The sequence below is a fragment of the Pseudoalteromonas espejiana DSM 9414 genome, from assembly GCF_002221525.1.
In the GTDB taxonomy this organism is placed as follows: domain Bacteria; phylum Pseudomonadota; class Gammaproteobacteria; order Enterobacterales; family Alteromonadaceae; genus Pseudoalteromonas; species Pseudoalteromonas espejiana.
The window spans coordinates 3018571-3076241 of sequence record NZ_CP011028.1; the positions used below are offsets into that span (position 1 = coordinate 3018571).

At 40.6% G+C, this 57671-nt stretch carries 48 protein-coding genes (2 of these 48 only partly in view); 24 read left to right on the forward strand and 24 right to left on the reverse strand.

Features of this window, described 5'->3' with window-relative positions:
* The 7 genes from PESP_RS13690 to PESP_RS13720 all read left to right on the forward strand — a co-directional run.
* Positions 1–1811 carry the 3' portion of a long-chain fatty acid--CoA ligase gene (locus tag PESP_RS13690; RefSeq protein ID WP_089348522.1) on the forward strand. 160 nt of this gene lie to the left of the window's left edge, so only the last 1811 of its 1971 coding nucleotides appear in the window; the start codon falls outside the window, past its left edge; its stop codon occupies positions 1809–1811.
* A complete protein-coding gene (locus PESP_RS13695) occupies positions 1808–2701 on the forward strand; it encodes a branched-chain amino acid ABC transporter permease (protein WP_006791860.1) in 894 nt (297 codons plus the stop codon). Before PESP_RS13690 ends, PESP_RS13695 begins: the two co-directional genes overlap by 4 nt.
* A gap of 78 nt (positions 2702–2779) precedes the next feature.
* Positions 2780–3853 carry a branched-chain amino acid ABC transporter permease gene (locus PESP_RS13700; protein WP_089348523.1) on the forward strand — a complete coding sequence of 358 codons (1074 nt, stop codon included), beginning with the start codon at positions 2780–2782 and terminating at the stop codon, positions 3851–3853.
* Positions 3854–3916: 63 nt separating this feature from the next.
* Positions 3917–5164, forward strand: a complete 1248-nt coding sequence (locus PESP_RS13705; protein ID WP_089348524.1) for an ABC transporter substrate-binding protein — start codon at positions 3917–3919, stop codon at positions 5162–5164.
* Positions 5165–5242: 78 nt separating this feature from the next.
* The gene (locus tag PESP_RS13710) at positions 5243–6064 is read left to right on the forward strand and encodes an ABC transporter ATP-binding protein (RefSeq protein WP_089348525.1); all 822 of its coding nucleotides are present in this window, start codon (positions 5243–5245) and stop codon (positions 6062–6064) included.
* Between the two features lie 50 nt (positions 6065–6114).
* On the forward strand, positions 6115–7362 hold the full coding sequence (locus PESP_RS13715) for a phenylacetate--CoA ligase family protein (protein WP_089348526.1): 1248 nt from the start codon (positions 6115–6117) through the stop codon (positions 7360–7362).
* Between the two features lie 83 nt (positions 7363–7445).
* Complete coding sequence (locus tag PESP_RS13720) at positions 7446–7922, forward strand: PaaI family thioesterase (protein WP_089348527.1); 477 nt, start codon at positions 7446–7448, stop codon at positions 7920–7922.
* Positions 7923–8011: 89 nt separating this feature from the next.
* Here the strand turns inward: PESP_RS13720 and PESP_RS13725 are convergent, their stop codons facing one another.
* The 6 genes from PESP_RS13725 to PESP_RS13750 all read right to left on the reverse strand — a co-directional run bounded on the left by PESP_RS13725 (position 8012) and on the right by PESP_RS13750 (position 14226).
* Positions 8012–8671, reverse strand: coding sequence for a peroxiredoxin-like family protein (locus PESP_RS13725; RefSeq protein ID WP_089348528.1), 660 nt, complete (start codon positions 8669–8671; stop codon positions 8012–8014).
* Between the two features lie 79 nt (positions 8672–8750).
* Positions 8751–9479 carry an SIMPL domain-containing protein gene (locus PESP_RS13730; RefSeq protein ID WP_089348529.1) on the reverse strand — a complete coding sequence of 243 codons (729 nt, stop codon included), beginning with the start codon at positions 9477–9479 and terminating at the stop codon, positions 8751–8753.
* A 156-nt stretch (positions 9480–9635) separates the two neighbouring features.
* The gene (locus tag PESP_RS13735; protein WP_089348530.1) at positions 9636–10259 is read right to left on the reverse strand and encodes a 3'-5' exonuclease; all 624 of its coding nucleotides are present in this window, start codon (positions 10257–10259) and stop codon (positions 9636–9638) included.
* Positions 10260–10274: 15 nt separating this feature from the next.
* On the reverse strand, positions 10275–12113 hold the full coding sequence (locus tag PESP_RS13740; RefSeq protein WP_089348531.1) for a DUF294 nucleotidyltransferase-like domain-containing protein: 1839 nt from the start codon (positions 12111–12113) through the stop codon (positions 10275–10277).
* Between the two features lie 114 nt (positions 12114–12227).
* A complete protein-coding gene (locus PESP_RS13745) occupies positions 12228–13952 on the reverse strand; it encodes a sodium:solute symporter family protein (RefSeq protein WP_089348532.1) in 1725 nt (574 codons plus the stop codon).
* A 10-nt stretch (positions 13953–13962) separates the two neighbouring features.
* Positions 13963–14226, reverse strand: coding sequence for a DUF4212 domain-containing protein (locus PESP_RS13750; RefSeq protein WP_004586074.1), 264 nt, complete (start codon positions 14224–14226; stop codon positions 13963–13965).
* Positions 14227–14617: 391 nt separating this feature from the next.
* On the opposite strand from PESP_RS13750, the gene PESP_RS13755 reads away from it, so the two are divergent.
* Positions 14618–18058, forward strand: a complete 3441-nt coding sequence (locus PESP_RS13755; protein ID WP_089348533.1) for a PAS domain-containing hybrid sensor histidine kinase/response regulator — start codon at positions 14618–14620, stop codon at positions 18056–18058.
* Between the two features lie 70 nt (positions 18059–18128).
* On the opposite strand, the gene PESP_RS13760 is transcribed toward PESP_RS13755, so the two are convergent.
* From PESP_RS13760 to PESP_RS13775, 4 genes are all read right to left on the reverse strand, one after another.
* Positions 18129–20783 (reverse strand): DUF2339 domain-containing protein, encoded by a 2655-nt coding sequence (locus tag PESP_RS13760; RefSeq protein ID WP_089348534.1) that lies wholly within the window; start codon positions 20781–20783, stop codon positions 18129–18131.
* Positions 20784–20912: 129 nt separating this feature from the next.
* Positions 20913–22274, reverse strand: coding sequence for a hypothetical protein (locus tag PESP_RS13765; RefSeq protein WP_089348535.1), 1362 nt, complete (start codon positions 22272–22274; stop codon positions 20913–20915).
* Between the two features lie 164 nt (positions 22275–22438).
* On the reverse strand, positions 22439–23152 hold the full coding sequence (locus tag PESP_RS13770) for a GGDEF domain-containing protein (RefSeq protein ID WP_307725818.1): 714 nt from the start codon (positions 23150–23152) through the stop codon (positions 22439–22441).
* 256 nt (positions 23153–23408) lie between these two features.
* Positions 23409–23993, reverse strand: a complete 585-nt coding sequence (locus tag PESP_RS13775; protein ID WP_089348536.1) for a YqaA family protein — start codon at positions 23991–23993, stop codon at positions 23409–23411.
* 189 nt (positions 23994–24182) lie between these two features.
* Between PESP_RS13775 and PESP_RS13780 the strand changes: the two genes are divergently transcribed.
* Entirely contained in the window at positions 24183–25418 is a 1236-nt protein-coding gene (locus tag PESP_RS13780) for a TMEM143 family protein (protein WP_089348537.1), read from the forward strand.
* 78 nt (positions 25419–25496) lie between these two features.
* On the opposite strand, the gene PESP_RS13785 is transcribed toward PESP_RS13780, so the two are convergent.
* From PESP_RS13785 to PESP_RS13805, 5 genes are all read right to left on the reverse strand, one after another.
* On the reverse strand, positions 25497–28634 hold the full coding sequence (locus PESP_RS13785) for an efflux RND transporter permease subunit (RefSeq protein WP_089348538.1): 3138 nt from the start codon (positions 28632–28634) through the stop codon (positions 25497–25499).
* Between the two features lie 8 nt (positions 28635–28642).
* Positions 28643–29890: an efflux RND transporter periplasmic adaptor subunit gene (locus PESP_RS13790; RefSeq protein ID WP_089348539.1), complete on the reverse strand. Its 1248-nt coding sequence runs from the start codon at positions 29888–29890 to the stop codon at positions 28643–28645.
* Entirely contained in the window at positions 29887–31149 is a 1263-nt protein-coding gene (locus PESP_RS13795) for a TolC family protein (RefSeq protein ID WP_089348540.1), read from the reverse strand. Before PESP_RS13795 ends, PESP_RS13790 begins: the two co-directional genes overlap by 4 nt.
* Before the next feature lie 147 nt (positions 31150–31296).
* Positions 31297–31605, reverse strand: coding sequence for a hypothetical protein (locus tag PESP_RS13800; protein ID WP_089348541.1), 309 nt, complete (start codon positions 31603–31605; stop codon positions 31297–31299).
* A gap of 117 nt (positions 31606–31722) precedes the next feature.
* Complete coding sequence (locus PESP_RS13805; RefSeq protein ID WP_089348542.1) at positions 31723–32016, reverse strand: ArsR/SmtB family transcription factor; 294 nt, start codon at positions 32014–32016, stop codon at positions 31723–31725.
* A gap of 242 nt (positions 32017–32258) precedes the next feature.
* On the opposite strand from PESP_RS13805, the gene PESP_RS13810 reads away from it, so the two are divergent.
* Positions 32259–33242 (forward strand): permease, encoded by a 984-nt coding sequence (locus tag PESP_RS13810; protein WP_089348543.1) that lies wholly within the window; start codon positions 32259–32261, stop codon positions 33240–33242.
* Here the strand turns inward: PESP_RS13810 and PESP_RS13815 are convergent.
* The gene (locus PESP_RS13815) at positions 33239–34066 is read right to left on the reverse strand and encodes an AraC family transcriptional regulator (protein ID WP_089348544.1); all 828 of its coding nucleotides are present in this window, start codon (positions 34064–34066) and stop codon (positions 33239–33241) included. The genes PESP_RS13810 and PESP_RS13815 overlap by 4 nt on opposite strands.
* A 112-nt stretch (positions 34067–34178) precedes the next feature.
* Here PESP_RS13815 and PESP_RS13820 point away from each other — a divergent pair, with 112 nt between their 5' ends.
* Complete coding sequence (locus PESP_RS13820; RefSeq protein WP_089348545.1) at positions 34179–37277, forward strand: beta-galactosidase; 3099 nt, start codon at positions 34179–34181, stop codon at positions 37275–37277.
* 226 nt (positions 37278–37503) lie between these two features.
* On the opposite strand, the gene PESP_RS13825 is transcribed toward PESP_RS13820, so the two are convergent.
* Positions 37504–37950 carry a DoxX family protein gene (locus tag PESP_RS13825; RefSeq protein WP_089348546.1) on the reverse strand — a complete coding sequence of 149 codons (447 nt, stop codon included), beginning with the start codon at positions 37948–37950 and terminating at the stop codon, positions 37504–37506.
* 279 nt (positions 37951–38229) lie between these two features.
* On the opposite strand from PESP_RS13825, the gene PESP_RS13830 reads away from it, so the two are divergent.
* The gene (locus PESP_RS13830) at positions 38230–39837 is read left to right on the forward strand and encodes a sensor domain-containing diguanylate cyclase (protein WP_089349176.1); all 1608 of its coding nucleotides are present in this window, start codon (positions 38230–38232) and stop codon (positions 39835–39837) included.
* A 25-nt stretch (positions 39838–39862) separates the two neighbouring features.
* Here the strand turns inward: PESP_RS13830 and PESP_RS13835 are convergent, their stop codons facing one another.
* Both PESP_RS13835 and PESP_RS13840 read right to left on the reverse strand, forming a co-directional pair.
* Positions 39863–40648: a hypothetical protein gene (locus PESP_RS13835; protein WP_245852078.1), complete on the reverse strand. Its 786-nt coding sequence runs from the start codon at positions 40646–40648 to the stop codon at positions 39863–39865.
* Positions 40649–40826: 178 nt separating this feature from the next.
* The gene (locus PESP_RS13840; RefSeq protein WP_089348547.1) at positions 40827–41246 is read right to left on the reverse strand and encodes a VOC family protein; all 420 of its coding nucleotides are present in this window, start codon (positions 41244–41246) and stop codon (positions 40827–40829) included.
* A gap of 237 nt (positions 41247–41483) precedes the next feature.
* On the opposite strand from PESP_RS13840, the gene PESP_RS13845 reads away from it, so the two are divergent.
* From PESP_RS13845 to PESP_RS13860, 4 genes are all read left to right on the forward strand, one after another.
* Positions 41484–41789, forward strand: a complete 306-nt coding sequence (locus PESP_RS13845; protein WP_089349178.1) for a hypothetical protein — start codon at positions 41484–41486, stop codon at positions 41787–41789.
* Entirely contained in the window at positions 41786–42169 is a 384-nt protein-coding gene (locus PESP_RS13850; protein WP_089348548.1) for a hypothetical protein, read from the forward strand. The genes PESP_RS13845 and PESP_RS13850 overlap by 4 nt, the downstream gene beginning before the upstream one ends.
* Before the next feature lie 155 nt (positions 42170–42324).
* Positions 42325–42807 carry a DUF3015 domain-containing protein gene (locus tag PESP_RS13855; protein ID WP_058547111.1) on the forward strand — a complete coding sequence of 161 codons (483 nt, stop codon included), beginning with the start codon at positions 42325–42327 and terminating at the stop codon, positions 42805–42807.
* A gap of 80 nt (positions 42808–42887) precedes the next feature.
* Entirely contained in the window at positions 42888–44720 is a 1833-nt protein-coding gene (locus tag PESP_RS13860) for an Lnb N-terminal periplasmic domain-containing protein (protein WP_089349179.1), read from the forward strand.
* Between the two features lie 4 nt (positions 44721–44724).
* On the opposite strand, the gene PESP_RS13865 is transcribed toward PESP_RS13860, so the two are convergent.
* A complete protein-coding gene (locus tag PESP_RS13865; protein ID WP_089348549.1) occupies positions 44725–45546 on the reverse strand; it encodes a sterol desaturase family protein in 822 nt (273 codons plus the stop codon).
* Complete coding sequence (locus tag PESP_RS13870; RefSeq protein WP_089348550.1) at positions 45536–45985, reverse strand: SRPBCC family protein; 450 nt, start codon at positions 45983–45985, stop codon at positions 45536–45538. The genes PESP_RS13865 and PESP_RS13870 overlap by 11 nt, the downstream gene beginning before the upstream one ends.
* 97 nt (positions 45986–46082) lie before the next feature.
* On the opposite strand from PESP_RS13870, the gene PESP_RS13875 reads away from it, so the two are divergent.
* The 4 genes from PESP_RS13875 to PESP_RS13890 all read left to right on the forward strand — a co-directional run bounded on the left by PESP_RS13875 (position 46083) and on the right by PESP_RS13890 (position 50156).
* Positions 46083–47078, forward strand: a complete 996-nt coding sequence (locus PESP_RS13875; protein WP_089348551.1) for an AraC family transcriptional regulator — start codon at positions 46083–46085, stop codon at positions 47076–47078.
* An 89-nt stretch (positions 47079–47167) separates the two neighbouring features.
* Positions 47168–47938: a substrate-binding periplasmic protein gene (locus PESP_RS13880; protein ID WP_089348552.1), complete on the forward strand. Its 771-nt coding sequence runs from the start codon at positions 47168–47170 to the stop codon at positions 47936–47938.
* A gap of 46 nt (positions 47939–47984) precedes the next feature.
* Positions 47985–48950 carry an alpha/beta fold hydrolase gene (locus PESP_RS13885; RefSeq protein ID WP_089348553.1) on the forward strand — a complete coding sequence of 322 codons (966 nt, stop codon included), beginning with the start codon at positions 47985–47987 and terminating at the stop codon, positions 48948–48950.
* A gap of 117 nt (positions 48951–49067) precedes the next feature.
* A complete protein-coding gene (locus tag PESP_RS13890) occupies positions 49068–50156 on the forward strand; it encodes a polysaccharide lyase family 7 protein (protein WP_089348554.1) in 1089 nt (362 codons plus the stop codon).
* Here PESP_RS13890 and PESP_RS13895 read toward each other — a convergent pair.
* A complete protein-coding gene (locus tag PESP_RS13895; protein ID WP_089348555.1) occupies positions 50146–50550 on the reverse strand; it encodes a nucleotide triphosphate diphosphatase NUDT15 in 405 nt (134 codons plus the stop codon). The genes PESP_RS13890 and PESP_RS13895 overlap by 11 nt on opposite strands.
* 183 nt (positions 50551–50733) lie before the next feature.
* On the opposite strand from PESP_RS13895, the gene PESP_RS13900 reads away from it, so the two are divergent.
* From PESP_RS13900 to PESP_RS13915, 4 genes are all read left to right on the forward strand, one after another.
* Positions 50734–52617 carry an AMP-binding protein gene (locus PESP_RS13900; RefSeq protein WP_089348556.1) on the forward strand — a complete coding sequence of 628 codons (1884 nt, stop codon included), beginning with the start codon at positions 50734–50736 and terminating at the stop codon, positions 52615–52617.
* 176 nt (positions 52618–52793) lie between these two features.
* Positions 52794–53876: a methyl-accepting chemotaxis protein gene (locus tag PESP_RS13905; protein WP_089348557.1), complete on the forward strand. Its 1083-nt coding sequence runs from the start codon at positions 52794–52796 to the stop codon at positions 53874–53876.
* Positions 53877–54348: 472 nt separating this feature from the next.
* Complete coding sequence (locus PESP_RS13910) at positions 54349–55206, forward strand: MBL fold metallo-hydrolase (protein WP_089348558.1); 858 nt, start codon at positions 54349–54351, stop codon at positions 55204–55206.
* A gap of 107 nt (positions 55207–55313) precedes the next feature.
* Entirely contained in the window at positions 55314–56261 is a 948-nt protein-coding gene (locus tag PESP_RS13915) for an alpha/beta hydrolase (RefSeq protein WP_089348559.1), read from the forward strand.
* 104 nt (positions 56262–56365) lie between these two features.
* Here PESP_RS13915 and PESP_RS13920 read toward each other — a convergent pair whose 3' ends face one another.
* Entirely contained in the window at positions 56366–57652 is a 1287-nt protein-coding gene (locus PESP_RS13920; protein ID WP_089348560.1) for a sensor histidine kinase, read from the reverse strand.
* A protein-coding gene (locus tag PESP_RS13925) for a response regulator transcription factor (protein ID WP_089348561.1) crosses the window boundary here: on the reverse strand, positions 57652–57671 show its 3' portion. 661 nt of this gene lie beyond the right edge of the window; 20 of the gene's 681 nt are visible here — the last part of the coding sequence; the start codon falls outside the window, past its right edge; the stop codon is at positions 57652–57654. Before PESP_RS13925 ends, PESP_RS13920 begins: the two co-directional genes overlap by 1 nt.

Below are 57671 nucleotides of genomic sequence, written 5' to 3' on the forward strand. Positions count from 1 at the left end.
GAGTAAAGTGGCTCACACTTGCATTGCTAGATAAAGGTGTAAATAAGGGTGATGCAATTGCCTTGCTTGGCGATAATCGCCCTGAATGGGTGTGGGGAGAAGTAGCTGCGCACGCAATGCGATGCCACTCTTTAGGTATTTACCAAGATTCAATGCATGAAGAAGTGGCCTACTTACTCCAAAGTAGTCATGCCACGGTTGTAATAGCTGAAGATGAAGAACAGTGCGATAAATTACTCGAACTAGGCGATGAAATTTCACACGTTAAATTTATTGTTTACTGCGACCCTAGAGGCATGCGCAAATACAACGATGAGCGCTTAATTGACGTAAATTCGCTGTATACACTTGGCCAAACCATAGATAACAGTGAACCTAATCGCTACCCACAACTAATTGAAGCAACCTCCCCAGACGACATAGCAATTTACTGTACAACATCCGGCACTACTTCAAAGCCTAAAATAGCACTACTCAATGGTGGTAATTTTGTTAAACATTGCAGCTCTTACTTAAGAGCTGATCCACGCCAGCCAGGCGATAACTACGTATCGGTATTACCTCTGCCTTGGATAATGGAGCAAGTTTATGCTGTTGGCCAAGCACTTATTGCACGTCAAATAGTTAACTTTGTTGAAGAGCAACAAACATTAATGTCTGATCTTAGAGAAATAGGCCCAAGCTTTGTATTACTTGCCCCACGAGTATGGGAAGGAATTTTAGCGGATGTTCAAGCTCGGATGATGGACTCAACACCATTAAAAAGAAAACTATTTTCTTTTGCCATGAGCATTGCCGAAAAAAGCCAGCTTAAAGGTAAAAAATCGTGGTTTGCAGAGCTTATTTTAATGAGAGCGCTTAGAGACAGACTCGGCTTTTCATATTTAAAATCGGCAGCAACAGGCGGGGCTGCAATGGGCCCAGACACGTTTAGGTTTTTTCAAACCATTGGTGTGCCGTTAAGGCAACTTTATGGGCAAACCGAAATGTGTGGTGCTTATACAATTCATCATCAAAACGATGTTGATTACGACAGTGTTGGCTTTGCGTTCGATAACGCAAAAATTAAGGTGATTAACGAGGATGAAGCCGGTGTTGGCGAAATCGTTGCTAAAACAGTGGGTATGTTTACCGGCTATCTTAATAACCAAGATGCATACAACGAAGATGTTAAAGATGGATGGATGCAAACAGGCGATGCAGGCTACTTTAAGCCTTCAGGGCACTTGGTTGTTATCGATCGAATAAAAGACTTAGCATGCACAAATAACGGCGTTCAATACTCACCGCAATACATTGAAAATAAATTGAAGTTTTCGTCATTTATTGGCGAAGCCGTCATATTAGGTAAAAACAAACCTTATTTATCAGCCATCATTTGTATTCGTTTTAGTATCGTTGCTAAATGGGCAGAACAAAACGGTTACTCATTCACAAATTACACTAACTTATCTACCCACCCTGAAGTTTATAAAAAGCTCAGTGAAGAAATACAACGTGTTAATGAATCACTCCCTGACGCTCAAAAAATACATAAGTTTTTACTGCTTTATAAAGAGCTTGATGCTGATGATGGAGAGCTTACACGTACGCGTAAAGTAAGACGCAGCGTTATTGCCCAAAAGTATGGCGATATCATAGATGCGATATACCAAGATCAAAATATAGTTGATATTGATACCGTTATTGTATTTCAAGATGGCACTAAAACACGCATTCAAACTCAACTTAAAATCCAATCTCTTATTAATACTCCCACAGTCACCCCCGTGGCAAACACTCACACTGAAGCACAACGGAGAGCATCATGAACTTTGAATTACTCATTCAGTTAATCATTAATGGGCTTATTGTCGGCTTGTTGTATGGCGTCGTCGGTATGTGTTTTGTTTTAGTTTATAAGTCGACACAAATTGTAAACTTTGCACAAGGCGAATTTTTACTTGTCGGTGCCTGGGTATGCTGGAGCGTACTTATTTACTTAGAGCTGCCCTTTATTGTTGGCTTTTTGCTCACAATGGCGTTTATGGCGGCCTTTGGTATTTTAATTCAAATGATTGTTTTACGCCCTATGATTGGCGAGCCAATTATTTCAGTCATTATGGTTACAATTGGTTTATCTATCTTTTTTCAAGCGTTGATGAAGTGGATTTTTGGTGTGTCAGCGCAAAGTTACCCGCAAGTATTTGATGCACAAAGCATTCAAATTTTTGGCCTAAATATAGAGTCAGCCTACTTAATGAGTACGGTTATAGCCTTAATTATTATGGTTGCATTTTACCTCTTTTTTAAACATTCAAAATATGGCCTCGCTATGCGAGCCACTGCATTTAATCAGCAAATTGCACAAAGCTTAGGTATTTCCGTTAAACAAGTGTTTGCTATGAGCTGGGGCATTGCGGCAACGGTATCAGCAACAGCCGGTATTGTAATAGGGATGGTTAACGGGGTTTCAAGTTCTCTATCAATGATGGGGATTAAAGTGTTCCCAGCCGTTATTTTAGGTGGCCTCGACTCGATTGTAGGTGCAATTGTGGGTGGCTTAACAATTGGAGTGCTGGAAAACTTAGCTGAGTTTTTTGATAGCCAATACCTTCATGTTGGCAACATGTACGACATAGCGCCATTTTACGTCCTTCTCATCATACTTTGGTTTAAACCTTATGGTTTATTTGGAACTAAAGATATTGAACGAATTTAAGAGCTTACATTTAGCGACGCGCTGTAAAAATACAGCGCAATGCGCTTAAACATAAATTATAAAAATTAGGATCTTATTATGTCTAGCTTAACTATGCGCCCGTGTGGCGACTTTAGAACCAGTTACAAACAAGACAATACCATTTACGAAACTAAAACCATTCGTAACGTAGCTATTATTGCCATTGCACTACTATGCTGCGCACCATTTTTAGTCGATGCATACTTTTTAACGCTGTTTATTCAAATTTCATATTTAGGCATTGCGGCACTAGGCCTTAACATTTTAGTCGGTTATACGGGGCAAATATCATTAGGCCATGGCGCATTTTTTGGCTTTGGTGCGTTTGCCTCAGCTTGGCTGAATATGTCCTTTGGCATCCCTGTTTTATTGTGTATCCCTATCGCAGGCTTTTTAACTATGTTGGTTGGCATGCTATTTGGCCTTCCCGCTTCGCGTATTAAAGGGCTTTATTTAGCAATTGCCACTTTAGCCGCTCAATTTATTCTCGAAGATTTTTTTGCTCGTGCCCAATGGTTTACTGGTGGTTCAGCTGGCTCATCAGCCGACCCTGTCTCTATTTTTGGCTTTGTGTTTAATACCGACCAAAGCTTTTTTTACATTGCGTTATTTGCCCTTGTTTTTATGTATATCTGGGGATGTAACCTAATGCGCAGCCGAGAAGGTCGCGCCTTTATTGCAGTAAGAGATCACTACCTATCAGCAGAAATTATGGGAATAAAACTTAATAAGTACCGTTTGCTGTCATTTGGGGTTTCATCTTTCTATGCGGGTATTGGCGGTGCGTTATACGCGCATTACCTAGGATACGTTTCAGCTGAAGGATTTACATTATTTATGTCGATTCAATTTCTAGCGATGATCATCATTGGTGGCTTAGGTTCTATTAAAGGCACCCTTATGGGCGTTGTATTTATGGTGTTTTTACCTGAAGTGTTAGAAAGCGGCGTTGGATTAATGAAAATGACTGATTGGGGCAATATTCCTATGGTGGTTGATGGCCTTGCTTACATTAAAGAAATGGCTATAGGCCTAGTTATTATTTTATTTTTAATTTTTGAGCCAGAAGGCATGGCGCATCGCTGGGCACAAATTAAAAACTATTGGAAATTTTACCCGTTTTCTTACTAACAAATTACACGACAACAACAAGCTCATTGGCAACACAGCCAAAAAATGAAAAAGGAAATTATCATGCACAATAAATTAAAATTAAGTTCTGTATTTGTATGTTGCTCATTAGCTATGAGTAACCACGTAATTGCTCAAGACTCTGTGTTTGTAGGTCACTTAGCTGATATGTCAGGACCTACCTCATTTGTTGGTAAAAACTATGCTGACGGAGTACGTGACTCACTTGCTTACATTAATGAAAATGGCGGTATTAATGGCACTCGATTAGAGTCTGAAACTATTGATTACGCCTATAAAGTACCACAGGCCATTGCTTCTTATAAAAAATGGTATTCGCGTAAAAAAATGGTCGCAATGCAAGGCTGGGGTACCGCTGATACAGAAGCGCTAATTTCGTTTGTAGCCAGAGACAAAGTCCCCGTATTTTCAGCGTCTTATTCTGGACATTTAACCGACCCGACTGGCAAAAATCCACACACTAAAAAACCAGCGCCTTATAACTTTTTTTATGGCGCTTCGTACTCAGACTCTTGCCGTGGACTTGTTCAATGGGCTGCTCAAGATTGGCAGAACAAAGGCGGTAAAGGTAAACCCAAATTTACTCACCTAGGTGCAAATCATCCATTTCCTAACGCGCCTAAAGAAGCCTGTGCAGAATACGCAACTGAGCTCGGTTTTGATGTACAACCTGCAATCGTAATTTCGATGAAACCAGGCGATTTTAAAGCGCAATGTTTAAGTTTAAAAAGCTCAGGCTCTAATTATGGCTACATTGGCAACTTAGGTGGCTCTGTACTTTCGTTGGTTAAATCATGTAATACCGTCGGCGTTGATATTCAGTTTATGTCAAACATTTGGGGCGGCGACAAAAAAATCTTTAATGCGGCAGGTGAAGGCATTAAAGATTACATTTTCCCTACTATGACCCCTTTTTGGGAAGATGAAATGCCTGGCATGAAATTGGTGAGAGAAATATCAAAACAATCAGATCCATCAGGAAAAGAGCAGCGCGTTCACCATTATGTGCGCGGTGTTTGTTCAACGTTTTACATGAAAGAAGCAATGGAATGGGCAAAAGAAAACGGCGGTATAACTGGCGAAAACATTAAAAAAGGCATGTACGTTAAAAAGAACTGGGTGCCTAAAGGGCTTGAAGGTGTGTGCTTAGCTGCCAACTGGAGTAAAGACGATCACCGTGGTGTAAACCAAGTAAACATATACAAAGGCAATTACAACAAAGGCAATGTAACTGCTGAAAAAGTATCGGTAGTAACACTTGAACGCCGTGACGATTGGTTAGGCTACTAATAAATATAAAAATTGGTTGCAAGGATCTTCAAAGCTCTTTGCAACCAACCTACAAGACTAAATAAATACGGAGTGTGTATGTCATCAGCAGCAAAAAAATTAGAGCCCGCCTCACCCATCTTAACCGTCAATAATATAGAAGTTGTATACGATGAAGTTATTCAGGTACTTAGAGGCGTTAGCTTAGATGTACCAGAGGGAGAGATTGTTACTTTATTAGGCCCAAATGGGGCAGGTAAATCAACAACACTTAAAGCTATTTCTGGATTACTTAAAACCGAAAACGGTGAAGTAACCAAAGGTGACATTACTTTTATGGGCGAGCGCATAGATTCTAAAAATGCAGAAGATGTGGTGCGCAGCGGTTTATTTCAAGTAATGGAAGGGCGTCGTATTATTGAAGATATGACATCTTTAGAAAACTTAAAGCTAGGTGCATTTACTAGAAGAGACTCGCAAATAAACCAAGATATTGACATGGTTTATCACTACTTTCCGCGTTTGAAAGAGCGCACAGGTTTAGCCGGCTATTTATCTGGCGGTGAACAACAAATGCTAGCAATAGGTCGGGCATTAATGGCTAGGCCAAAAATGATTTGCCTAGATGAGCCATCAATGGGCCTCTCCCCCCTACTTGTTAAAGAAGTATTCGCGATAATAAAAAAAATAAATGAAGAGCAAGGCATCACTATGTTTTTAGTAGAGCAAAACGCTAATTACGCGCTGCGTGCTGCTAATTATGGCTACATTATGGAGTCTGGAAAAGTGGTATTAGACGGAACACAAGAGCAGCTCATGAATAACGAGGATGTTAAAGAGTTTTACCTAGGAGGTGGTAACGAAGACCGTAAAAGCTTTAAAGATTTAAAGTCTTATAAACGCAGAAAGCGCTGGCTGTAATAAAAACAGTTTAAATAAATTTACTTTTTAGCATGACTTCGGAGCCCCTTATGACTAACTTATTTAACCCAAAAGAAAGCCAATCGCATATAAGCCGAGAACACGATTTATTCACAAAATTGCCTAGCTTTATTTCATATGCAAAACAAAACACCCCCTATTACAAAAATATATTAGCCGATATTACTGCGGATAAAATAACTACTCGGGAACAATTGGCCACACTGCCCATTACCAGAAAATCATCACTCATTAGCTTACAAAAAACAGCATCGCCGTTAGCGGGGTTAAACTCAGAGCAAGGGCATATTAGTCGGCTGTTTCAATCGCCCGGCCCTATTAACGACCCAGAAAACTGTGAAAATGACTGGTGGAGAATGGGCCAAGCATTTTACGCAGCTGGTTTTAGAAAGCACGATAAGGTGCAAAACTGTTTGTCGTACCATTTAACGCCTGGTGGGTTCATACTTGATTCCGGAGCTCGCGCCTGTGGCTGTATTGTAATACCCGCAGGGCCAGGGCAAACCGAACAACAACTCGACACCATTGAAGGACTAAAACCTCAAGGCTACTGCGGCACTCCCTCTTTTTTAAAAATTTTATTAAATAAAGCTCAGCAGCAAAAGCGCGATATAAGCAGTATTACTAAAGCATTAGTCACCGGTGAGGCTTTACCTAAAGCACTGCGTGATGAGTTTACAGCAGCAGGCATTAATACATTACAAGCTTATGCCAGCGCAGATGTAGGTTTAATTGCTTATGAAAGCATTGCAGATGATGGTTTAATTATTGCTGAAGACCTTATTGTGGAAATTGTTCGCCCTGGCAGTTTAGAGCCGGTAGCCGATGGCGAGGTAGGTGAAGTTGTTGTAACCAGCTTCAACCATGACTACCCTTTAATTCGCTTCGCTACAGGTGACTTATCTGCTATTAAATCAGGGCAAAGTAAATGTGGACGTACAAATTTACGCATAAAAGGCTGGATGGGACGAGCAGATCAGACAACCAAAATTAAAGGTATGTTTGTCCATCCCGAGCAAGTGGAGCGCGTTAGGTTAAGTGTTAGCGGCATTACTAAAGTCAGGCTGAATGTTACAAGTGAAAGCCATAACGATAAAATGCACCTTTTGTGTGAGCTAAGTACAAACGCCAATAATGCAGAGACAACCACACTGCAAAACACACTATCAGAAAGCCTAAAGCTATATACAAAGTTAAATGGCAGTGTTGAGCTTGTGAGCCCCGGCACTTTAAGCGATGACGGCAAAGTGATCGACGACCTAAGAGCTACGTGTTAGTTTTATTTTCAACAAGGCTTTGAGTTTGCTAATAAAATACCTGCCTCAGCATTTTAAAGCCTTTATCTCTAAAAGAGCAATATATGAGTAAAATCGCTTTTCAAGACTGCTATATACAAAGCTTAAGCCATTGTTATGGATGCGGTAAAAACAACCCCGAAGGGCATCAGCTGAAAAGCTACTGGTTAGATAACTATGAGGGAAGTAAAACAATAGCTCACTTTACGCCTAAGCCCTACCACACCGCTATTCCTGGGTTTGTGTATGGTGGCTTATTGGCCTCTCTTATTGATTGCCATGGCACAGGGAGCGCAGCAGCCGTTGTCCACTATAAAAATAACTTAACTATTGGCAGCGACCCTACAATTCGTTTTGTTACAGCGGCCTTAAATATTAATTATTTAGCGCCAACACCTATAGATAAACAACTAGAGCTCGTAGGCGAGTTTAGCCAAGTAAAAGATAATAAAGTAATTGTTGATATTACTTTATCTACAAATAACGTTATTTGCGTAAAAGGTGAAGTAGTCGCTGTTAAAATGCCAGCCACGTTTAAATAAGCAGTATTTAAAACTTTTAAATGAACCCAAAAGTAGCTTAATTACTCTGCTACTTTTAGGCGTTCACCATAGTATAAACTGATTGTTTACTACAGTGCTTTTAGAGCATTAATAATATCTTCTGGCTCTGAGCGTGTACGGTAATCAACATCAACATAACGCCACGTCACCTTACCTTCACTATTTAAAACAAAGGTGGCAGGGATAGGTAGAATGCTGCCATTGCCGTTATTAAGTGACTCTAAATCAAGGCCGCGGTCTACACGCATATGCTCTAGTAAAAATTCAGGAACTTTCCACGCTACGCCATAACTTGCTGCAACATCTGCATTTTGGTCACTCAGCACTACAAAATCCATGTTACTTATTTCGTTTTCGCTCATTGAGCCATCAGGCATTTGTGGGCTAATAGCAACCAACTGTGCGCCTAATGCATGAATTTCAGGTAAGCGCGCTTGAAGCGCTTTTAGCTGTAAATTACAGTATGGACACCAACTACCACGATAAAAAGTAATAACCATCGGGCCTTTAGCAAGTAACTCGGTTAACTGCACCGATTGACCTTGTTGATTTGGTAACTCAAAGTTTGGCGCGTTTTGGTTTAGAGCAAGTGCATTAGCTCCCTCTTGAAAAGATTTTGCTTGAGCAATACTCTCATCAACACCTTTCATAAAAGCAGGATTACCTTTTCGCCCTGCTGCTACTTTTGCCTCGGTTTGTGCTTTTAATGTGTTGCTTTCATCGCTCATAGTATGGCTACCTTCAAATTAATCAAAAACGTAAAGCCAGCTTACATTATGACAATGTATTTGGAATGAAAATTTTAACTTAATCATCTACTTCTAAATCAAACACCACGTCTATAGATGATTTAAAGCTTAGTGTTGCCTGTAAATCGTTACTACGTATTTGAGGAAAAGAATTATTGCCTTGCTGCGCCCTGTGCATTTTGGTTATGGCTGTACTAAAACCACTGTCATAGTTGTTTTTAGTTGAACGAATAGTGCGTACTTCACCTACTTTTGCATTGAATGAATCAGCAAGGGAACCCGCTTTTATTTTTGCATCTTCAATTGCTAACTGTGTGACTTGCGCTTGTAGTTGTTCAAATTTTGAAGATAAAAACTCAATATCTTGAATGGCATTTACTTCTTGGTTCAATAAAAAATCTGTTAAATCGCTCACACGCTCAATACTGTTTAGCGTTACTTCAAACGTTCTTATCGCTGAGTATTCGCTAAGGGCCTGATGCCCTGTTTCAATATAATCCATCCCTGTTTTTTCAATTTTAACGTTTGAGGCAACTACGTCATCAGCGCTTATTTCAAATTGATTGAGCCCATCTATTAATAACTTCACTTTATTCTCAAGCTCATTATTGGCGGCTTTCGGCTCATTTTTAACACTATTCACTCTAAATAGTATTTTAGCCATATCAGGCTCAACTAATACCTCAGCAGTGCCTTGCACTGAGATATGACGATTGGCTGGTAAGCTCGCATTAGCAAAAGCGATGAGTGGTAAAAAGAGTAGAAAAATAGTGATGATGAGTTTCATGTCATTCCTTGAGATAATTATTTGAAATAAAAGTTACTAAAAAAGCATCAAGTACCCATATCAATACATAGAATAATAAAAGTAAATGCTCGGTCATAAAGCGCCGTGCTATCTGATAAGGGATTTATCGTTGGATTACGCTGTCATCTACCCAAGCTACGTTAACTCACCAATTTTTAGCTCTTTACCGCGGTTTATTTGATGGCATTGCGCTAGCAATAATTCAGCGGTGGCTTGTGCGTCTGTAAGTGCGTTATGGCAATGATAGCTTGGTAACTCATAACGTTTGCGACACGCACTTAGGGTTAAATCATCTTGTTTTATTTCTGCCCCTTGGCAAATAAGGCGTTTTTTTTCTATGTGTAAGGTGTCGAGTATTAGCTTTGGTTGCGCACTTATATTGGCGTTTTTAAGGGCTGCTTTTAAAAAGCCCCAATCGAGTACCGCGTTATGAAATACCAAAATGCTGTCGTTAAAATGCGCTTTTAATTGCATTAATATACTTTCTAAGCTTTGCCCTTTAGCCACAGTGTCGTCAATAATGCCGTGAAAAACGGGGCTTTGCTCTAAGCTTTTTACATCTTTATTTATTAAATGCTGCGACTCACTCATTTTTATACATTGGTTGTCTATTTTAACCCAAGCCACCGATACAATTTCGTGCTGATTAACATCAAGCCCGGTAAGCTCTAAATCAATCACTAAATAGCGCTGTGTTAGTGCATTTTGGCTTAATAAATTTCGCCTTTTTAAGTATTGACTGAGTAGTTTTTTTACCATACATCTTCCCCCTAATTACAAGCTGCCGCGGGCAAATTTAAATGCGGCGGCTTGCTGGGCTTGTTTTACTAGGTAAAAGGCTTCTTTTAATTGATGGCGTTCAAGCGAGGTGAGTTTATCGGGGTTTATACAATTACTTGGTAAACCTTCTTCGTTTATTTGCGTGCTAAAGCGTAGCTGAGTTAAAAATCGCCAGCAGTCTTTTAAGTTATATATGTCTTCTTTGCTTAGTAGCTTATGTTTAAGTAGGGCATCTAAGCGCTCTTGAGTGTTAGCCCTTTTTATTCCGGCTTTTAACGCATATAAACGCACTATGTCGTTAATAATAACCACACCGCGTTTTTTTAAATCTATATACTTATGGTTGTTGTCGCTTTTTTCAGTTTTAAGCTTATTAAATAAACCTATAGGCACCGAGCTGGCTCTTATATCGGTTGCCATCGCAGCGTAAAATAATTCGTCGCGCGATATTCTATTTAGCTGCTCGCAAAAACCACTATATAAAGCGTTGGAGCCTTCTATAAAGCGCAAATCAAAAAATATTTTACAGTTAAGCATGGCACTGGGTGTGGGGCTTTTTATCCATTTAAAAAAGCGCTCGCACCACTGGCTTACGCTCATTCTGCACTCATCACTGCTGGCCATTATATTACCTGGGCAACGTCTAATTCCGCACTCTACTAGCTGCTCACAAACAAACTCCCCCATGTGTTTAAAATAAGCTTGATGCTCGTCGCTTAAATCTTCAGGGAGCAATAAGCCGTTGTCTTGATCTGAATGCAGGGTTTGCTCCTCACGTGCTTGCGAGCCAAAGCAAATAAAACAAAAGCTGGTGGGGGCTGCGCCGTTTTCTTCTTGAAATAGGTGAATAAGGCGCGAAGTTAACGCATCGGTTAAGCCGCTGAGTAATTTACCAATTAACGATATGTCTTCTATGTTGTATGAAAAGCTGCGCAGTAACTCAGGAATTTCATCGGCATAACGTTTTAAGTCGGCAATGCTATGCGCTTTATAAATGCGGCCAATAAGCTGCACCGGGTCGCTTTTTTGCTGGCGCAGTAAATCGGTGCTGGTAAGCATGCCCAGTGGTTTATGGCTTTCGTCGAGTACGGGTAAATGGTGAATATTATATTTAAGCATTAAATGTAATGCAGAAAACACACGATTGTTTTCAAATATAAATTTAGGTTTGGCACTCATTATGGTGCTCACTGCATCTTGCGGGTCTACTTCGTCGGCAAGTACGCGGTTACGTAAGTCGCGGTCGGTAACAACGCCCACTAATATTGCATGTTCGGTGATCATAATTGACGATACACCGTGTTTTTTCATTTTTTTAGCGGTTTGCCTAATGCTTGCATCGGGCGCAAGGGTAATTGCAGTGCGGGTCATTAGCTCAGATATTCTGCGCTCAGACCAGCTATCGTTTTTACTTTTATAATGCGATGAAAGCAAACGGTTAGCGTGTGCTCGCACAAAGTATTGCTCAAACGGCTTATATTGGCGGCGTAAAAAGTCAAAGTCGTCTTGGGCCAGCATATACACTATGCCCTCTTTTTGTACCTGCAACCTGTTTTGAATCGCCTCCCCCGTCAGTAAAGAAGGGTAACCAAAGTAATCACCTTGGGCTAAACGTTTTACTACATCACCTTTTGCATCCACTAGGTCGTATAAACCAGAGCGAATTAAAAATAGCTTTGGGGCTTGTGTTTGTAGCCATTGCGCTTGGTTTTCTCGGGTTAAATACACACTATCAATGTGCCCTACAAAATATTCACACGCACTGTCGTGAAGCATGCTAAACGGTGCCTGCATACACACAAACTGGGCAACTTCCTGCTGCTCTACACTCATTGTTGTACTCATTAAAAAGTATACACAAAACCTAATGTACTCATTATTTAAACAAATAAAAAGCCCGACTAAAGTCGGGCTTTTGGTGCTTTATTTTTAAGTAGGCTTAGCGCATTAATGTGCGTGTGCTTCACCTGACCCTTTAGGATTACGAATACCTTCTACCATTTGCTGTATTTCTACAGGTGTTGGTTTAGTTAATTTAAGGATAACTGCTGCAACTACAAAGTTGATTATCATACCCACTAAGCCAATCCCTTCTGGCGAAATACCTAAGAACCAGTTTTCAGGGCTATTAAGCTCAGGGCTTACAAATTTAAAGAAGATAATATACGCGGCGGTAAAACCAATGCCCGTTACCATGCCTGCAATGGCGCCTTCTTTATTCATGGTTTTAGAGAATATACCCATAATAATTGCTGGGAAGAAACTCGCTGCCGCTAAGCCAAAGGCAAATGCCACTACCGATGCCACAAACCCGGGAGGGTTAATCCCAAAGTAAGCCGATATTACAATGGCTATCATGGCGGCAAGTCGCGCGGCTAATAGCTCTTGTTTATCGCTTATATCAGGCTTAAGGGTTCGCTTGAGTAAATCGTGCGACACGGAGGTAGAAATAACCAATAATAAACCTGCAGTAGTCGAAAGCGCAGCAGCAATACCACCGGCTGCAACTAATGCAATTACCCACGCTGGTAAGTCGGCAATTTCAGGGTTAGCCAGTACCATAATATCGCGGTCTACTTTTACTTCGTTTGCGCTATTTGGATCTTCTACTTTACCGGCCGTGTAAAACATTTTGCCGTCGCCATTTTTATCATTAAAGGTAATAAGGCCTGTGCGTTCCCAGTTTTTAATCCACGCTGGTGCTTCTGCGTATTCTGTACCGCTACCATCTTTACCGTTAATGGTATCAATCATATTTACGCGAGCAAACGAGGCAACCGCGGGTGCTGTAGTATAAACAATAGCAATAAATACCAGTGTCCACGCTGCTGAAATACGGGTGTCTTTAACACGAGGTACAGTGAAAAAGCGCACAATTACATGTGGTAAACCTGCAGTACCGACCATTAACGCACCGGTAATTGCAAATACATCAATCATGCTTTTAGAGCCTTCGGTGTATTGTGCAAAACCAAGCTCTGCGCTTAAACCGTCAAGCTTATCGAGTACGTACATGCCCGAGCCATCACTTAATGTGGCACCAAAGCCTGTTTGTGGGAAAAAGTGGCCTGTCATCATCATTGAAATGAAAATAGCAGGAACAAGGTAGGCAAATACAAGTACACAGTACTGCGCTACTTGCGTGTAGGTAATGCCTTTCATGCCGCCAAGTACGGCATAAAAGAATACAATCACCATACCAATGTAAACACCGGTTTCAATTTCTACTTCTAAAAAGCGCGAAAACACCACGCCTACACCGCGCATTTGCCCTGCAATGTAAGTAAAACAAATAAATATGGCACATAAAATTGCCACTAAACGTGCAGTGCGTGAGTAGTAACGGTCGCCAATAAAATCTGGCACCGTAAATTTGCCGAATTTACGTAAGTAAGGCGCTAAACACATGGCGAGTAACACGTAACCGCCGGTCCACCCCATTAAGTAAACGCCGCCATCGTAACCTGCAAACGAAATAATACCCGCCATAGAAATAAACGACGCTGCGCTCATCCAATCGGCTGCGGTTGCCATACCATTAGCAAGTGGAGGTACGCCGCCGCCCGCTACGTAAAATTCGTTAGTTGACCCTGCGCGGGCCCAAATTGCTATGCCTATATAAAGCGCAAAGCTTAAACCAACAATAATAAATGTGAGTGTTTGAACATCCATTGCTTAGCTCCTATTCGTCTACGCCGTATTTTTTATCTAACGTATTCATTTTGAAAACGTAAACAAAAATCAAAGCTACAAAGGTGTAAATAGCGCCTTGTTGTGAAAACCAAAAGCCAAGTTTAAACCCAAAAAAACGCACTTCGTTAAGTACATCTACCAGTAATATGCCAAAGCCAAACGAGACCACAAACCACACTGCTAGTAATTTAAACAGTAGTGAGATGTTTTCTGCCCAATAAGCTTTTGCTTGTTCTTCATCTTTAAAAGCCATTTTATTTTTCCCCTTTAAGCATCGCAAAATTGCGATGAGTGGTTTTTTTATATTCGTTTATTAATTTAGCAACGCGGCGTAAAGAGGGAAGTGAGACCATAGTCGTAACAGCTTATTAACGTTTACGTAAACTGTTTGTTATGTTTTATAGAAAATTAAATAACTATTATATTTCAATACTTTAACCTTTTAATAAGCGATATTAATAAAAGCAGTTAAGTCATTTGTGTAAAAATGCGACATTAGTCTAATAAACCATCAAAAATAAAAATAAACATTTAAAATCAGTCGGTTAATGAAATCATGAAAATAATGCGTAAAATTGAGCACGCACACTTAAAGGTATCTCTGGTATTGTGTAAAAGAATAAATAATAAGGTTTAATAACAACATGACTGCTGTACTGATTTTTGTAGCACTGGGCTACATTGGCGTGCTGTTTTGGCTTGCCAATTGGGGCGATAAAACAACACCACTGGCTAAACGGATTAGCCATCACCCGTTTGTGTATTCGTTATCGTTAGGGATTTATTGTACCTCGTGGACTTACTACGGTTCGGTAGGTACCGCGGCCACCAGCAGCTGGAGCTACTTGCCCATTTTACTTGGCCCTTCTTTGTTATTTATATTTGGCCAAGGCTTTTTACGTAAACTTGTTTTAGTAAGTAAAAAGCAAAATATAACAACCATTGCCGACTTTATTTCTGCCCGTTACGGTAAGCGCCAAACCAGTGCCATACTAGTCACCGTTATTGCACTGCTTGCGACAATTCCCTACATTGCACTGCAATTAAAAGCCTTAAGTACCAGTTTTTTATTACTGCAAAATAGCAATCAAATATCGGGCGAAATGCTCACTCTAACCGCCACATTAATTATGGCGCTATTTGCTATATTTTTTGGTACTCGTAAGGTCGATGTTACCGAGTATCGCTCAGGGCTTATGCTGGCCGTTGCATTTGAATCTATGATCAAACTTATTGCGCTTATTGCGGTTGCAGGGCTTGCTGTATATACCTTATTTAATTTGCCAGAAGCAGCAAACAGTAACGTTACTGAGTCTACGTGGCTGCACTGGGGTAACTTCAACTTTTTTAGTTTTAATTTTATTGGCCAGTCTTTAATGGCTGCCGCTGCCATAATATGCTTGCCGCGCCAGTTTCATGTAACCGTGGTCGACAACCAAGACAAACGCCATTTATTTACTGCTCGCTGGGCATTCCCACTTTATTTATTGCTTACCGCCGCGATGATTATTCCCATAGCAACAGCTGCAATTCACCCAAATATTGGCAGTGGTTTTTCGCCTGATAGCTTTGTATTAGCGCTACCGCTTATTCACGACCAAGCCTTTTTAAGTACCTTTGTATTTATTGGTGGGCTTAGCGCTGCAACCGCCATGATAGTAGTTGCTACACTTACGCTTAGCACCATGATCTCAAACGATGTTGTTTTACCGCTTTTGCTACGTCGTAAATTTAAACGTAATTTAATTACCAGCAGCTACAAGTCGCAAATTTTATTAGTTAGGCGTTTTACCATAGCAGGCATATTAATATTGGCTTATTTTTACCAGCAATGGTTTGGCCACGGAAGTGCATTAGCCAGCATGGGGCTGGTAGCATTTTCGTTAGTAACGCAGTTATTACCTGCCATTGTGGGCGGCTTATATTGGCGAAAAGGCCATGCTTATGGCGTTTACGCTGGGCTATTAGCCGGCTTTATTTGCTGGATACTGTTTTTAATGATGCCAATTTTAGACGCTGGCAGTTCGCTTAACAGCGAGCTACAACAAACGCTAATAACACGCGGTACATTAATCGCTTTATTTGCCAATATTGGCTGTTACATTAGCTTTTCACTAGGGGCCGAAGAGCGCCTAATTGATAAAATACAAGCTGCAGCGTTTGTTAACCCTAAAGATCAGGCTATTTTATCGCGCCGCTTAAACAAAAACGTTAAAGCCACGGTTTACGACTTTAAAATACTACTGCAAACCTTTTTAGGTATTCAGCGCAGCCAACAAGTTCTGGCGCACTTTTCATTATCAAACCAACTAAGCGATAACAACGCCCACCCTGAGCCTGAGTTTATAGCCTATTGTGAACGCGCATTAACTGGCGTTTTAGGCGCATCATCGGCGCAAGCACTTATTCATACGGTGTCATCGGGTAAGCGCATGGCATTTGAAGAAGTGGTTAACTTTTTTGACGAAACCACCCAAGCACTGCAATTTAACCAAAATTTACTTTATACCTCGCTCGAAAACTTAAGCCATGGTATTTCGGTGGTCGATAAAGACTTAAAACTCGTGGCTTGGAATAAGCGCTACAGCCAAATGTTTGGCTACCCCGATGGCTTTTTAGAAGTAGGCCAACCCATTGAAGATATAATTAGATACAACGCGGTACGTGGTGAATGTGGCCCAGGTGAAATAGAACGCCAAGTAGAAAAACGCGTACAGCATTTAAAAAATGGCAGCTCGCATCACTTTATTCGCCATCGCCGTAATGGCCAAGTATACGAGATGATTGGTAACCCCCTGCCCGACGGCGGTTTTGTTACTAGTTTTTCGGATATTACTACGCACATAAGCACGCAAAATGCGCTTGAAGAGATCAATATGGATCTTGAAAACCGCATAGAAGCGCGCACCCAAGAAGTGCAAACTATTAATAAAGACTTACAAGCGCAAATAGACAGCCGTGTAAAAACAGAGCAAGCGCTTACCCTTGCCAAACGTGAGGCTGAACAAGCAAATGACAGTAAAACTCGTTTTTTAGCACTGGCCAGCCACGACATATTGCAGCCACTTAATGCGGCGCGTTTATACCTTGCTGCGATTGATGAACAACAGCTCGATACCACTAATCAAAATAGCTTTAATAAGCTTGGTCACAGCTTAGATTCTACCGTACATTTAATGTCGGCACTGCTTGAAATAGCCAAACTTGAACAAGGCGCTATGACCCCAACACCAAGGCATTTTTGTATAAACGATATACTTATGCCGCTGCAAAGTGAGTACGCTATTTTATCAAGCGACAAAGGCTTAAAATTAACCGTGCGCTCAAACGCGCAAATAGTACATAGCGATATAACTTACTTACGCCGAATTATTCAAAACTTGGTGTCTAATGCGGTTAAATACACAGAAACAGGACGTGTATTAATTGCATGTAGAAACCGTAAGCATAATTTACGCATAGAAGTATGGGACACAGGCCCTGGCATTAGCGAAATAGAACAAGCTAAAATTTTTAACGACTTTTACCGCATAGAAGCCGGCGATAACAAAGGCGTAGGTTTGGGGTTAGGCGTGGTTAAACGTATGGCCGACCTACTTAGCTTAGAGCTAGATGTACACTCTGAACCCGGCAAAGGTAGCCGTTTTAGTATTGAAGTCCCTTATGGTGATACGCAGTTTGTACAGCAAAAACCTACTGCTAGCGGCCTAGTAGAAAACCGCGCTGCTATAAATATTGTGGCCGTAGATGACGACCCAGAAAATCTAGCCGCCATGGCAAGCTTGCTTAAAAAATGGCAAGCCAATTACACCTTATTTGACGATGTAGATAAAGTGCTTGAGCACGCCAAACAGCACACGGCTCCCGATGTAATTTTAATGGATTATCAACTAGGTAATGAGTGCGATGGCATATCTTTGATAAAAACACTTCGCAAAACATGGCAAAGCGAAGTCCCTGCTATACTTATTACTGCTGTGCGCGACACAGAACTTAAACAAGAAACCAAAGCAGCTAATATTCATTATTTAAGTAAGCCTATTAAACCAGGAAAGTTAAAAGCGTTGCTTAATCACAGTACTTAGCTTTAGTTAAAAAGAGTAAAACAAAAGCCCTGCAAGTTGCTGGGCTTTTGTTTATAACTTATTGCTACTATTAAGCTTGGTTTGCGCGGCTTCTGAGCTTTTGAAATAACCAGCTCAGCCCCACTAACGAAAGCCCTAAACCAATAAACGAGAGCGCCTTTAACAGCCCTGTTAAATTTGCCATATCAATTAAAAACACTTTAACAATAACAGCCGCGAGTAACCCTAAACCTATTTTTTGAATGAGTAATTTGTTTTTAAGGTGCCCTAATATAACGGTACCTGCGCCAAGGGTTAGCCAAATAACAGAGTAGCTATATAGCTCTGCATTACTTGCCCCTTTTGATAGGTAAATATAAGGCCCTTGCCAGTATTGGCGAATAAAACTGTTAATAGCGATTAAGCCAAGTATGCCAGCGGCTGCAAGTATAAATGGCGCTACCTTAGCGTTAATAGGTTTAATAAGCGTATATAGCCAAAACGTTAAGAGCGCAGGTACTAACCATAGTAAAAACAGCCAGTTAAATACGGGGAGTTCACCAATATAAATAGAGGTGAGTAACGGATTGTCATCAAGTAATGTTTTAAATGCAATAAGCCCTGCACCGCTGGCTAATACACAGCCCGCAATTTGATAAAGCCTAGCTAAGCTGCCTGCAATACGTGCACGATGTAAGTAAACGCAGCCCAGCGCAAGCCAATTACAGGTAAGTAAGGCTTGTTCGTAAAAGCTCAATGAGTCAAATTGTGGGTAATGCCCTACAAGCTGATAACTGGTTTCGGTGGTAATAAATAGCGCAAAACAATGAAGCGCAGCCCCTTCTAACCAAATTTTTAATTGCGAGGTATTAAAGCATTTAGCGGCAGCAAAAAATAATGCAGTACACAGCGGATAAACAATAATACTCCAATGCAGGTTAAATAAAGTAAGCGCATCGTAACTTGGCGTCCATGGTGCAAGCGTTAAGCGCAGCAATAAAGCCGCCACTAACGCTTTAATTGGCCAATGCGGCATAGGTACTTGATGACGATGAATTAAAACGCTAACAAGTAAAACTTGTACGGCAAGGGCAATTGTTAAGCCGCTGTCGCTTAGTAGCATAGTTATAGCAAGTGTAATATTGGCATTTGCGCCTACCCAATAGGTAAAACGCTGAAAAAGTGTCGTGCCACTCATTGCACATTTAATTAAAATAGCACTACTTACAAGTAGTATCACAGCCCATAATGGGTATGCCGTAGCCAAAGCATGATTTGGAATAATGGCGTACAAAGTGGCAATCATTGCAAATACACTAAATGCAGCACTCACATGAAAAGCTAAGCGTTTAGGCGCCCACTTAATACCAAAATAAAGCCCAAATGCGCTCAGTACTAAACCTAAAAATAATCCGCTGCCATATTGGTAGTTAAATATAAAAAGCGGATCTGAAAAGTCAGAATAATAATTAGGGGTGCTGATAAGCACTAGTACGGCAATTATCAACGCAAAGCCTTGCCATAAATCCCAACGACTATTTTTAAGAACTAAAAATAGTAATGTAGCCATGCTTAATGCACTAATTATTTGCCATTGTTGGTCATAACTACTAAAAAGCATAGCGAGTAATAAAGGGGTTACAAATGCCAGCATTAATGGGTGTGCGGGTATTACATTTATTAAGCGTTTTAAACTGTGCGGGCGAAGCTCAACAACCCTTAATGTTACTCCTAAGCAAGGCATAGCAATTAGGCCAATAATACTTAGTAAGCCATACGCCCCCATAAGCCAAATGGTGCTTTGTTCAACCAACGTAAAGCCAACTAAATACCAGCCTAAATGCCCTGCCCACAATAAATACCACAGCCAAGCGCGTTGCACTTTTTGCGCTACAAGTGCAGCCGACAAACTTATAAACCCAATATACATATAAAGCGCAAACAAGTTATTGCTACCTGTATTAACCAACACAGGCACACAATACGCTCCTATAATACCCAACACGGCTAATACAGGGCCAAGCACTAATGCCATGGCACTGGCGCTAATAGCAATAATGCCCAGTGCTATAAATGCGGTTAGCGGGCTTATCATGTTATAGCTGTTATACGCTAATAAGGTCAGTGCAAAACAAGTGCTAAAGCCACCACTTGCAAGAGCGGCCGGTATATAATTATTAAACCCTTCAAATATTATTTTTTTATAGTGCAAATACCCAGCACCAGCAATTAAACCAACACCAAATAAGCCTCCTAAACTTAACCGCATAGCATGCGATAACAACCCGGCCTCTAAGCTATATTTAGCTAAAAATATACCGCCAAATGCCAGTGCTATTGCACCTATCCAGGTCATCCAGTTTTGCTCAAAGCCACTGCGTAGTTTTTCAAAAAATGAACTAATAAAAGCAGGTTTAGCTTTCGCTTTAGTCGCTAATATATTTGCACTAGTGGTTGATGCTAAAGGCTCTACACTTGGCAAACTTGGGGTGGGTATATGCACGTCTTGATGGGAGGGTTTACTATATGCTTGCTCGCCTGCCTGCTGATAGGTGCTTTGTGCATTAGCGCTTTGATTTTTTAGGTTTGGCTTTAACGCTGTTTGCTCTAGGCTGAGCACCTTTGCTTTTAATTGCACTATTTCTTGTTTTAAATTACTCAATTGCGCAACCGCTATAATACCGCAAATTGCACCAGCCATAATAACCAGTGCAAATAAACCCACTATCCCTAAAAACTCGTCCATGGCACGCTCTTTTTATTTATTATGGGTTGAGTGTACCTAAACTTTTTAAATTATATAAATTTTTGTATAAAAAAAGCCCTAAACACGAATGCTCAGGGCTTTTACTTTCTAGAACTTATTACCGGTTAATTATTCTACGCTGTCTGTAATTGTGCGGGTTACACTCATTTTAAAGCCTGAGCTTGTTGTTTCATCATGCTCTAAAATTAAGATGTAGTTACCTTCTTCAGTAAAGTCGATGTCGCTTTGTTGAATTAACACTATTTGTTGGCCGTTATCTTCATATACGGCATACACAGTGTAAGCTTCGTCATCTACGTCAATTTCTTCTTGGTCGTATCTATCTAGGCCATCAATCACATTGGTTGCATCATCAACCGTTTCACCATTAAGTGTAAAGTACACATCAACTTCACTTACTGTTTGGCCTGCGTAGCTTTCGATTAAGTTAACTACCGAAATAGTATGGCTGTAACTGCTTGGTGTTAGGTTTTCTTCTACGCTCATCATGCGTAAGCCATTGTCGATATCGTTGTAAAATACACCCACTGCGCTTTGTTCGCGCTCAAGGGTCATTAAAAAGTTATCGGCAAGCTTAGTGCCTTCTTCGTCGTACATAGCTACGCTGTAACTATTTGGTGAAAGCTCTATATAATCGGTGTAGGTGTCGCTTGCTACAGTATTGGTGTCGTTTACTGTGGTACCGCGAGTGGTGCTAAAGCTTACCGGCGAGTAGTCATCAACGGTATTTATAAAGCGCAACTGCCCAAGCGCTGATTGGTGCTTTAGCGCAGTAACGTAGTTATTGTCAGTGACTATATCAAGGGTGATGCCGTTTTCTTCTGTTGCATAGCTTGGGCGGATCATCGCTACGTAGCTTTCTTCATCGTAAAAGTATACCGACTCAGATTCGTACACTACATCTGTACTACCAGCTTCAGTAATAAAAATGGTGTAGTAACCCTCTTCAAGAGTTTGTAAATCAAGCTCACTTAAATACTGCGCCGATGAAAATAACTCTGCGCTTTCAAATACGCCATCATCTGTTGCTAGGTAAATATCGTAGCTGGTGTCTTCACCTGTAATATTATAAAAACCTAAATTAAACTCATCTGTATCGCTTGAAATAGGTACGCTAAGCTCTGTAAATGTTGGCTCATCAAAGTTACCGCTCATTACTATTAGCTCGGTTTTATCACCTTTGATTGATACTTCTTGCTCGCTAATAGTGATGTAGCTGTCGTTCGCGTCTAAGTATTCAAAACTTAAATCGTAAGTCCCCGTGCTGTAATTATGACGGGTAGTTACATCGGCAAAGTTGGTGCCTGAACGCTCAGTTTCATCTACAAATAAACGTGTGTATGGGCTGTTGTACGAGCCATTATATAATTGTACGTAGCCTGTATCACTTGAGCCGTCGCTGCCGCCACAACCAACTAAAATAGACATTAAACTTAGAGGTAAAGCAGCTTTCAACAGAGAGTTGGTCATTAAAGTTTCCTTATTATTAAAATCACTATTATGACTACTTTGCTGCATTTTAATTTCATAGTTTACAAAGTATTACCCTCGCTGACAGTTCTTTACGAAATCGTTAAAAAGTGTTTAAAATGTGCAAATAATAAGGATATATAATACTGTAAAAAATTGAGGTATTAGGGGGCTAACCTGAGTTGGTTTCGACCTGAGTCTTTGGCTAAATATAGCGCTTGGTCTGCACGTTTCATTACAGTATCAAAGTGCTCATGCTTGTTGAGTCTTTTAGCAATACCAATACTAACCGTTAAAAACCTATCGTCTTTAACATTAATAGTTCTTACCTTTTCAAGAATTTGTTCACTAACGTCAACAACATTTTCAAACTGGCTAGATGGAAAATATCCCGCAAACTCCTCACCACCAATTCGTGCAAACATATTTTCATTTTCAAATAACGCATTTACTTTTTTAGCAAACACTTTGAGAACTCTATCTCCCATATCGTGACCAAATTCGTCGTTGATAGATTTAAAATGGTCAATATCAATAACAATTAATGTGTATTGCTTATCGTGCGACCTATCAACGTATTCATAAAAGCAGCGTCTGTTGTAAACTTTTGTGAGATCATCAATTATAAATTCTTGGGCTAAGCGCTTGTGCATTTTTTGCATAAACGTCATCGTTTTGAATAACCCGTAAGCGGTAATAACCATGCCTGATGATCTACATAAATCCTCTATGTACATACTCACCCAAAGAGGCTGAATTACAACCTCATCCAACACATCGGCCGTTGCCCCTACTATCCACAACATCAAACCAATACTAACGTAAACAAATGCTTTTCTTGCGAGTAAAGAACATTGAACAACAAAAAATATACTCATAATTACAACTAAACTAATTAAGTCAGTTGCTAACCCGTAAAGGTTTGCGCCTAAATTTAGAAAGGCTAGGCTATTTAAGGAAATGATTGAAAAAATTGTAATATAAGAAAGAGTAGCCGCTATTAAAAACTTGTTTAATTTAGTGATATGCATAAAGCGGCTAAGTTTGAGGCTTACTGACTCAGATTTAATCATGAAGTTTAATAAAATTAATTAAGCAATACTTAAACTTATATCACATAGTATTATTTTGCTATTAAATTAAAGTACTAATTCCCCAAGCAGCTAAAACTAATATTGTTAAGCCAATCATAGCTTTAGTTTTATGTTTGCTAATAATACGCTCAGCCTGATTACCGGCGTAATACACCACAATTGCTAGCCCAAAGTAGCGAATAGAACGCGCAATACCTGACGCTAATAAAAACAAACCTATTGAGTACTTAGTAGCCCCAGCGGCCAGCATCGCTATTTGAAACGGTATGGGCACAATGCCAAGGGTCATAACAAACCAAAAACCTTGGCTTTTCATTTGTTGCTTAACGTTTTCAAATTGCTCAGGGCTCGAAAACGTATTAATAACCCAATCGCCTACAGCGTCAAATAAGTAGTAGCCAAGTGCATAACCAAATAAAGCACCAATAATACAGCCCACAGTGGCCATAAGGGCTATTAACCAAAGCTTTTCACGGCGAGCCTGCATCAGCGGCACAAGTACAGCCTCAAGCGGAATAGGCACTATGGTAGATTCTAAAAACGACGCCACAGTAATTCCACTGAGCATGTGTTTAGAGTCAATAAAATTACGTGTTTTTTCTTTTAGCTTTTTTTGAATAGCCATATAAATCCCTTTTTGCTTGTGATGATAAGCCGTTGCTCAATGGGCTAATTCTTACATATTTACGTTAATACACGCTGAAACAGTTAAAGATTTAACAGCTACAAAACCGTTAACAAATTAGCAATAATTATAAGGATATTTTATTATGTGCCAATGCAGTTAAATACCTACCAAAGCAGTTAAAAATTTATGCAAAGTGCGCGTTTTATTCCCTTTCGAAAACAAGATATTATTGATATGTGTAGTGATGAGTTAAATAACAGCTCTGAGCAAACGTCGTTTAAACAATTTTGTGATTTATTAGCAAGCCTTATCCATTACGATTACCACGCAACACTTGAGTCGCTTAAAAATAACTACGCCCCCTTTGATCCTAATAGCGATACACGATCATTAGCGCCGGTTTCAAATGATCAAAAAGCGCAGTGCCAACGTGATTTTGCGCGCGATTTTGCTAATGTTTTAAACGCCGCTAACTTTGAAGTAATAACTAATCAAGATTTACAAGATGCACTAAGCGAAGAATCCCTTTTTAAAGTGCGCCTTGAGGTGGAGTTTGACGACTTTGAAGAAGTGGTTTTTTATCGCCGTGGCGAGTCGCAGCTCATTGAAACCATAACCAGTTTTTGGGGGCTTCGTAAAAAGCCACTGCACTTTACTAATTACGACCGCGTTGCGGTGTTTATTCGTTTTAAAGACAAAGCCCACTTTGACGCTAAAAATAAAACGCCTTTAGGGTTTGAGCCAAGCTCAACCATAGTTAAGCTGTTTCAAAATGTACCTAAAGCCGACCTTGAAATGCTATTTCCTAATAGCGAAGTACGCATGCGCCCTATCGATAAAGTGATTATTGGCTCATCGGCTTTAATTGGCGGTGCCGTGGTTTTAATTACAAAGCTTGGCGCATCAATTTTATTATTATTTGCTTTGTTTGCTTTTTGGGGTGGCTTTAGAAGTGAAGCCGTAGAAATGACCCAACAACACTTTATTACCTTTGCTATTGGCATGGGAGTATTTGGCAGCTTTATTTTTAAAGAGTGGAGTAAATTTAAAAACCGTAAAATTAAATTTATGAAAGCCCTAAGCGATAACCTTTACTTTAAAAACCTTGATAACAACGCGGGTGTTTTTCATACCCTTATAGACGCAGCCGAAGAAGAAGACATAAAAGAAGCCCTACTGGCCTATACCTTTTTACTAAAATCTAAAAGTGGCCTAAGCGCACAAATGCTTGATGAGCAAATAGAGGCCTGGTTTAAAACAAAGTATAAATGCGAACTCGACTTTGAAATTAGCGATGCGCTTGAAAAGCTCACTCGGATGCGTTTAGTAACCTGCACTAACAATGTGTATAGCGCAATAAATTTAGATCATGCAAAAACTATTTTGGATGAGCGCTGGGATAACCTGTTTCAATATAATTAATCTGCAAAGTTTACCTAAAAACAAAAAAGCAGCTGTCATTACAGCTGCTTTTTACGTTACTTAACAAAGTGCAATTAGCTAAGCAGCTTGATGCCTAGTAAATTTTGCATGCACTAATTTATAAAGTGCAGGTAATATTAATAGCGTAAGCAGAGTTGATGAAATAATCCCGCCAACTACCACGGTTGCCAGTGGCCTTTGTAGCTCAGCGCCGGTGCCTGTATTTAGCGCCATAGGAATAAACCCTAAACTTGCCACTAAAGCCGTCATTAGTACTGGGCGCAGGCGCGAAAGCGCACCGGTTTGTATTGCATCTATTAAACTAAGCCCATCAGCTCTTAATTGCTTAATAAACGACAGCATAACCACACCATTTAAAACCGCTACACCACTTAGCGCGATAAACCCAACGCCTGCCGATATTGATAACGGCATATCGCGTAGCAGTAACGCAAGCACGCCACCACTAAGCGCAAGTGGCACGCCGCTAAATATAATTAACGAATCACGCAGCGAATTAAACGCGCTATAAAGCAGGCCAAATATAAGCAATAAAGTAACTGGCACCACCAGCGATAGCCGCTTACTTGCCGATTCTAGCTGTTCAAACGTGCCGCCATACTCAATCCAATAACCACTTGGTAAATTAAGCTCTGAATTTAAAGCAGTTTGCGCATCGCTTACAAAGCTTGCTAAATCGCGCCCCTCTACGTTTGCAGTTACTACAACATTACGCTTACCGCTTTCGCGGTTTATTTGATTAGGCCCTTTATCAATACTAATATTTGCCACTTCACCAAGCGGTACAAATGCAAGGTCGGGGTTAGCACTTTTTGGTACAGCAACAGGTAAACGCGCAAGCTGTGTTATATCGCTCGACCAACGCTCATCTAAACGCACTAATAACGAAAAGCGTTTATCGCCTTCATAAATAAGCCCGGTTTGCACACCGCCTACCGCAGCGCTTACACTTTGCTGTATATCGGTTACTGTTAAACCTAACAGCGCCATGTGGTCACGAAGCGGCGTAACCGAAAGCGTAGGCAGGCCTTCCATTTGCTCAAGGCGTACATCGGTTGCGCCAGTAATGCTTTGCACCAAGGCTGTGGCTTTTTCGCCATACTGTTTTAATGTTGATAAATCATCACCATAAATACGCACGGCAACATCGGCCCGCACGCCTGCTATTAACTCGTTAAAGCGCATTTCTATTGGTTGGGTAAACTCATAGTTATTACCGGGCACTTCATTTACCAAATGGCGAATTTGCTTAACCAGTTCTTCTTTGCTTAAAGCGGGGTTAGGCCATTGCTCGCGCGGTTTTAACATTAAAAAGGTGTCGGCAACGTTAGGTGGCATAGGATCGTTTGCTACATCGGGCGTACCAATTTTTGAAAATACATTAGCCACCTCAGGCTTAGCTAAAATGGCTTGCTCTAGCTCTTTTTGCATTTTTACCGATTGTTCAATACCGGTGCCGGTAATGCGCAGCGCATGCATGGCTATATCGCCCTCATCAAGCTGCGGTAAAAACTCAGCGCCCATATTTTTAACTTTAAAGCCAAGCGCAATTACAAGCACAGCCGCAATACTAACCATAACCCACGGTAGTTTTAGCGATAACCCAAGTAGCGGCTTATAACCTTTTTTAATACCGCGGATAACCGCATTTTCGCTCTCGCTTACTTTTCCTCGCACACATACCGCAATAGCAGCAGGTACAAAGGTAACGGCAAAAATAAGTGCTCCTACTAATGCAGCAACAACGGTAAATGCCATTGGCTGAAACATTTTCCCTTCAACACCACTTAGTGCAAACAGCGGTAAATACACCAGCATAATAATTAAAATGCCAAATACCGCTGGGCTAAATACTTCTTTAGTAGCGGCGGTTACCACATTTAAACGCTCATTTAATGTAAGCAACCTGCCATGTTTGTGCTGCGCAAGGCCAAGTTGCCTTAAACAGTTTTCAACTACTATTACTGCGCCATCAACAATTAAACCAAAATCGATTGCGCCTAGGCTCATTAAGTTACCCGACACTCTATTACCTACCATACCGGTAATGGCAAATAACATACTAAGCGGAATAACCATGGCCGTAATAAGCGCACCGGTTACATTACCTAATAACAGCAGCAAAATAACAATCACTAGCACCGCACCTTCAAACAGGTTGGTTTTTACAGTGTCTATGGTTTTATCAACAAGGGTTGTGCGGTCATAAACTGCTTCTACCACAACACCTTCAGGCAAGCTAAGTTGCACGTCTTTGAGTTTATCAGCCATGGCTTTTGCCACTACGCGGCTGTTTTCGCCAATGAGCATCATGGCGGTGCCAAGCACGGTTTCTTTACCGTTATAAGTAGCAGCGCCGGTTCTGAGCTCTTTACCTAGGCGCACATTTGCTACATCTTTAATACGTACTGGTGCATCATCGCGCTTAGCAACAACCGTGTTAGCTATGTCATCAATGGTTTTTAATTGCCCTGGTGAGCGCACTAAGTATTGCCCGTCAAAACGCTCTATAAACCCTGCACCTTGGTTACTATTATTTAATTTAAGTGCCGTAATTACATCACTTAGTGTGAGCTTATAAGCCAGTAGTTTTTCAGGCATGGGCGCTACTTGGTATTGGCGCTCAAACCCTCCTTGGCTGTTTATTTCGGTAACCCCTTTTACTTTTAATAGCTGCGGACGAATAACCCAATCTTGCAAAGTACGTAAATCTTCTGCGTTATATGGCGTGCCATCATCTTTTAATGCACCGTTATTTGCATGCACAGAGTAAGTAAAAATCTCCCCTAGCCCGCTGGCAATTGGCCCTAAGTTTGGTTCAATATTGGTTGGTAAATCTGATCTAATACTTTGAATGCGCTCTGATATTTGCTGGCGCGCCCAGTAAATATCGGTGCCTTCGTTAAAAATAACGGTTACTTGCGAAAGCCCATAACGCGAAATTGAGCGGGTGTAATCAAGCTTAGGTATACCCGCCATTGCGGTTTCAATTAAATACGTAATGCGCTGCTCGGCTTCAAGCGGGGTAAAGCCCGGCGCTTTGGTATTTATTTGCACTTGCACATTAGTTATATCGGGTACGGCATCAACGGCCAAATTTTGAGTGTTGTATACACCAAACCCAGCAAATAAAAGTGTGAGCGCAAGCACCATCATGCGGCGCTTAACCGCAAACGAAACTATCCAGTTAATCATGCTGCCTCCTAGTGAGAGTGACTTGCGCCGCTTTTTAAAATATCGGCTTTAATTACATAACTGTTTTGCGTTACGTACTCACTGTTTGGCGAAAGCCCCTGAAGTACCTCTACCCACTCGCTGTTTTTAGCACCAAGTTTTACAGGGCGTACTTCAAACACATTGCCACTTTTTATAAACACGCTAGGCTTGCCGTTAAATTCTTGAATAGCAATCGCTTTGACGCGTACAGCCGCATCTACTTTTGCCGTACTAATGTCACTATTAACATGCATACCTGGTCGCCAATGGCCATCAGGGTTTTTAAGCTCGATTCGCGCACGTGCAATGTGCCCGCCACTCATCATTGGGGCTATGTAAAACACCTCACCTTGCGCATTTAAATGATGATGTAAGTCGTACACTGTAGCGCTTTGCCCTATGGCAAGCTTTTCAATGTTATCGGGAAAGGCCGACAGTTCAACCCATACGGTTTCAAGGTTTACTATTTGCATTAAAGCGCTACTGGCAAGCTCGCCGCGCTTTAAATATTGCTCACTAATAACGCCTGTAATTGGGCTTTTTATGGTGTAATTTTGTAAGGTTTCGCGGTTAGTTACGCTGGCAAGTTTGTCGCCTTTTTTAACGTTTTGGCCAATGCTTACAAAAATATCGTTAACTAAGCCGGTATAAGGCGCCATTACTTCAACGGTGCCGTGCGCGGTGGGCGCTATAACACCAAATAAAGTATCGGTTAGCTCAACGCTGCCTGCTTTTGCAATGTCGGTTTTAATCCCTGCGCGCTCAATTGCTTTCTCGCTTAGCGTTGTACGCCCTTCTTCTTGCTCATAATGATAATTTATTTCGGTGCCTTTATAGCGTGCCATTACATCAAGCTTAAAAGAATGCGGCTCGTTTACGCTCACGGTACTTACTAAATAGTCATCTTCAGCTTTAAAGCGAATAAGCTGTGGTGCTTCGCTTAAACGCTGCACGTTTACGGTTACGTCTAACTGATTTATATCAACGGCTTTATTGTTATTAAACCCATATATTCGCAGTTCAGTATTACCGGCAAACTGGGTTAATTTAAGCTCTAAATCAAGGGCGTTATTGGTTAGTAAAAAGCCGCCGTGTGGGCCTTTTTGTGTGTGTTCATCTTCATGGCCTTCTTCGTGACCTTCTGCGTGATGATTAGCCGACGCCATAGCCGTGCTACTTAAAAATGGGAGTGTAAATAATTGCGTAATTAATAATGCGATAAGAGTTTTATTCATGATTGATGAGTCTCGATTAAAGGTTGGCCGGTTAAACGCTCAAGGGTAAGTAGCACTTGGTATAGCTCGCTATGGGTGTTGATAAGTGCGCGTTTAGAATCAAATAAAGCTTGCTGTGCGTCTAGTAATTGCAATACCGATATTTGCCCTTGTTGATAGCTTTTTAAACTTTGTTTTATAAGCATTTGCGCTTGTGGAATAATGCGCTGTGTTAAAAGTTGTGCCTGCGTGGTTTTACCTTGGTAATACGCATGGAGCGTGCGTATTTGCTTGCGTAACTGAATACGTAATTGCCCTTGCTGCTCATTAAGTAGCGTAAGTTGATGCTGCGCCGCCTCAATATTACCGCCATTAGCATTACTTAATTGCAGCGGCATTGAAAACGAAAACACAAATGAGCTGGCATCAGTTTGCTGGTTATATCGCACGCCACCACCCAAGGTTAAATCGCTTTGACCACTTGAGCGTTGCAGGGCTAAATTAGCCGTTTGTTGCATATATTGCTGCTGTAAAAGTGCAAACTCTGGCGCTGTATTTACCGCATCAAGTAACGCGGCTTCGCTTTTAATAGCAGCTATTTGTGATAAATCGCCCGCATAGTAATCACTCACTTGCACCTCTTGCCAAAGCTCATTGAGTGCTAAGCGAGAGCGCTCAAATTCACTTTGTAGCATGGCCGTATTTAAATCTACTTGGCTTAATGCATAACGCATGCGGGTTACATCGGCACTTGAGACCGCACCCGCTTCAGCGCGTTTTTCAATTGCGTTAAGTGCCTGCTTAACAGTGCTTTTACGGTCACTATTTAACGCAATTAACGCCTGAAACTTTAGTACTTGGTAATAACGTTCAGCGGTGGTTGCTAAAAGTGCCAACCGGGTATTTTTATACTCAATTGTTTGCGCTTTTATATTGGCAGTGGCGTAATTAATACGGTTTTGACGTTTATCACCCAACTCTATTAATTGGCTTAAAGCCAGCGTGTACTGCGCCCCCGAAAACGCATGAGAGCTGTGAGTTCCTAAAAAGTTTTCAGCTTCAAAACTCAACTCAGGGTTAGGTGAAAGCATGGCTTGGCTTTTGAGCGCCGTTAATATTTTTTGATGATACGGGTAGCGCTTAAGCTGTAAGTTTTGCTGCTCGGTGTTTTTAAGCGCCTGCTTTAGCGTTAATACATTTTGAGGCTCGCTTTTTGCCAAAGCGCTCAATGTTGGTAATGCACACAGTAGCGCCACCAGCATAAGTGGTTTTTTGTTCATATAGCATGTCCGTTTTAACAAACAGAGTTGGCTTAATCACTATGCCTGTTTTAAAACAAGCGCAATTAAGCAACCTAAATATGTACATAACTAGCCTAATAGCGCACAAGCGCAGACAGTTATTTACAACGTGTTTAAAATTAAAAACTAGCTATAAAAATTGGGTGGCGGAACATCTGGCGGATAATTTAAACCGCTATAGCAAGCAGGCTGCGTTGCTTGGCTTTGCTCGGGGCTTATAGGATGATTTAGCGAACTGTAATAACCACAGTGGCAATGCTGATGGGCATGAATTTCGGTAGGTGATTGCGCGTCTTCATCGTTTGTATCGGCTAAAGAATGAATGTGCGAGGCATGATCAACTTCTTCTTGTAAATGATACGCAGCAGCATCACAGCTAATAAAGCTGTGTACAAGCACAAGGAGTATCACGACTAAAAAGTAGTTTGAGCGCATCCATTACCTAATAAAATTTAAAGTGGGTTCCTATTTTACATAGTAGGAACAGCGGCATATTAAACCTGCAATGCACCTTGAGGTCAATAAACAACGCGCAAAACCGTTGATAAAAATTTACTGGTCTTCGTCTACACAACATTCGTTTTGTAAAAAACCAATTACATCGTCTAAGCGTTGGTACATGGCTACACAATAAAGTGTGCGCCCTTCGCGCCTTTGGCTAATTAGCCCAGCGTTAACTAAGCCCGATATATGGTGCGAAAGTGTAGAGCCTGCCATGCTTAGCTCTTCTTGTATATTACCTACACTAATGCCAGCGCGCCCTGCTTTTACTACACGCTTATATATAGTTAAACGCGTAGGGTGACCCAATTCTTTTAATGCTTTTGCAACGTCGGTAATTTCCATTACAACCTCGTAATTTCTAAATTATTAGAAATAATAACAATTTGAATTGTTAAATACAGCTTTATTAGCAAGTTACCTTAAAAGTTAAAAAATAAAGCATTTAAAAACAACGCCATAAACTTTATTTCCACATATCTAGAAATGAAGTATTGACGACATTCTGGCTCGCCAATATACTTCCATAAAATTCGAAATATAGTTTATTCAATATAAGCTATACCTTGTGTACTTTGGAGTGCGTTATGAGTAATGAAATGCTAGCAATGGCAAAAGAGGCGTTAGGCATGTTTGCCTTTTTAGCTACAGAGTTAACTATTTTATTTATTGTTATTAGTTATTTAGTGGGTGTTTTGCAGCTATTTATAACACCTGAAAAAATTCAATCCATTTTAAGTTCAAAAAACGGTAAGGGCTACGTTATTGCTGCTTTATTGGGAGCTATAACCCCCTTTTGTTCGTGCTCAACTATTCCGTTTTTAAAAGGATTATTAAGAGCGCGAGCGGGCTTTGGCCCTATGATGGTATTTTTATTTGGCAGCCCGCTACTTAACCCGGTGATCATTGGGTTGTTTGTAATTACCTTTGGCTGGCAGGTTGCTTTATTTTACTTTTTAGTGGCTATGGTGGTGTCGGTTGTAGCAGGCTATACCCTTGAAAAGTTAGGCTTTGAAAGGTATGTAAAACCAGAAGCTTACAGCACAGAATCTACTAGTAGCTGCGCAAAACCAAGCTGTAGTGAGCCTAAAGAAGTTGAACCAAGCTGTGCAACCACACGCTGCGGCGAACCTAAAGCAATAGAGCCTAAAAAAGCGCAGCCTAATCGCTGGGTAAAAGTGTGGCACGCCACCTTTAAAGACTTTAAACAGGTGTTTCCGTACTTAATGCTAGGGGTAGCAATAGGCTCGTTTATTTATGGCTTTATTCCTACCGAGCTAATTGCTAAATATGCGGGCGATGGTATGTGGTATGCCATTCCTATTGCAGCCATTATTGGTATTCCACTTTATATTAGAGCCGAAGCCGTTATTCCGCTAAGTGCCGCATTGGTTAAAAAAGGCATGGCGCTTGGCTCGGTAATGGCATTAATAATTGGCAGCGCGGGCGCAAGCTTAACAGAAGTTATTTTGCTTAAATCAATTTTTAAAAACCAAATGATAGCCGCCTTTTTGTTTGTCATTATTACAATGGCTATTGGTGCAGGCTTTTTATACCAAGCTATTTTTTAAACGCTCATTTTTCTAAACTCAGTGGGTGACACGCCCACTGATTTTTTAAACCGTTTTGAAAAATTAAATATATTAGGGTACCCCACGTAAGCGGCAATATGGGCGACTGGCCACCGGGTATTTAAAAGCAAGTTTTTAGCCCGTTTAATTCGTAAGTAAATAAGCTGCTGCATAGGGCTTTTACCAAATTGTGCCTGGCATAACCTGTGTAAATGCGGTGCTGAGTAATGTACTTGTTCGCACATAGCCTCTATTGTCCAATCAAATTGCAGGCGCTCTTCTACCTCTAAAAATAAGCTGGTTAATCTATTTTGCCCGCCTATTTGTGGCTCGCTTTGAAGCGTTGTATTTAAGTAATGACTTAAAATAGGCATAACGCCTTCGCGCAAAGTAGCGTTACTTTCACTATATAAAAGCTCCATCGCTAAATGTAATGGCGCTAGCTGCTGATTAGTTAATACTTTAGCGTGCGCTAAATTTAAATGTTGCCAACGCTTGGTGTTTGCAAGGTTTAGCCAAATTACATCCCACTTTTCGCTTGCTATTTCAACCTCAAAACTTTGCCGTGCTGGCAATATAGCGAAGCTATTTTCGACTAGTGGATATTGGTTATTATCGGTTTTAAGCGTGCCCTGACCACCCAAAGTATAAAACAGAGTGTGTTCAAGCGGGTTAGTACGCGCAACACAATAATCACCCAATAAATTTGAGCAACCTGCCAGCTCTATTTCAAGGCTTGGCATTTGCGAAAGCGTGTTTAAATCAATAAACCGCTCTGTACACTCTGGGCCAATATCGAGTACATCTTTAATCGTGTTACGCATAATTTAAAATGATATTTTTGGACAAATAAAAGAGAGCTTTAAGCATAACCTCAACGCATTATTTTAGCTATATTTAAGCCACTATAATTGCCACACATGCAATAGGACACTAATGAACTCACTACAGCACATAATTAACCGCCGCGATTGGGAAAACCCAATTTCGGTGCAAGTTAATCAAGTAAAAGCGCACAGCCCACTTAATGGTTTTAAAAGCGTTGACCATGCCCGTACAAACACGCAATCACAAAAACAAAGTTTAAACGGCCAATGGGATTTTAAATTATTTGATAAACCCGAAGCGGTTGATGAGTCATTACTAAGTGAAACACTCGCCACCGACTGGCACAGTATTCCAGTGCCTTCTAACTGGCAATTACACGGCTTTGATAAACCTATTTATTGTAATGTTAAATACCCCTTTGTAGTAAACCCGCCATTTGTACCAAGCGATAACCCAACAGGTTGCTACCGTACTGAGTTTACTATTTCGGCGGATCAATTAGCTCAGCGAAACCATATTATTTTTGAAGGCGTAAACTCGGCGTTTCACCTTTGGTGTAACGGTCAATGGGTGGGCTACTCGCAGGATAGCCGCTTACCAAGCGAATTTGATTTAAGCGAACTGTTAGTGGCTGGCATCAACCGCATTGCGGTTATGGTTATTCGCTGGAGCGATGGCAGCTACCTTGAAGATCAAGACATGTGGTGGCTAAGCGGTATATTCCGCGATGTTAATTTACTTACTAAACCGCAACATCAAATACGCGATGTATTTATAACCCCAGATTTAGACGCCTGCTACCGCGATGCGACTTTGCATATAAAAACCGCAATAGATGCGCCAAATAACTACCAAGTAGCAGTACAGGTTTTTGATGGTGAACAAGCACTGTGTGAGCCACAAATACAAAGCACTAACAATAAACGCGTTGACGAAAAAGGCGGTTGGAGCGATGTCGTATTTCAAACAATTGATATACAAAGCCCTAAAAAATGGACAGCTGAAACCCCAACCTTATATCGCTGTGTTGTAAGCCTGTTAGATGAGCAAGGCAACACCGCAGATGCAGAAGCCTACAACATTGGCTTTAGAAAAGTAGAAATGCTTAACGGGCAGCTTTGTTTAAACGGCAAACCGCTACTAATTCGTGGTGTTAACCGCCACGAACATCACCCTGAAAACGGCCACACAGTAAGCACCGCCGACATGATTGAAGATATTAAGCTGATGAAGCAAAATAACTTTAATGCTGTACGTACTGCTCACTACCCAAACCACCCACGTTTTTACGAGCTGTGTGACGAGCTAGGTTTATACGTAGTAGACGAAGCCAATATAGAAACCCACGGTATGTTTCCTATGGGTAGGCTTGCAAGCGATCCGCAGTGGGCTGGTGCATTTATGTCGCGCTATACACAAATGGTTGAGCGCGATAAAAACCACGCCTCTATTATTATTTGGTCACTGGGTAACGAATGCGGGCACGGTGCCAACCACGATGCAATGTACGGTTGGTCAAAAAGCCTTGACCCTTCTCGCCCAGTGCAATACGAAGGTGGCGGCGCAAATACCACCGCAACCGACATTATTTGCCCTATGTATGCCCGTGTAGATACACATGTTGCTGATGACGCAGTACCTAAATACTCTATTAAAAAATGGCTAAGCCTACCGGGTGAAACTCGCCCACTCATTTTATGTGAGTACGCCCATGCAATGGGTAACAGCCTAGGTAGCTTTGACGATTACTGGCAAGCATTTAGAGAGTACCCGCGCTTACAAGGTGGCTTTATATGGGATTGGGTAGACCAAGGTTTATCTAAAACTGATGAAAACGGTAAGCATTACTGGGCTTACGGTGGTGATTTTGGTGATGAACTAAACGACCGCCAATTTTGTATAAACGGCTTATTATTTCCAGATCGTACGCCACACCCTAGCTTGTTTGAAGCTAAATACAGCCAACAGCATTTACAATTTACGCTGCGCGAGCAAACTCAAAACCACTATACCGTTGATGTATTTAGTGATTATGTATTTAGGGCAACCGATAACGAAAAACTAGTTTGGCAGTTAATAGAAAATGGCCAATGTGTAGAGCAAGGCGAGCAAATTATTAATATTGCTCCGCAAAGTACGCAAACGCTAACTGTTAATACAAAAACGGTGTTTAAAGCCGGTGCGCAATATCACCTTAATTTAGATGTAGTACTGATTAACGAGTGCAGCTTTGCAAGTGCCGAGCATGTATTAAACACCGAGCAATTTAAGCTTATAAATAGCCAAAGTTTAAGCGCTGATACATTTACGCCTGCTTTAGTAGCTGCTTCAGCACATGGCACACTAAATATTAGTGAAACTAACACACTGCTAAGTATTGAAGGCGATACCTTTAAACTTGTATTTAATAGCCAATCAGGCCTTATTGAGCAGTGGTTACACAATCAAACCCAAGTTATTAAAAGCCCATTAGTTGATAACTTTTACCGCGCCCCGCTTGATAACGACATAGGCGTAAGCGAAGTAGACAACTTAGACCCTAACGCATGGGAAGCGCGCTGGCTAAGAGCGGGTATTGGGCAGTGGCAGCGCACTTGTCGCTCGTTTGAAGTCGTGCAATCAAAGGTAGATATACGTATTACCTGTGTATTTAGTTATGAATTTAATGGCGCAGTACAAGCAAAAACAACATGGCTTTATACACTTAATAATAACGGTGAAATTAACTTAAATGTTGATGTGCAACTAAACGACATTTTGCCACCCATGCCACGCATAGGGTTAAGCACAGCGCTTAATAAACAAAGCGATACACAAGTAAACTGGCTTGGTTTAGGGCCATTTGAAAACTACCCTGATCGCAAAGCGGCTGCGCGTTTAGGTTATTACAGCGCGCAACATAATGAGCTACATACACCATATATATTCCCAACCGATAACGGCGTGCGTAGTGATTGCCAATTACTGAGTATTAATAATTTAACCGTAACCGGTGCGTTTTTATTTGCAGCCAGTGAATACTCTCAAAGCATGCTTACGCAAGCAAAGCACACCAATGAGCTAGTAGCTGATGATTGCTTACATGTCCATATTGATCATCAACATATGGGGGTTGGCGGCGATGATTCGTGGAGCCCAAGTACCCATAAAGAATATTTACTTGAGCAAACGCAGTACACCTACTCTTTAACTTTTTCGGCTAAGTAAAATAACGCTTAACCCATGCAAAAATAGCGGCTAAATTAGCCGCTATTTTTTAAGTTATACCAATCCACTTAATTAAGTAATCTATTTTGAGGATAGATAAACGTGTTGATAGCTAGGCAAAAAACTCGCTATTTAGTTGTTCTAAATGAGAATTTTTTAACGCAGGTAGCGACACGTTTAGCCCCTAAAAATGTTTATGTATTATTGCGGATTGGTATTGTAAACGTTATTTATCGGCTAGCTTTTTAGCAATAACACTATCAACCGAAAAGCTACCTGCACCTTGTACAGCAAGCGCTGCAGTTGCAACTAATAAAGTAAGTGCGTATTCGTAACCGTTGTTAGCCATAAATAAACCATTGTTAATATGTACACTAAATATTGCAATCAACATTGTAAACGCCGTAACTACGGCTGCTGGGCGTGTTAATAAACCAAGTGCTAATGCAATGCCGCCAAAAAATTCAGCGCTGCCTGCCATTAATGCTAACCAGTAACCTGGCTCTAAGCCAATACTTGCCATCCACTGCCCTGTACCTTCAAGGCCGTAACCGCCAAACCAAGCAAATAATTTTTGCGCGCCGTGCGCTGCTAAAATTAACCCGACTGGTACACGTAAAATAAGTGCTGCTGCGCCTGCTTTAGAGTTTAATATTTTCTGTAGTAGTGTCATGAGTTTTTATCCTGTGTAAATTTATAAGGTGTTAGTTTTGCTAACCGATGAACACAGTTTACTATCATCATTTTAAAACATTAATACCGATATTATTGGTTAATTATAAACGCGGTGTTTTTAATTTTAACTAAGTTACTGCTATTTTTGCCTAGCGTGTATAAATATTTAAGGCGCTATTTTTAATAGCGAAGTTTTAAGCATTATTAAGCAGTAAACTAATAGCTAAATAGTTCGGCTCTGCTAGTATAAAAAAAGTAGTAAAAATTGGATGCGCTTATGAGCTATAAAAGTAGTAGATTGATTCTCCCCCCATCTAAAAGTAAGGGATACCCCTTATATATTCTCATTACTTTGCTCGCATTATTTATTACTTTTGATTCTCATGCTGCCGATACATGTAAAATAAAGCACTTAAACACATCTACGCCTGCCTCTGCGCTTAAGGTAAATATCCCTTCTGAACTCACGGCTAAACGCGGTGTTAATCAATACCAAATAAGTTGCTCTGTTAAAAATGGTGGTGTACTAAGCTTTTTACGCCCAGGGCTTGATAGCTTTACTTGGCAGCAAAACAACACTGTAAAAACGCCATTAAAAGCGGGGCAAGTCGCCTACTTAATGGACGCAGGTACATTTACAGCCACAATAACATTAAAATCAAAGCTTAATTACACACCGCGATTTAAATGGCAGCCAACCCCCACTTATTTTAAAAAAGCGCAGCAAAACTCACTGATTATGGGCTCATTTTATGGGTTATGTATTACGCTTATTTTTTATGTATTAATAATGGGGCACAGACTTAACGAAAGTGTGTTTAAGCTCTACAGTATTTATATTTTTTGTATTGGCAGTTTTATTTTACTCCAAGAAGGGCAAGTGTATTTATTTGTGACGCAGCATGTGTCTGCCGTTATTTTTAACCTATACCTACTTAGTATTGGCTTAACCGTACTAAGTGCCACGTGGTTTATGCTCGCGTTACTAGAGACGAATAAACGCTGGCCTAAATTAACTATGTTTCTCAAAACATTGGCCTGTATTGTAATGCTATTTGCAGTACTAAAAATGCTAGTTAATAACCTAATATTTTGGACAATAGCAGGCCATGTAATGGCTTATTCTTCGCTATTTATTGTGGCTGTTATTTTTACTTTAGCAGCAATGCAAGCCTTAAAAGGTGTACGTGAAGCAACACTCGTATTTGTAGCACTTAGCTTTGTATTAGTAAGCATGATTTTTAGAGTATTGCTTATTAATCAAAGCCCATTTATGCAGCGTTATGGATTTGTGTTAGCGTTTGCGGTTGAATCATTTTTATTAGCAGTTGCGGTATCGAGGCGCATTAGCCGGATGCGAATAGCCCAAAAGCGCGCCGAAACCGAAGCAGATTACGACCACTTATGCGGCATATTAAACCGCAGAGGCTGGGCTAAAAAATCGGCTGAACTAATAAAGTTTCATGCAAAAAAAGGGGGCGTGTTGTGCCTTATGTACATAGACCTCGACGACTTTAAATTAATTAACGACAACTACGGCCATGCAACGGGCGACCAAGCACTTTGCAAAGTAGCGCATAATTTAAAAAGCAGCGTACGAAAACATGACGCAGTCGGTCGCTTAGGCGGCGATGAATTTGTAGTACTTGCGCACTTTTATACTAAAGCGCAAGTTAGCCCTAAAATACACCACCTTAAAACACATCTAAATCAACTCACTATTAACCATAATGACCAGGTAATTGCTGTAAAAGCCAGTGTTGGCAGTACCGTATTTAGCGAGCCACCTAATAATATTGACGAAATTTTAAAAGCAGGCGATACCGCCATGTACCATGAAAAGTTACAACGTAAAGTAAAACCACTCACTTTAGTTGATGGCTAATTATAAGTATTACTGCTTATTGCTATTAAACCGTAACCGGCTTGGCAAACTGTTTACGGTTTACATAGTGACTTGTGAGAATGGTAAATAAGGTTGAACATATTGCCGCTACTGCATATACCTGCCAAATATCAAAATAAAACTTAAGCGCGAGTGCAATTACAGAAAAAAATACGCAACCGCCTAACGAACCAATAATGCCACCATTAAGTACTTTATAAGCAGAGAACTTTTTATCGCTTGCGTGGGCAATACTGCCCATTACTGCCAATATTACCGGAAAGGTAGATAGTAACCCACTCCACATAGCGCCAATATTTGCCGATAAAAACGTAACTAAAACAATAAAGCTAGTAACCAATAGCATTTTTACAGGCAGCTCCCAGGCTGCTGTAAAAGGTTTAGCATCAGGTTCAAATTTTAACTTGCTTGATGCATGCGCTAAAACAGCTAAAACGCTAAGCGAAATAACACATGCTAGTGCAATATTAATTGGTAACAACAAGGTAAACGCACTAAAAACACACCACAATGTTAACGCCGCAAAGAGCGCTTTTAATACCCCATATTTTGCAAGCATAGCGGCATAGCAAAAACAAAATAGCCCTATGCCACTCATACCATACAAAGACGCCACCGCCGAATTACTAGCAAATAACTTACCCTGCTCAAACGCAATAAAATAAGAAATAGGGCCCGATGTAATAGGCAAGCCCGGAATAATCCCACTTACAAAACTGCCAAATCGTTTTTGGGCATAATTAATCAATAATAAAAGCAGAGGCGCAATGGTGAGTTTTAAAAGCAACATAATAATTATAAAGTATGAGATATATGCCTTAGTCTACGTTTTAAATTATGTGTTGTAGAGTGAATAAAAGTAACGCATACAATGCAATTATTTTCATCTATGGGTACAAGCAAAAACTTACTGGCTACAAAAAAGGCCACTTTAAAAGTGGCCTAATATTTAATAAATAAAACACGACTTACGCTTTTTTAAATAAAACCTCTGGGTTTACCATGGTTTTCATTTCAAGCACGTTACCGTTTGGATCTTCAATAAAAAAAGTTTCCTGTTCAAACTCATCACCTACAAAGCGGCGATACGGTTTATCAAGGTACTCAAGCCCTGCTGCTTCAATACGCTTTTTTAAACCGTTAAATTCATCTTCTGATAAATGAATACCAAAATGAGGCACAGCCACAGCGCCCATATCTACATCATGGCGCACAGTGGGTAAGCGCTCTACACTTTGATGCAGAGTTAATTCGTTACCCCAAAAGTCTATGTCTACCCAACGGCCTTCTTCGCTGTTACCTGTTTTACAGCCCAATACGTCGCAATAAAACGTTTTAGCTACTTTTAAATCGCCAGCCGGAATAGCCAAATGCAAACAGTTAGACATAAATTACCTTTAATCTTATATTTTTGTATATTAATAACCCTCATTATACATAAAATATAATTGATGAAACATTAACAACCAAATTTAAGCATAGTTAATCTATCTTCATGTAATGATTTATATTTGAGTGGGGATCTATTAAAGCTAAAAAGGTTACTTTAAAATACGCGCGCTATGATTAAATTCTTACTTTTAAAGTTCATCACCTTCTTTTTAGGCTTTGTGACCTGCTTTGCCATGCACACTACTTTTGCATTGCCTTTAGTTATGTCTGCCGCACTAACAGGCCTTATTGGCTCGTTTATTCCTTTTCCTGCACGTTATAAAAACCACCCCTATGCTGCAATTTACGCTGGCAGCTTTGCTGGTATGTGCTCAACGCAATTAATTACAAGTTATTGGGAAATAGCCATAATCTCAGTTATTGGGGCTAGCTTATACGTGCTTACTATAAATATGTTTACCGGATTTGGTGGCAAACTTGGCAGCGTAGCCTTTGCAAGCGTGGCTTTATTTATGTTGGCAAAAGGAATGGTTTTATGAATTTAGAATATCCAGTTATTGCTTTACTCGGTGCTTTTTTAACGTTTTATTTAGCTAAACATAATCGTTTTGATGGCATACGCGCATCAGCCTCGCTTTCTATTATTGCGTATTTAATTTTAAGCGCCTTAAACCTAAACCCCGACTTATACTCAGTCGTATTTTTTGGAGGCACGTTTATAGGCATGAGCGCACCACATCGATTTGGTATTTACACGGTTGCTAGTTCATCAATTTTATTTTCGTTTTTATTTGAATACCTAGTGCCAAAGCTTGATGGCTATGGCGGTGCATTAGGCATAAGTGCATTTTTGGCTGTGTGTATTTGCCACATGTGTATTTTATTAGGCGCACCAAGAAGTAAAAAGCCAGCCCCTTAAAAACAGATAAGCAACCCGGTTATTAATACTTTAAGGTAAAAGCAACATCAAAAAATTCATAGCGTGGTATGTTCCTTTTTTCTACAACTCTGTTAGAATCCCTCGCGATCTTTATTTACCCTAAATAAAGACAAATCATATATGGATTTATGAACATGAAAAAACTAATCGCAGTAGCAGCTCTATCTTTACTTCCTTTTTCTAACGCAATGGCTGACCAAGATATTGGTTGTGGCCTTGGCTCTATGTTATTTGCAGGCCAGCAAGGTAAAGGCGTTAAAATTTTAGGCGCTACAACTAACGGTACTTCTGGTAACCAAACTTTCGGTATCACTTTTGGTACTTTAGGTTGTGACGGCACTGGTACAGTAACTTCTTCTGAAAAAATCGCTTTATTCATCGATGGCAACATGGAGCAGCTTGCTCGTGATATGTCTCAAGGTGAAGGCGAAACTTTAGCTACACTTGCTGAGGTTTGGGGCGTTGCAGAACAAGATAAAGCAGCATTCAACAAGCTTGCTCAAGCACAGTTTTCTTCAGTATTTACTTCTGAGAACGTAACTTCACAAACAGTTTTAGAAAACCTAAACACTGTTGTAGCAAGTGACGCACAACTAGCTTCTTATACTCTTTCTTAATCAGCTAATTTAGCCGGTTTTATATGTATAAATAAAGCCACTAGAGTAACCTCTAGCGGCTTTTTTTTATGGTTTTGGGTATGCAAAAAATATTAGTTATTCTGTTAGTTACGCTCTTTAGTACATATTCTAATGCTAAAAGTATTGAAAATAATACATTAGCCACACATCCTTACTGGCTCAAATTAGGCCACTACCGCAATACCACATTAGGTAGCTTTAAAAGTGAAGTAGAAAGTGCTGAGTTTTTTATAGCACCCACAGGTAAAACAAACCCAGTTGATGAGCTAAATGCCACCATTAGCGCATTTAATGGCAATAAAACCAGCCAACAAAAATACAGCTGCCAATTTCCTGCTCGCTACACATGGCTAAAATCAAAAATAAATAATAATTGGCCTGCTCTTAATTGCCCTGAACTTACTACCTGGCAACAAGTAATAAACCCTAAAGGGGTTACGCTGGTATTTCCTACTGCATTTATGAATAGCCCTTCATCAATGTTTGGGCATACATTGCTGCGTATTGACGCTAAAGATCAAACCCGAAATAAAGAACTTGTTGCTTTTGCTGTTAATTTTGCAGCAGAACCTGATGGCTCAGATAACGCTGCTATGTATGCATTAAAGGGGCTTGTTGGTAGCTACCCAGGTAAGTTTTCGCTTATGCCGTATTACAAAAAAGTACGTGAATATAACGACTTAGAATCACGCGATATTTGGGAGTACAAACTAAATTTAACCGAGCAACAAGTAGAGCGGATTTTACTGCATTTATGGGAGCTTCAAAGCGCTACTTTTGATTACTTTTTTATAGACGAAAACTGCTCGTATCAGTTACTGGCGCTATTACAATTAGCGAAAGACGACCTTAATTTAACTTCGCAATTTAACATGCAGGCTATTCCTTCAGACACAGTTGCCGCACTAAGAGACAACAATTTACTGCAAGCTCCTAATTACCGCCCTGCTTTTGGCACTAAGCTTTATCACTATTCAACACAGTTAAGCGATCAGCAACTTAGTGATGCGAGGGAGCTTATGCAAGGCAAGCCATTAAATACCCGTAATTACTCACAAAAAGAGCTAGTAGCCATACTAGAAATGGCGTACGAATGGCTAAACTTTGAATTTTACGATAAAGCCCTAAACCGTGAAAAAATAGCCCCAAGGCTTACTAAGTTATTATTAATGCGCAGTAAGTATGCTGTTCCTTCTCCTTTATCTAAGCCCAAAAAACCTAAAGCCTCGCCAGAGCAAGGCCACGGTTCTTCTAGGCTAACAGCTAAAAGAGTGCAAAATAATAACCAGAAAAATACCACCAATTTAGCTTATCGACTTGCTTATCATGATTTACTCGACAGACCTGCAGGCTTTATACCTGGAGCACAAATTAGCTTTTTTGACTTAGAAGCCAACCTTACAGATAACAGCAATAATCACATTGAGCACTTTTACTTACTCGATGCTATGTCGCTTGCCCCCGATAACCGTGTATTTGACAGCTACTCTTGGAATATCAAAATGGGCTTTGACAGACAGCCAAGTCAAAACAAACGCTCAGGCCGATTTTTTACTAAAGGTGGATATGGTAAGTCTTACGGCAACCCAAACAGTGTGCATGGCTATATTTTGGGACAATTTGAGCTAAATACTGGTGATATTTCTAACCAGCTAAGTATAGGACTAGGCAGTGAGGCTGGCGTTATTTGGCAAGTAAATAACAACCACAAACTTGCGCTTACCGGTAATATATTTTGGCTAAGCGATAATGCCGCTAATAACCACAGCGAAGCTGCGCTAACTTGGAGCTACGCATTGTCGCGCAATTTAGCACTGCGCAGCCAAATAAAGCACGAAAAATGGCATAGCCACAATACAGCTGCAAGTTTAGCCATGCAGTTTTACTTTTAGGCATTTATTTAGCCTTAACGCTACTTGTTGGGTAGCCAAGTACTACCTTACATTTAGCTTTTAAACCTTTTGCCTTATACGCACTTTTAAATAAATGAGCCCACTGATGAAACGTTATTGTTAGTGGGTTATTACTATTTAACTGCCCTACTATGCCGTACTTGCATGGCTGATTTTTATCTTCTTCTACAAAGGTACCAAACAGCTTATCCCAAATAATAAGTACGCCAGCAAAGTTTTTATCAAGATAGCTTTTATTAATCGCATGATGAACCCGGTGGTGTGATGGCGTATTAAATACGCTTTCAAACCAGCCTAACTTGCCTACTATTTGCGTATGCACAAAAAATTGATACGCCAAATTAAGTGCCACTACACTAAATACGGTTAATGGCTCAAAACCTAGCAATATCATAGGTAGCCAAAAAACCCACATACCCGCTACTGGGTACATTACACTTTGCCTAAATGCCGTTGTAAAATTCATTTTAGTAGAGCTGTGATGTACTACATGGGCTGCCCACAGCCAGTGAATATGATGCGATGCCCGATGAAACCAATAATATAAAAAATCTTGCAGTAAAAAGGCAAAAGCGACACTTAAAATACTTAGCTCAATATCAAATAGCCTGTATTCATACAGCCAATAAAAAAAAGGCATTAGCAGTAATAAAGCAAGTGCATCAGCACCTTGATGGAGTAGCGCTAAGGCGGTATTTGCCAGGCTGTCCTTTATGTCGTAATAACGTTTAAACTTAACGAACTCGTAGCAAACAAAAAACAAAAATACCGGGCTTAGCGCGAGTAAAATAATTTCAACACTCATTTTGCTCACCTAAAAAATAATTGTTTAATTTTTTGAGTGCGTTAACAACATCTCTTTTAATAAAAAACTCAAGCACACTATTAGGCAGCCACCACGGCGCTTTACAGCGAATGCTATAACTTACTTGGCAACGTATAGGGTTACTATTTACAGCAAAAAAATAAATATCACCTTTGTGCTTTGCCACGGGCTTATTACCTATAATTTGATAGCAAATATGGTGTTTATTAACCGCCATTATTTGCTCTTTAAACGTAACACCCGCCATGCTTACTTGCCTAATAGCACCCACACCACCTGGCTCTTCATCATTATTTTGTGGCTTTACAAGTAAAAACTTAGCGTTAAAAAATCGCCCCAGCGCAGCATGGTCAAGCAAGGCTGCTTTTACTTGCTGTGGGCTAGCAGCTAGCGTGTGGCTTGTTGTTATAAATATCATTTAGGTCACTATTAAAGCGTTGTTATAGCAGTAGCTTATAAAATTTATACATGGCAAACTTGCCATTAAGTGACTATTTTTTAGCTTTAGGCGACAAATGCATACTCTCAGCGATTATTATTTTTCGAGTATTTTAGACTTTTTGCAAAACCAAGGGCTCAATACCCAAAGTGTACTAAGCGCAATTAGTTTTAATGAGTATGTAGATAAAAACAGCCTGCAACTTGCTCCGCGTATAAGTTTACACAGTTACAATGCATTATTAAGTTTTGCCAGTACGGCACTTAACAGCCCACTATTTGGATTTGAATTAGGAAAACATATTCGCACTGCCGATTACGGTGTGCTTGGCTATTTAATTGAATCGAGCAGCCATTTAGCCAACGCTATTGAATCGCTACTTCATTACGACAGCTTGGTAGCAGATATAGGCAAAGCACATTTTGAGCAACATGCAGATACTGCCACAGTAAGGTGGCTACCCCATGCTTTGTGCAACACACAGGTTATACAACGAAATATGACCGCATGGGTCAGTGTTATTAGGCAACTTTTAAATCCTCAGCTTAGCCCTACGCGTGTTGAATTTACGGAAAGTTTTACATCACAACAAATAAAGCAGCTTTCAACGTGGTTTAACTGCCCTGTAAAAGGCAATGCACAATACAACCAAATTAGCTTTGCCAAAGCATTCTTAGCACTGCCTTTTAAAACCGATAACAGCGCGATTAATAGCGCACTTAAACAAGTTTCGCAGCAACAGCTTAGCGAGTTTAAAAGCCAGCAAAATTTATCTGAGCATATAACGGTGCTGCTTATGGCTAAAAGCGACCTACAAGAGTGCACATTAATTAAAACCGCGGCAGCAGTTAATTTAACGCCCCGTACGCTACAAAGGCGCTTAAAAGAAAACCACCTTACCTTTGCGCAGCTTTTAGAGAACGAGCGAAAACGCCGCGCCGAAATACTAATAAACAACACTTCATTAATAGAGCTGGCAACCCTATTAGGGTTTAAAGATCAGAGCTCATTTAACCGCGCTTTTTATCGTTGGTATGGGTGTAGCCCGCGCAAATATAGAGAAAAAACATAAGCAAGGCCACAGGTTAACAATTAGTTATCATTTAACGTGTATTTGTTGCTTATATTATTTACACTAGGCAATAAAAAAGCGTGGTTGTTATGTTGTTACGTGTACTCGTCAATGTGTTTATAATTGTTATATGCGGTCAAGTTGCTAAGGCTGATACGCTCACATTTATTGCAGAAGATCTACCGCCTTATCATTTTATAAATAAAAACAATGAACCCGACGGCGCACTTGTAGATTTAGCCAAAGCCGTTATAAAGCACACTAATTTATCCGCCAAGTTTGAAATAATGCCTATGGCGCGAATTTTTTATGCCCTCGAGCATAACCAAAATGCAGTAACCCTTTCGTTGTTAAAAACCCCAATAAGAGAAAAGCAACTTAGCTGGTTAGGCGAGGCTTACTTTGCTGATGCCTACCTAGTAAGTTTAAAAAGCCACACCGACGAGGTAAGCCACCTCAATCATGCAAAGTTTTATCAAGTGGCTACAATTAGAGGCTACTCAAGTGCTTATTATTTAAAAGAGGCGGGCTTTGTAGAGGGTGAAAACCTAGTACTTGTTAGCTATTATCAGCAGCTATGGCAAATGCTATACAAAAAGCGCATAGACTTTGTACTTACTAACACCCTTACCTTAGAAAACGAATTAAAACGCTCAGGCCTAAACCCTGCACTTATTACCAAACGCATACATTTAACCGACTACCCTTCAAAACTGTACTTTAGCGCAAATAAAAACCTTAACCCCCAAACAGCCACCGCAATTAGTAATGCACTTGCTTTATTAAAAGAAAATGGCGAATACCGCGCTATTTTACAAAAGTGGCAACTGCCCTTACCAAGCACTGCCAACAAGTTGTAATAAATAGCGCCTATAATTTTAGCAAAGCTAACAATGCTATTTGGCTATGCGAACAATCAAAACACCTCAAGGTATTACGCTTAACTACCAAGACGAAGGCGATAAAAAGTCCCCTGTAATAATTTTAATTATGGGCTTGGGCGCACAAATGACCGTGTGGCCAGACTCGCTTTACTATGGCTTAGTAAAAAAAGGCTTTAGAGTTATTCGTTTTGATAACCGCGATACCGGTCTTTCTACTCACTTAGAGCACCACACAAACCCCAGCTTATTTAAATCGTGGTTGAGTAAACGCTTACCAATACGCGCTAAAACCCCTTACTTACTTGATGACATGGCGGATGACGTACTAGCGCTTATGGCAGCCCTTAAAATTAAAAAAGCGCATTTTGTGGGGGCTTCTATGGGCGGTATGATAGCCCAGTTAATAGCAGCGCAGCATAAAAAAAAGGTGCTCAGTTTAACCACTATTATGTCGAGCTCTAGCTTGCCAAGGCTCAGTGCTAAAAGCATTGGCGTATTTATAAAGCTTGCAAAATTACAGCCTAAAAACACCAGCCACGATGAGGCAATAAATTATAATATTAAGCTTAATCAACTTATTGGCAGCCCTGCTTATCCGCAAACAGAGCGCGCACTTCGCCTGCATGCAACTCAAATAGTTAAACGCTCATATAATCCTAATGGCTATAAACGCCAATTAGTTGCTATGGCCGCAAGTAAAAACAGGCAACATTTAATACGTAAAATTAAAACCCCTACACTGGTAATTCATGGCAGTGACGATGTGGTTATTCCGCTTAATGCCGGTAAAAAAACAGCCGCACTTATAAAAAAGGCCAAGCTAAGAGTAGTCCCTGGTATGGGCCATAATTTTGCCCCCGAGCTAATGCCTAAAATGACAAAGTGGCTAACAAAACATATAAAAAAAGCGCAGCGTAAGCACCTAAATAAAAAATGTAAAAAGCAAAAGCAACAACAAAACGCACATATTGGTATAACCAAAAAATAATGATTAAATTATAAAAACAAAAAAATTGGTAATGTTGATATTTTAAATTGGTATGTTAGATTAAAGTTAAGCGAAGTTAATATCGTTCACTTATAAAATCATCACACAGAGACAACCATGAAAAAATACACATCTACTTTTAAACTCACAGCTCTTGCAGCTATTACCCCCTTACTGTTTATGGGCTGTGCGAGTACAAACACATCCGTTGATAGTAATACACCGGTTCCTGCATCAAAATTTGATTTATCAAACTGGAAAATAAATGTTCCGGTCGATTTAAATAACGACGGAAAAATAGATACAGTAGACGTTGAAGACATTCAAACTTACGCACACCCTGATTTTTTCTACCTTGATGATCAGGGCTATATGGTATTTACCTCGCCAAACAAAGCGCTTACTAGTGCAAATTCAACCAATACCCGCAGTGAATTACGACAAATGATCCGCGGAACAAACACCAAAATAAAAACTAAAAATTCAAAAAACAATTTTGCACTTGCCGTGCACCCGCTATCTGAGCGTTTTGGCTCAGTAGGCGGAAAAATGGAAGCCACGCTCAAAGTTGATCATGTAGCACTGCGTGCAAACGATCCTAGTAAAAAAGCCGCGTATTCTGTGGTGGTTGGGCAAATTCATGCAGGTAAAGATCAAGCCTTAATAGATACAAAACTGGGTTTTGGCTGGGGCAACGAGCCGCTTAAAATTTATTACAAAAAATGGCCAGGGCACAAAACCGGATCGGTATTTTGGAACTACGAGCGCAACTTACCAAAAAAAGATCCTAACCGTACCGACATTACTTACCCTGTATGGGGCAACACCTGGGAAAACCCAGATGATCCAACGGCAGCCGGTATAGCGCTAGGTGATGAGTTTAGCTACACCGTAAACGTGCATAAAAATATGATGTATTTAACCTTTAGCGCCCAAGGCAAAAAAGACGTTAACTACGCTATAAACTTAGGTAATAACGTAGATGCTTATGGCAAAGTAGATGATAAAGATCACCCTAATGGCTACGCTGCCGATTGGCATTACTTTAAAGCGGGTGCGTATAACCAATGTAGTACCAAAAGCGCTAAAGGCATTTGGTACCCAGGCTGTTTAGGTACGGGTGATTGGGCTACAGACAAACAAAATGGCGATTACGCGCAAGTGAGCTTTAAAAAATTAGTATTAAGCCCATCAACTAAGCCGTAAGCGTTGTTGTAGTTAAGTAGTTTTTAAGTGATGTAAACAGTGGCGAAGGTAAATTATTAATATCGCACCAGCGCCACTGAATACATTTATTTGGCTCGTTTAGCGCAGGCTCCCCGCCTTCGTAATCAGCTTTTACATATAAAGTAATGTAGTGTTTGTTTTCAGCACTAAAAATATCGTTAGTAAAATCTAGCTTAGTTATTTTACTTACATTTAGCCCTGTTTCCTCACATACCTCGCGTATTGCACACTGTTCAACACTTTCGCCAAATTCTAAATGTCCGCCGGGCGTTGCCCATGTATTTGCACCATGAGCACCTTTTCGCTCACCTAATAAAATAGTGTTTTGGCGCATAATAATAACCGCCACGCCTACTCGTACTGTGTTATTCATAAATTATTTTCACTTATTTTAATTGCCCGCCATGCTGAGCTACACGCTTTATTTTGTCAATTTTGCTATATAAAATACACTTTGCTGATTAACTTTTAGCCGACCATAGTCGAATACCTAATGCTTAAAAAAAGGCCTACTTTTGTAAGGTCTCTCACACACATTTAGTATTAGGAGCCAATTATGTTAGGCCCATATAAACAACATTATAATAATTTTAAGCAAAGCCCAAAGCAGTTTTGGCTCGAACAAGCAAAGCGCCTACCTTGGTACAAAAAACCCGAACACGCCTACACACAAGACAACGACGGCCTTTACCACTGGTTTGATGGTGGCCAATTAAATAGCAGCTTTTTAGCGCTCGACCAACATGTAATTGCAGGCTTTGGCGAACAAGCCGCACTTATTTACGACTCCCCCGTAACCAATACCAAGCAAACGTATAGTTACTTACAACTACAACAGCAGGTAGCTAAATTTGCAGGTGTAATGCAATCGTTAGGCGTTACTAAAGGCGACCGCGTTGTTATTTACATGCCTATGATCCCCCAAGCTGTAATAGGCATGTTGGCCTGCGCCCGCTTAGGAGCAATTCATTCAGTGGTATTTGGTGGATTTGCAGCCCACGAATTAGCTGTACGCATTGACGATGCTAAACCAAAGCTAGTACTAAGCGCCTCATGTGGCGTAGAGGTAGATAGCATTATTGAATACAAACCACTGCTGGATAACGCCTTAGACCTTGCCACACACAAGGTAGATCATTGTGTTATTTATCAGCGCGAGCAAGCAATTGCGCCATTAACGCCTACCCGCGATATTAGCTGGGACTACGCAATGCTAAGCGCCAAAGAAGTTGCGCCTATTGCCGTTAATGCAAGCGACCCGCTTTATATTTTATATACCTCTGGCACCACTGGCACACCTAAAGGCGTAGTGCGCGAAAACGGCGGCCACGCAGTTGCTATGCACTACAGCATGGAAACCGTTTACGGCATGCAGCCCGGTGATGTGTTTTGGGCTGCTTCAGATATTGGTTGGGTAGTTGGACACTCATACATAGTGTATGCGCCGCTTATGTACCGCTGCACCACCATTTTATTTGAAGGCAAACCTGTACGTACGCCCGACGCCAGTGCATTTTGGCGAGTGGTTGAAGAGTATAAAGTAAATGCATTATTTAGCGCGCCAACTGCATTTAGAGCCATTAAAAAAGAAGACCCTAACGCAGAGGGCTTTAAACAATACAACACCAGTAGTTTAAAACGACTATTTTTAGCCGGCGAGCGGTTAGACCCGCCAACTTATGATTGGCTTAAAGAAAAAACAAACCTACCCATACTCGATCACTGGTGGCAAACCGAAACCGGCTGGGCCATTGCTTGTAATCCCGTAGGCATAGAAGAATTAGTAACAAAACCAGGCAGCTCAACAGTGCCAACCCCAGGGTTTGATGTGCAAATACTAAATATGCATGGCGAGCAATGCGCACCAAACGAGCAAGGTGCAGTAGTGATCAAACTGCCGTTGCCACCTGGTTGCATGCCAACCATTTGGCAAAATACACCGCGTTTTAAAACAGGTTATCTAACCGAGTACCCGGGTTATTATCTTTCGGGCGATGGTGGCTACATAGATGACGACGGCTACTTATTTATAATGGGCCGCACAGACGATGTTATAAATGTGGCAGGCCATCGGCTTTCAACTGGCGAAATGGAAGAAATAGTAGCAGCGCACCCAGCCGTTGCTGAATGCGCCGTGTTTGGGGTTACCGATAACCTAAAAGGGCAATTACCTATGGCGATGATTGTTCTTAAAAACGACTTTATAGGCTCCCCTACCGATGTAGAGCAAGAGCTTGTTCAAACAGTACGAAACCAAATAGGCGCCATTGCCTGCCTTAAAACTATTGTGAGTGTAGAGCGTTTACCAAAAACACGCTCAGGTAAAATACTACGTAAAAACTTACGCCAACTTATTGATGGCGACGAACTGCAAATACCTTCAACCATAGACGATGCCGGTATTTTTGAAGAAATAAACCAACAGCTCACCCTGCGTTAAATCCAACCTATCAAAGCCATTTACAAAAATGGCTTTGATAACTTGCATGTATTTTCTGTCATCAACATTATTTATTAAATTTATTTTGATAAAAATCAGATAACTATTAATAATTCTAGTAAAGTACAAATTGTAACTATAATAAAAATATACCCATAATAATGTAGGATCTATTAATGTTTGTTTTAAGTAAAAAGTACCTAGAGTCTGAAAATAATAATCAACAACTCATTAAACAAATTGAAGAACTAACAGCACATAACGAATTACTAGTACAAGAAAACAAACACTTAGAACAACAGCTCAGCTTAACTCAAAGCGTAAATGACGAACAATTTACCGAAAGCTTACTCTCAAGCTCTGTAGATTGTATTAGCCAAATTGAAGGGGTACGCCAAACGGTACTTGAGTCGTACTCAACCATTGAGCAGGAAAGCCAAGTTAGCTATCAAATAAACGACCTTTTAAATAACTCAAATCAATCACTACAGCATATTGCCAGCGAGATGGAACTAATGACCCATAAAATGGGTAGCATGAGTGAAAACATCTCAGGCCTCTCAAGCCTTGCTGGTAGTATTAATACGTTTGTATCGACCATCTCTAAAATATCTGATCAAACTAACTTGTTAGCACTTAATGCCGCCATTGAAGCTGCCCGAGCAGGCGAAGCTGGCCGAGGTTTTAGTGTGGTTGCCGACGAAGTACGCGTACTCGCTACTAACACGAATAAATCGGCTCAAGAGGTTGCCGACCTAGTAAAAGAAATTATCGATAAAACAGAAGTAACTGTCACTTCCGCCGACGACATACAACAAAATAACACACAACTTACTAGCAATTTTGCATCGCTGAATAGCGATTACGCATCAATCATTGATTTTTGCACCAGCATGAAAAACACAATTTCGCAGGCATCTATTCGCTCATTTATTCAAACCGTTAAGTTAGATCATATTGTTTGGAAAGGTGAAGTGTACGCCGTAGCCAATGGTAAAATTAATAAATCGATAGATGATTTTACCGATCACACCATGTGCCGCTTAGGTAAATGGTACAAGTCAGACGAATCAAATGAATACAAATCACTAAGCGCATTTAAACAAATAGATAAGCCCCACAGCGAAGTGCACAAAAACGGCGTGCAAGCGCTACAGCTCATTAAGCAAGGCAAAAAAGCCGAAGCGATAAAACATATACACTTAATGGAATCAGCCAGTGAGCAAGTTATACACTTACTCGATCAGCTAGTGCGTTAAAAAATAGCGGGTTAAATTACCTTTAGCCCGCGACCTTTTCTATAAAGGCTGAAATTTATTCCTTACTTGCACTTTCTTACTTAACACTAGGGTCTGTTGATCTTTTAAGGTTAAATTTGCAGCTGTCTGTTTGGTATTTAGGCAAGGCAGAGCCTATATAGTGTGGTTGTTCCCCACAAATAGGCGATAACGTAGCATTAATGCCAAACAGGCGCTGCCCAAAGGGTTCTTCCTAGGGGCTATTTACCCTTTGTTGCCTACATGGATGTAGGTAAGGGGCGTGAGCAGGACGCGGAAGCTTTGCTCGGCTTTTACTTATTTTTACATGGATGTAAGCCAGTAGGGTAACGCAGGAGCAGTTACCGAGCCCACTAGGTTACAAACCTCGCGCCGCGATTAAATAGCCCCTAGTTTGAACAAATTTTAATCCGAAAAGGTCAACAGACCCTTAGAACATTAAACAGGATTGTGCATGCTTCGCTTAATACAAACACTACTTGCCACCAGCCTATTATTTATGGGTTTTATGGCGCAAAGTTACGAAATTGAAGATTTAGGCGATGGCCTCCACCGCTTTATTGACGACAGGCACCGCTCGGTATTTTTAATCACCCCACAAGGTGCAATAGTTACCGACCCACTAAATAAAAAAGCTGCCACGTGGTTAAAGGAGCAAATTAAAACCCGCTTTAACGTACCCGTTAGATACGTTGTATATAGCCATAATCACAGCGACCATATTTACGGTGCAGAGGTATTTAAAAGCCCTCATACTACCTTTGTAGCGCATAAACTTACCGCGCAAGATATTAAAAACACACAAATAAAAACGGTTATGCCTAACCTCACTTTTGATGACGAACTAATACTTACCCTTGGCGGCTCAACCTTAAGGCTTAACTACCACGGCCCTAACGATGGCCGAGGCTCAGTGAGTATGCTGTTCGAAAAACAAAAAACATTATTTGTAGTCGACTGGATAGTTATTGGCAGAATGCCATGGCAAAAACTATGGAGCTACGATATTCAAGGCATGATTAATTCAACCCAAGCGGTTTTAAATTACGATTTTAATACCTTTGTGGGCGGCCATGCCGACATGGGTAATAAAGCCGATGTAGTACGTTACTTAAGCTATATTGAGCAGCTTTACAGCCAAGTAACCGCTGCAGCGCTTGCGGGGCAAAGCCTAGAACAAATAAAACAAAATGTTAAACTCGATAAATTTTCAGATTTAAAGCAATACCAAGCCTGGTTGCCACTTAATATTGAAGGCGTATACGAGCGCCTTATGGAAGAGTCGGGCATGGGCTGGCGCAGCGATTTATAAATTGTATGCATGTGCATTTGTTGCTTGAATACAAGTGCATACGTATTCACATTGAATTAACAACGCAAGCTTGTGATAGTGCACTTTTTGTATGCTAAGGCGCCACCATGAAATTAGTTGCTTTACTGTTTAGCTTATCAATATTTGTAGTGCATACCAGCTATGCAAACACGGCCAACGTGCAAGTAAGCAAAGGCCAAATTGAGGTAATCGACAATATAGAATCGCAGTTTGTAAAAAAACGTTTTTTAAATGTTTGGCTACCACCAGGTTACAACAAAAGCACCCGCTACGATGTGCTCTACATGCACGATGGGCGCATGCTATTTGATGCCAACAGCACATGGAACAAGCAAGAATGGCGCGTAGATGAAGTAGCAGGCACATTAATAGAGCAAGGCAAAGTGCGTCCATTTATTGTGGTCGGCATTCCAAACGCCGTAGAAAACCGCCACAGCGAATACTACCCACAAAAACCGTTTGAGGCCTTAAGCAAACAAAAGCAAAACGCCCTTTACCAGTTAGAAAAATACCCAGGCCATAAATTATTTGCCTCTAACGTTTACTCAGATAACTACTCACGCTTTTTAGTTAAAGAAGTTATTCCTTACATTGAGTCTAACTACAACGTAAACAAAGGCGCGCAGCACCGTTATATTGGTGGCTCTAGTATGGGTGGGCTTATATCGTGGTACACACTACTTAATTACCCTAACGAATTTGCCGGCGCTATTAGTATGTCGACCCACTGGCCAGGTCTTTTTAGCCACGACGACGAAGTATTTGCACAATTTAAACACTACATTGCCAACAACATCGCAAAGCTGAGTAACCAAAAAGTATACTTTGATTACGGCGACAGCACCTTAGATGCCATGTACCCTAAATTACAAGCGCAAATTGATGCACTATTTATGGAGCATAAGTATCCGGCAAAACTTTGGCAAAGCCAGTACTTCCCAGGAGAAGATCACACCGAAAACGCATGGGCTAAACGCTTACATATTCCGCTTGAGTTTATGTTTAGAAAAACCAAACAAGCTGCAGCCGAGTAATCGTTTACAAGTATCATCCTTTCAGTAATCACAAAAAAGCGACTTAACGTTCACTACGTTAAGCCGCTTTTTTAATGCACTTTTAAACCTAATAAACCAAATAGCTAACTAAAATCGACCACTACTTCATAGCGCCCTGGCATGTCGTTTACTTCGTACACCCAGCCGTGGCGTTTGATTATTTTTTCGCTTAATTGCAGGCCTAGTCCGTAACCTATACTGGCGTGTTTTGCTGTGGATGTATTAGCGACGGGGGCATCATCTTTTGCGCTGCAATTGACAATTGTGACTTTACTGCCTTGCTGCGAAATGTGCACTTGCCCCGCTTGTGTATGCTGATAAGCATTACGAATTAAGTTAGTAAGTACAATATGACAAGCTGTGGCATCGGTTGTAATTAAGCGCTCTTGCTGTGTGCTTAAAGCCACATTAACGTGCTTTGCGATAAGTAAATAATTAAGCTCGGTGCTTAGGGTTGTTATTTTATCGGCTAGGTTTACAGGCTCTGGGCTACTTTGCTGCTCTTCGTTTCGGCTTAGCCATAATAGCGTATCGGTTAGGTCGCTCATGGTTAAACCGGCGCGTTCTATGCGTTGTAATGTAAGCTGTTGCTTATCACTTAGTGGCGCTCTTTCGCTTAAGCGGTTGAGTAGTTCTACATTGCTGCGAATAACCGATATTGGTGTACGCAGCTCGTGGCTTGCATAACTTAAAAAGCGTTGCTCGCGCTCTACGCTTTCGTGCGCCGAAAGCAAGCTACTGCGTATCAAGGTTGCTAAAACATTAAGCTCGTTGTAAGTAAAATCAGGCGGTGTTTGCTGTAAATTAGTTTGGTTTAACGATTTAGCCCACCCTCGTAAAGACTCCACAGGTTTGGCTATTTTTTTCATGACCATAAACAAAAAAAACGCAAATAACACAATGGCAGCAAAGCCGGTTACGGCAATCCAAAACATGCGTTGCTCAGGTTCTATGTTGGCAATTACAGTGGGGCGGTCTTTTTCGAGCATAATACGCGACACATAGCGCGGCTCACCCTCTGGGTTTGGGTAATACACTACAAAAAAGAGGTTTTCGGGCAATGTAAATATCGAAGACTGATCTTTTCTTTTATGCAGTAAGCCTATTTCTGTTGGTTTTGAAAAACGCTGTTTAATAATGCTTGGCATATCTTCCCAGCGGCTCGCTACATTAAAACCAACAACCTCTTTGTGCTCTCCTGCTTTTACATCAATAGTTTGCGAAAGGTTTAGCATTACCCCGTTTAAGCCTTTATCTAGGCCATCTATAAAGTAATTAACACTTAAAAATGAAAAGCCAATGGCCATAGCAGAGCTAAGTACCACCATACTGGCAAAAAAGTAAATTCTGAGGCTTGGCCTTATTTTCATTACGGTTGCTCTTGGGTTG

Excerpts from the sequence above, each read along its gene's own strand:
- PESP_RS13850 (WP_089348548.1), top strand. The coding sequence starts at position 41,786 with ATGAATTTAGAATATCCAGTTATTGCTTTACTCGGTGCTTTTTTAACG.
- PESP_RS13780 (WP_089348537.1), top strand. The coding sequence starts at position 24,183 with ATGCAAAGTGCGCGTTTTATTCCCTTTCGAAAACAAGATATTATTGAT.
- PESP_RS13805 (WP_089348542.1), bottom strand. The coding sequence starts at position 32,016 with ATGGAAATTACCGACGTTGCAAAAGCATTAAAAGAATTGGGTCACCCT.
- PESP_RS13745 (WP_089348532.1), bottom strand. The coding sequence starts at position 13,952 with ATGGATGTTCAAACACTCACATTTATTATTGTTGGTTTAAGCTTTGCG.
- PESP_RS13695 (WP_006791860.1), top strand. The coding sequence starts at position 1,808 with ATGAACTTTGAATTACTCATTCAGTTAATCATTAATGGGCTTATTGTC.
- PESP_RS13810 (WP_089348543.1), top strand. The coding sequence starts at position 32,259 with ATGAGTAATGAAATGCTAGCAATGGCAAAAGAGGCGTTAGGCATGTTT.
- PESP_RS13795 (WP_089348540.1), bottom strand. The coding sequence starts at position 31,149 with ATGAACAAAAAACCACTTATGCTGGTGGCGCTACTGTGTGCATTACCA.
- PESP_RS13905 (WP_089348557.1), top strand. The coding sequence starts at position 52,794 with ATGTTTGTTTTAAGTAAAAAGTACCTAGAGTCTGAAAATAATAATCAA.
- PESP_RS13855 (WP_058547111.1), top strand. The coding sequence starts at position 42,325 with ATGAAAAAACTAATCGCAGTAGCAGCTCTATCTTTACTTCCTTTTTCT.
- PESP_RS13715 (WP_089348526.1), top strand. The coding sequence starts at position 6,115 with ATGACTAACTTATTTAACCCAAAAGAAAGCCAATCGCATATAAGCCGA.
- PESP_RS13700 (WP_089348523.1), top strand. The coding sequence starts at position 2,780 with ATGTCTAGCTTAACTATGCGCCCGTGTGGCGACTTTAGAACCAGTTAC.
- PESP_RS13865 (WP_089348549.1), bottom strand. The coding sequence starts at position 45,546 with ATGAGTGTTGAAATTATTTTACTCGCGCTAAGCCCGGTATTTTTGTTT.
- PESP_RS13735 (WP_089348530.1), bottom strand. The coding sequence starts at position 10,259 with ATGGTAAAAAAACTACTCAGTCAATACTTAAAAAGGCGAAATTTATTA.
- PESP_RS13900 (WP_089348556.1), top strand. The coding sequence starts at position 50,734 with ATGTTAGGCCCATATAAACAACATTATAATAATTTTAAGCAAAGCCCA.
- PESP_RS13760 (WP_089348534.1), bottom strand. The coding sequence starts at position 20,783 with ATGGACGAGTTTTTAGGGATAGTGGGTTTATTTGCACTGGTTATTATG.
- PESP_RS13910 (WP_089348558.1), top strand. The coding sequence starts at position 54,349 with ATGCTTCGCTTAATACAAACACTACTTGCCACCAGCCTATTATTTATG.
- PESP_RS13890 (WP_089348554.1), top strand. The coding sequence starts at position 49,068 with ATGAAAAAATACACATCTACTTTTAAACTCACAGCTCTTGCAGCTATT.
- PESP_RS13830 (WP_089349176.1), top strand. The coding sequence starts at position 38,230 with ATGAGCTATAAAAGTAGTAGATTGATTCTCCCCCCATCTAAAAGTAAG.
- PESP_RS13825 (WP_089348546.1), bottom strand. The coding sequence starts at position 37,950 with ATGACACTACTACAGAAAATATTAAACTCTAAAGCAGGCGCAGCAGCA.
- PESP_RS13785 (WP_089348538.1), bottom strand. The coding sequence starts at position 28,634 with ATGATTAACTGGATAGTTTCGTTTGCGGTTAAGCGCCGCATGATGGTG.
- PESP_RS13820 (WP_089348545.1), top strand. The coding sequence starts at position 34,179 with ATGAACTCACTACAGCACATAATTAACCGCCGCGATTGGGAAAACCCA.
- PESP_RS13895 (WP_089348555.1), bottom strand. The coding sequence starts at position 50,550 with ATGAATAACACAGTACGAGTAGGCGTGGCGGTTATTATTATGCGCCAA.
- PESP_RS13790 (WP_089348539.1), bottom strand. The coding sequence starts at position 29,890 with ATGAATAAAACTCTTATCGCATTATTAATTACGCAATTATTTACACTC.
- PESP_RS13750 (WP_004586074.1), bottom strand. The coding sequence starts at position 14,226 with ATGGCTTTTAAAGATGAAGAACAAGCAAAAGCTTATTGGGCAGAAAAC.
- PESP_RS13845 (WP_089349178.1), top strand. The coding sequence starts at position 41,484 with ATGCACACTACTTTTGCATTGCCTTTAGTTATGTCTGCCGCACTAACA.
- PESP_RS13720 (WP_089348527.1), top strand. The coding sequence starts at position 7,446 with ATGAGTAAAATCGCTTTTCAAGACTGCTATATACAAAGCTTAAGCCAT.
- PESP_RS13705 (WP_089348524.1), top strand. The coding sequence starts at position 3,917 with ATGCACAATAAATTAAAATTAAGTTCTGTATTTGTATGTTGCTCATTA.
- PESP_RS13730 (WP_089348529.1), bottom strand. The coding sequence starts at position 9,479 with ATGAAACTCATCATCACTATTTTTCTACTCTTTTTACCACTCATCGCT.
- PESP_RS13875 (WP_089348551.1), top strand. The coding sequence starts at position 46,083 with ATGCATACTCTCAGCGATTATTATTTTTCGAGTATTTTAGACTTTTTG.
- PESP_RS13840 (WP_089348547.1), bottom strand. The coding sequence starts at position 41,246 with ATGTCTAACTGTTTGCATTTGGCTATTCCGGCTGGCGATTTAAAAGTA.
- PESP_RS13765 (WP_089348535.1), bottom strand. The coding sequence starts at position 22,274 with ATGACCAACTCTCTGTTGAAAGCTGCTTTACCTCTAAGTTTAATGTCT.
- PESP_RS13870 (WP_089348550.1), bottom strand. The coding sequence starts at position 45,985 with ATGATATTTATAACAACAAGCCACACGCTAGCTGCTAGCCCACAGCAA.
- PESP_RS13740 (WP_089348531.1), bottom strand. The coding sequence starts at position 12,113 with ATGAGTGTAGAGCAGCAGGAAGTTGCCCAGTTTGTGTGTATGCAGGCA.
- PESP_RS13880 (WP_089348552.1), top strand. The coding sequence starts at position 47,168 with ATGTTGTTACGTGTACTCGTCAATGTGTTTATAATTGTTATATGCGGT.
- PESP_RS13710 (WP_089348525.1), top strand. The coding sequence starts at position 5,243 with ATGTCATCAGCAGCAAAAAAATTAGAGCCCGCCTCACCCATCTTAACC.
- PESP_RS13915 (WP_089348559.1), top strand. The coding sequence starts at position 55,314 with ATGAAATTAGTTGCTTTACTGTTTAGCTTATCAATATTTGTAGTGCAT.
- PESP_RS13800 (WP_089348541.1), bottom strand. The coding sequence starts at position 31,605 with ATGCGCTCAAACTACTTTTTAGTCGTGATACTCCTTGTGCTTGTACAC.
- PESP_RS13815 (WP_089348544.1), bottom strand. The coding sequence starts at position 34,066 with ATGCGTAACACGATTAAAGATGTACTCGATATTGGCCCAGAGTGTACA.
- PESP_RS13860 (WP_089349179.1), top strand. The coding sequence starts at position 42,888 with ATGCAAAAAATATTAGTTATTCTGTTAGTTACGCTCTTTAGTACATAT.
- PESP_RS13920 (WP_089348560.1), bottom strand. The coding sequence starts at position 57,652 with ATGAAAATAAGGCCAAGCCTCAGAATTTACTTTTTTGCCAGTATGGTG.
- PESP_RS13775 (WP_089348536.1), bottom strand. The coding sequence starts at position 23,993 with ATGGCTATTCAAAAAAAGCTAAAAGAAAAAACACGTAATTTTATTGAC.
- PESP_RS13725 (WP_089348528.1), bottom strand. The coding sequence starts at position 8,671 with ATGAGCGATGAAAGCAACACATTAAAAGCACAAACCGAGGCAAAAGTA.
- PESP_RS13755 (WP_089348533.1), top strand. The coding sequence starts at position 14,618 with ATGACTGCTGTACTGATTTTTGTAGCACTGGGCTACATTGGCGTGCTG.
- PESP_RS13885 (WP_089348553.1), top strand. The coding sequence starts at position 47,985 with ATGCGAACAATCAAAACACCTCAAGGTATTACGCTTAACTACCAAGAC.
- PESP_RS13770 (WP_307725818.1), bottom strand. The coding sequence starts at position 23,152 with ATGAGTATATTTTTTGTTGTTCAATGTTCTTTACTCGCAAGAAAAGCA.
- PESP_RS13835 (WP_245852078.1), bottom strand. The coding sequence starts at position 40,648 with ATGTTGCTTTTAAAACTCACCATTGCGCCTCTGCTTTTATTATTGATT.